Source organism: Corynebacterium sp. c3Ub_189 (assembly GCF_039907195.1).
Lineage (GTDB): Bacteria > Actinomycetota > Actinomycetes > Mycobacteriales > Mycobacteriaceae > Corynebacterium.
In genome coordinates this window covers 1-57,671 of record NZ_JASBOF010000015.1, presented here as the reverse complement: position 1 = coordinate 57,671, position 57,671 = coordinate 1, and the positions used below count along the sequence as shown (strand labels likewise).

51 protein-coding genes and 1 pseudogene (1 of these 52 running past the window's edge) are annotated in these 57,671 nt (G+C 59.6%); 30 read left to right on the top strand and 22 right to left on the bottom strand.

The genetic code is table 11. The features are described from left to right. The 8 genes from dnaB to QKD99_RS08490 all read right to left on the bottom strand — a co-directional run. Positions 1 to 1,263: the 5' portion of a replicative DNA helicase gene (gene dnaB / locus QKD99_RS08525; protein ID WP_005325950.1), read on the bottom strand. The gene continues 168 nt to the left of window position 1, outside the view; only the first 1,263 of its 1,431 coding nucleotides appear in the window; it begins with the start codon at positions 1,261 to 1,263; its stop codon lies off the left edge, out of view. Positions 1,264 to 1,733: 470 nt separating this feature from the next. Beyond that, positions 1,734 to 2,186, bottom strand: a complete 453-nt coding sequence (rplI, locus tag QKD99_RS08520; RefSeq protein ID WP_005325949.1) for a 50S ribosomal protein L9 — start codon at positions 2,184 to 2,186, stop codon at positions 1,734 to 1,736. Positions 2,187 to 2,234: 48 nt separating this feature from the next. Then, the gene (locus QKD99_RS08515) at positions 2,235 to 2,780 is read right to left on the bottom strand and encodes a single-stranded DNA-binding protein (protein WP_005325943.1); all 546 of its coding nucleotides are present in this window, start codon (positions 2,778 to 2,780) and stop codon (positions 2,235 to 2,237) included. A gap of 49 nt (positions 2,781 to 2,829) precedes the next feature. After that, positions 2,830 to 3,120 (bottom strand): 30S ribosomal protein S6, encoded by a 291-nt coding sequence (gene rpsF / locus QKD99_RS08510; RefSeq protein ID WP_005326996.1) that lies wholly within the window; start codon positions 3,118 to 3,120, stop codon positions 2,830 to 2,832. 122 nt (positions 3,121 to 3,242) lie between these two features. Further along, positions 3,243 to 3,431 (bottom strand): hypothetical protein, encoded by a 189-nt coding sequence (locus tag QKD99_RS08505; protein WP_005325940.1) that lies wholly within the window; start codon positions 3,429 to 3,431, stop codon positions 3,243 to 3,245. Beyond that, on the bottom strand, positions 3,428 to 4,825 hold the full coding sequence (locus QKD99_RS08500; protein WP_347951211.1) for a glycosyltransferase 87 family protein: 1,398 nt from the start codon (positions 4,823 to 4,825) through the stop codon (positions 3,428 to 3,430). Before QKD99_RS08500 ends, QKD99_RS08505 begins: the two co-directional genes overlap by 4 nt. Positions 4,826 to 4,831: 6 nt before the next feature. After that, positions 4,832 to 7,081: a transglycosylase domain-containing protein gene (locus QKD99_RS08495; protein WP_284597648.1), complete on the bottom strand. Its 2,250-nt coding sequence runs from the start codon at positions 7,079 to 7,081 to the stop codon at positions 4,832 to 4,834. Positions 7,082 to 7,156: 75 nt separating this feature from the next. Beyond that, positions 7,157 to 7,534 carry a DUF5318 family protein gene (locus tag QKD99_RS08490; protein ID WP_347951210.1) on the bottom strand — a complete coding sequence of 126 codons (378 nt, stop codon included), beginning with the start codon at positions 7,532 to 7,534 and terminating at the stop codon, positions 7,157 to 7,159. Between the two features lie 117 nt (positions 7,535 to 7,651). On the opposite strand from QKD99_RS08490, the gene QKD99_RS08485 reads away from it, so the two are divergent. The 6 genes from QKD99_RS08485 (at position 7,652) to QKD99_RS08460 (ending at position 13,466) form a co-directional block, all read left to right on the top strand. Then, entirely contained in the window at positions 7,652 to 8,740 is a 1,089-nt protein-coding gene (locus QKD99_RS08485; protein ID WP_347951209.1) for an inositol-3-phosphate synthase, read from the top strand. A gap of 54 nt (positions 8,741 to 8,794) precedes the next feature. Then, positions 8,795 to 9,295, top strand: a complete 501-nt coding sequence (locus QKD99_RS08480) for a MarR family winged helix-turn-helix transcriptional regulator (RefSeq protein WP_239279020.1) — start codon at positions 8,795 to 8,797, stop codon at positions 9,293 to 9,295. Between the two features lie 87 nt (positions 9,296 to 9,382). Further along, positions 9,383 to 10,354, top strand: coding sequence for a universal stress protein (locus tag QKD99_RS08475; RefSeq protein WP_347951208.1), 972 nt, complete (start codon positions 9,383 to 9,385; stop codon positions 10,352 to 10,354). A gap of 9 nt (positions 10,355 to 10,363) precedes the next feature. Further along, complete coding sequence (locus tag QKD99_RS08470; RefSeq protein WP_347951207.1) at positions 10,364 to 10,846, top strand: hypothetical protein; 483 nt, start codon at positions 10,364 to 10,366, stop codon at positions 10,844 to 10,846. A gap of 17 nt (positions 10,847 to 10,863) precedes the next feature. Continuing rightward, positions 10,864 to 12,723, top strand: coding sequence for a chorismate-binding protein (locus QKD99_RS08465; RefSeq protein WP_347951206.1), 1,860 nt, complete (start codon positions 10,864 to 10,866; stop codon positions 12,721 to 12,723). Then, positions 12,720 to 13,466, top strand: coding sequence for an aminotransferase class IV (locus QKD99_RS08460; RefSeq protein WP_284811369.1), 747 nt, complete (start codon positions 12,720 to 12,722; stop codon positions 13,464 to 13,466). The genes QKD99_RS08465 and QKD99_RS08460 overlap by 4 nt, the downstream gene beginning before the upstream one ends. Here QKD99_RS08460 and QKD99_RS08455 read toward each other — a convergent pair. Both QKD99_RS08455 and QKD99_RS08450 read right to left on the bottom strand, forming a co-directional pair. Then, a complete protein-coding gene (locus QKD99_RS08455; protein WP_005326978.1) occupies positions 13,463 to 14,398 on the bottom strand; it encodes a rhodanese-related sulfurtransferase in 936 nt (311 codons plus the stop codon). The genes QKD99_RS08460 and QKD99_RS08455 overlap by 4 nt on opposite strands. Positions 14,399 to 14,510: 112 nt before the next feature. Further along, positions 14,511 to 16,007, bottom strand: coding sequence for a DUF1846 domain-containing protein (locus QKD99_RS08450; RefSeq protein WP_049377046.1), 1,497 nt, complete (start codon positions 16,005 to 16,007; stop codon positions 14,511 to 14,513). Positions 16,008 to 16,134: 127 nt separating this feature from the next. Between QKD99_RS08450 and QKD99_RS08445 the strand changes: the two genes are divergently transcribed. Continuing rightward, a complete protein-coding gene (locus QKD99_RS08445) occupies positions 16,135 to 16,950 on the top strand; it encodes a DNA-formamidopyrimidine glycosylase family protein (RefSeq protein ID WP_049377045.1) in 816 nt (271 codons plus the stop codon). Between the two features lie 18 nt (positions 16,951 to 16,968). Then, a complete protein-coding gene (locus QKD99_RS08440; RefSeq protein WP_049377044.1) occupies positions 16,969 to 18,546 on the top strand; it encodes a bifunctional ADP-dependent NAD(P)H-hydrate dehydratase/NAD(P)H-hydrate epimerase in 1,578 nt (525 codons plus the stop codon). On the opposite strand, the gene QKD99_RS08435 is transcribed toward QKD99_RS08440, so the two are convergent. Further along, positions 18,543 to 19,184 (bottom strand): ATP-binding cassette domain-containing protein, encoded by a 642-nt coding sequence (locus QKD99_RS08435; protein ID WP_049377043.1) that lies wholly within the window; start codon positions 19,182 to 19,184, stop codon positions 18,543 to 18,545. The genes QKD99_RS08440 and QKD99_RS08435 overlap by 4 nt on opposite strands. Position 19,185: 1 nt before the next feature. Beyond that, entirely contained in the window at positions 19,186 to 20,169 is a 984-nt protein-coding gene (locus tag QKD99_RS08430) for an ABC transporter permease (protein WP_049377042.1), read from the bottom strand. Between the two features lie 105 nt (positions 20,170 to 20,274). On the opposite strand from QKD99_RS08430, the gene QKD99_RS08425 reads away from it, so the two are divergent. From QKD99_RS08425 to QKD99_RS08410, 4 genes are all read left to right on the top strand, one after another. Then, entirely contained in the window at positions 20,275 to 21,423 is a 1,149-nt protein-coding gene (locus QKD99_RS08425; protein ID WP_347951214.1) for a sensor histidine kinase, read from the top strand. Beyond that, complete coding sequence (locus QKD99_RS08420; protein ID WP_049377040.1) at positions 21,416 to 22,033, top strand: response regulator transcription factor; 618 nt, start codon at positions 21,416 to 21,418, stop codon at positions 22,031 to 22,033. Before QKD99_RS08425 ends, QKD99_RS08420 begins: the two co-directional genes overlap by 8 nt. Then, the gene (locus tag QKD99_RS08415; RefSeq protein WP_284787968.1) at positions 22,033 to 23,007 is read left to right on the top strand and encodes an NAD(P)-binding domain-containing protein; all 975 of its coding nucleotides are present in this window, start codon (positions 22,033 to 22,035) and stop codon (positions 23,005 to 23,007) included. Before QKD99_RS08420 ends, QKD99_RS08415 begins: the two co-directional genes overlap by 1 nt. Positions 23,008 to 23,089: 82 nt before the next feature. After that, the gene (locus QKD99_RS08410; protein ID WP_049377038.1) at positions 23,090 to 23,839 is read left to right on the top strand and encodes a DUF364 domain-containing protein; all 750 of its coding nucleotides are present in this window, start codon (positions 23,090 to 23,092) and stop codon (positions 23,837 to 23,839) included. Here the strand turns inward: QKD99_RS08410 and QKD99_RS08405 are convergent. After that, entirely contained in the window at positions 23,836 to 24,426 is a 591-nt protein-coding gene (locus tag QKD99_RS08405; RefSeq protein ID WP_284787962.1) for a VanZ family protein, read from the bottom strand. The two genes, QKD99_RS08410 and QKD99_RS08405, sit on opposite strands and share 4 nt — an antisense overlap. 78 nt (positions 24,427 to 24,504) lie before the next feature. On the opposite strand from QKD99_RS08405, the gene QKD99_RS08400 reads away from it, so the two are divergent. Beyond that, on the top strand, positions 24,505 to 25,479 hold the full coding sequence (locus QKD99_RS08400) for an MDR family oxidoreductase (protein WP_269953962.1): 975 nt from the start codon (positions 24,505 to 24,507) through the stop codon (positions 25,477 to 25,479). A 77-nt stretch (positions 25,480 to 25,556) separates the two neighbouring features. Here the strand turns inward: QKD99_RS08400 and QKD99_RS08395 are convergent, their stop codons facing one another. Continuing rightward, the gene (locus QKD99_RS08395; RefSeq protein ID WP_284787958.1) at positions 25,557 to 26,015 is read right to left on the bottom strand and encodes a MarR family winged helix-turn-helix transcriptional regulator; all 459 of its coding nucleotides are present in this window, start codon (positions 26,013 to 26,015) and stop codon (positions 25,557 to 25,559) included. A gap of 333 nt (positions 26,016 to 26,348) precedes the next feature. On the opposite strand from QKD99_RS08395, the gene QKD99_RS08390 reads away from it, so the two are divergent. Further along, the gene (locus QKD99_RS08390) at positions 26,349 to 26,990 is read left to right on the top strand and encodes a hypothetical protein (RefSeq protein WP_337887670.1); all 642 of its coding nucleotides are present in this window, start codon (positions 26,349 to 26,351) and stop codon (positions 26,988 to 26,990) included. On the opposite strand, the gene leuS is transcribed toward QKD99_RS08390, so the two are convergent. Continuing rightward, positions 26,991 to 29,837: a leucine--tRNA ligase gene (leuS, locus tag QKD99_RS08385; protein WP_347951205.1), complete on the bottom strand. Its 2,847-nt coding sequence runs from the start codon at positions 29,835 to 29,837 to the stop codon at positions 26,991 to 26,993. 173 nt (positions 29,838 to 30,010) lie between these two features. Here leuS and QKD99_RS08380 point away from each other — a divergent pair, with 173 nt between their 5' ends. Then, the gene (locus QKD99_RS08380) at positions 30,011 to 32,584 is read left to right on the top strand and encodes a hypothetical protein (RefSeq protein ID WP_225746244.1); all 2,574 of its coding nucleotides are present in this window, start codon (positions 30,011 to 30,013) and stop codon (positions 32,582 to 32,584) included. Positions 32,585 to 32,594: 10 nt separating this feature from the next. Continuing rightward, positions 32,595 to 33,227, top strand: a complete 633-nt coding sequence (locus tag QKD99_RS08375) for an MOSC domain-containing protein (protein WP_347951204.1) — start codon at positions 32,595 to 32,597, stop codon at positions 33,225 to 33,227. Positions 33,228 to 33,653: 426 nt separating this feature from the next. On the opposite strand, the gene QKD99_RS08370 is transcribed toward QKD99_RS08375, so the two are convergent. Together QKD99_RS08370 and QKD99_RS08365 are read right to left on the bottom strand one after the other, a co-directional pair. Continuing rightward, a complete protein-coding gene (locus tag QKD99_RS08370) occupies positions 33,654 to 34,865 on the bottom strand; it encodes an MFS transporter (protein WP_284769066.1) in 1,212 nt (403 codons plus the stop codon). A 271-nt stretch (positions 34,866 to 35,136) separates the two neighbouring features. Continuing rightward, the gene (locus QKD99_RS08365; RefSeq protein WP_297845545.1) at positions 35,137 to 36,612 is read right to left on the bottom strand and encodes an NAD-dependent succinate-semialdehyde dehydrogenase; all 1,476 of its coding nucleotides are present in this window, start codon (positions 36,610 to 36,612) and stop codon (positions 35,137 to 35,139) included. A gap of 329 nt (positions 36,613 to 36,941) precedes the next feature. Here QKD99_RS08365 and QKD99_RS08360 point away from each other — a divergent pair, with 329 nt between their 5' ends. The 6 genes from QKD99_RS08360 to trpA are packed head-to-tail and all read left to right on the top strand — an operon-like array spanning position 36,942 to position 43,630. Beyond that, on the top strand, positions 36,942 to 38,459 hold the full coding sequence (locus QKD99_RS08360; protein WP_347951203.1) for an anthranilate synthase component 1: 1,518 nt from the start codon (positions 36,942 to 36,944) through the stop codon (positions 38,457 to 38,459). Continuing rightward, entirely contained in the window at positions 38,456 to 39,103 is a 648-nt protein-coding gene (locus QKD99_RS08355; RefSeq protein ID WP_347951202.1) for an anthranilate synthase component II, read from the top strand. The genes QKD99_RS08360 and QKD99_RS08355 overlap by 4 nt, the downstream gene beginning before the upstream one ends. A gap of 1 nt (position 39,104) precedes the next feature. After that, positions 39,105 to 40,139 (top strand): anthranilate phosphoribosyltransferase, encoded by a 1,035-nt coding sequence (gene trpD, locus QKD99_RS08350; protein WP_347951201.1) that lies wholly within the window; start codon positions 39,105 to 39,107, stop codon positions 40,137 to 40,139. Then, on the top strand, positions 40,139 to 41,545 hold the full coding sequence (gene trpCF / locus QKD99_RS08345; RefSeq protein WP_269953970.1) for a bifunctional indole-3-glycerol-phosphate synthase TrpC/phosphoribosylanthranilate isomerase TrpF: 1,407 nt from the start codon (positions 40,139 to 40,141) through the stop codon (positions 41,543 to 41,545). Before trpD ends, trpCF begins: the two co-directional genes overlap by 1 nt. A gap of 13 nt (positions 41,546 to 41,558) precedes the next feature. Further along, positions 41,559 to 42,764 (top strand): tryptophan synthase subunit beta, encoded by a 1,206-nt coding sequence (gene trpB, locus QKD99_RS08340; protein ID WP_269953971.1) that lies wholly within the window; start codon positions 41,559 to 41,561, stop codon positions 42,762 to 42,764. Next, positions 42,764 to 43,630 (top strand): tryptophan synthase subunit alpha, encoded by an 867-nt coding sequence (trpA, locus tag QKD99_RS08335; RefSeq protein ID WP_269953972.1) that lies wholly within the window; start codon positions 42,764 to 42,766, stop codon positions 43,628 to 43,630. The genes trpB and trpA overlap by 1 nt, the downstream gene beginning before the upstream one ends. Positions 43,631 to 43,698: 68 nt before the next feature. Here trpA and QKD99_RS08330 read toward each other — a convergent pair whose 3' ends face one another. Continuing rightward, positions 43,699 to 44,910, bottom strand: a complete 1,212-nt coding sequence (locus QKD99_RS08330) for a dicarboxylate/amino acid:cation symporter (protein WP_269953973.1) — start codon at positions 44,908 to 44,910, stop codon at positions 43,699 to 43,701. Positions 44,911 to 45,102: 192 nt separating this feature from the next. On the opposite strand from QKD99_RS08330, the gene QKD99_RS08325 reads away from it, so the two are divergent. From QKD99_RS08325 to QKD99_RS08305, 5 genes are all read left to right on the top strand, one after another. Continuing rightward, positions 45,103 to 45,573: an SdpI family protein gene (locus QKD99_RS08325; RefSeq protein ID WP_049377776.1), complete on the top strand. Its 471-nt coding sequence runs from the start codon at positions 45,103 to 45,105 to the stop codon at positions 45,571 to 45,573. Between the two features lie 339 nt (positions 45,574 to 45,912). Beyond that, complete coding sequence (locus QKD99_RS08320) at positions 45,913 to 46,134, top strand: hypothetical protein (protein ID WP_049377777.1); 222 nt, start codon at positions 45,913 to 45,915, stop codon at positions 46,132 to 46,134. A gap of 85 nt (positions 46,135 to 46,219) precedes the next feature. Further along, positions 46,220 to 46,585, top strand: a complete 366-nt coding sequence (locus QKD99_RS08315; protein WP_005325879.1) for a Rieske 2Fe-2S domain-containing protein — start codon at positions 46,220 to 46,222, stop codon at positions 46,583 to 46,585. A 101-nt stretch (positions 46,586 to 46,686) separates the two neighbouring features. Further along, on the top strand, positions 46,687 to 47,652 hold the full coding sequence (locus QKD99_RS08310) for a bile acid:sodium symporter family protein (RefSeq protein WP_239274578.1): 966 nt from the start codon (positions 46,687 to 46,689) through the stop codon (positions 47,650 to 47,652). Positions 47,653 to 47,667: 15 nt separating this feature from the next. Further along, the gene (locus tag QKD99_RS08305; RefSeq protein ID WP_239274576.1) at positions 47,668 to 47,976 is read left to right on the top strand and encodes a hypothetical protein; all 309 of its coding nucleotides are present in this window, start codon (positions 47,668 to 47,670) and stop codon (positions 47,974 to 47,976) included. Positions 47,977 to 47,988: 12 nt separating this feature from the next. Here QKD99_RS08305 and QKD99_RS08300 read toward each other — a convergent pair whose 3' ends face one another. The 4 genes from QKD99_RS08300 to QKD99_RS08285 are packed head-to-tail and all read right to left on the bottom strand — an operon-like array spanning position 47,989 to position 51,121. Further along, the gene (locus QKD99_RS08300; protein WP_347951200.1) at positions 47,989 to 48,321 is read right to left on the bottom strand and encodes an AzlD domain-containing protein; all 333 of its coding nucleotides are present in this window, start codon (positions 48,319 to 48,321) and stop codon (positions 47,989 to 47,991) included. Next, the gene (locus QKD99_RS08295) at positions 48,321 to 49,049 is read right to left on the bottom strand and encodes an AzlC family ABC transporter permease (RefSeq protein ID WP_297845571.1); all 729 of its coding nucleotides are present in this window, start codon (positions 49,047 to 49,049) and stop codon (positions 48,321 to 48,323) included. The genes QKD99_RS08300 and QKD99_RS08295 overlap by 1 nt, the downstream gene beginning before the upstream one ends. Before the next feature lie 39 nt (positions 49,050 to 49,088). Then, a complete protein-coding gene (locus QKD99_RS08290; RefSeq protein WP_005325866.1) occupies positions 49,089 to 49,685 on the bottom strand; it encodes a YqgE/AlgH family protein in 597 nt (198 codons plus the stop codon). Further along, positions 49,685 to 51,121 carry a CCA tRNA nucleotidyltransferase gene (locus tag QKD99_RS08285; RefSeq protein ID WP_297845573.1) on the bottom strand — a complete coding sequence of 479 codons (1,437 nt, stop codon included), beginning with the start codon at positions 51,119 to 51,121 and terminating at the stop codon, positions 49,685 to 49,687. The genes QKD99_RS08290 and QKD99_RS08285 overlap by 1 nt, the downstream gene beginning before the upstream one ends. 166 nt (positions 51,122 to 51,287) lie before the next feature. Here QKD99_RS08285 and QKD99_RS08280 point away from each other — a divergent pair. The 3 genes and pseudogenes from QKD99_RS08280 to murJ all read left to right on the top strand — a co-directional run. After that, positions 51,288 to 51,803 (top strand): annotated as a pseudogene (locus QKD99_RS08280) (NUDIX hydrolase); the annotation flags it as partial. Continuing rightward, positions 51,803 to 53,998 carry a DUF6049 family protein gene (locus QKD99_RS08275; RefSeq protein WP_297845575.1) on the top strand — a complete coding sequence of 732 codons (2,196 nt, stop codon included), beginning with the start codon at positions 51,803 to 51,805 and terminating at the stop codon, positions 53,996 to 53,998. The pseudogene QKD99_RS08280 and the gene QKD99_RS08275, both read left to right, overlap by 1 nt. 18 nt (positions 53,999 to 54,016) lie before the next feature. Further along, positions 54,017 to 57,445, top strand: coding sequence for a murein biosynthesis integral membrane protein MurJ (gene murJ, locus QKD99_RS08270; RefSeq protein WP_297845577.1), 3,429 nt, complete (start codon positions 54,017 to 54,019; stop codon positions 57,443 to 57,445). The last annotated feature ends 226 nt before the right edge of the window (positions 57,446 to 57,671 follow it).

Below are 57,671 nucleotides of genomic sequence, written 5' to 3'. Positions count from 1 at the left end.
GTCCTGCTCCAGCGAGCCGGACTCACGAAGGTCCGCAAGCTGCGGCTTTTTATCCGTACGCGCCTCGGGTCCACGGTTCAGCTGCGAGATCGCGATAAGAGGAACCTCCAGCTCCTTGGCCAAGAGCTTCAGCTGACGGGAGAACTCGGAGACCTCTTGCTGGCGGGACTCGACCTTTTTACCCGAAGACATCAGCTGCAGGTAGTCCAAGACAATGAGATCCAAACCGTGCTGCTGCTTGAGGCGGCGGGCCTTGGACCGAATTTCCATCATCGTGAGGTTTGGTGAGTCATCAATGAAGAGTGGGGCGTCTTGCACTCGGTTGAGGGTCTCATCGATCTTTGCCCAGTCCTCGGTGGAAACTCGGCCACCACGCATATCGGCCAGCTTGACCTCTGACTCCGCCGAAAGCAGGCGCATGACGATTTCAGAAGCTGACATCTCGAGGGAGAAAATCACAGAAGACTTACCGTGCTGCAAGGAGCAGGAGCGCATAAAGTCCATGGCCAGGGTCGACTTACCCACACCAGGACGAGCAGCAACGATGACCATCTGGCCCGCGTGAAGGCCATTGGTCAACTTATCGAGGTCGATGAAGCCAGTAGGCACGCCTAGCTCCACACCGCCGGCTTGCTGCAGGGCGGCGAGCTCATCAATGGTGGGGTCAATAAGGTCCCCCAGGACTCGGTAATCTTCTGCTGTCTTGCGCTGGGCGACGGCGAAAACTTCCTGCTGCGCACGGTCCAGCACGGACTCGATCTCTGCATCTTCGGTGCCGGAAAATCCGAGCTGTACTACGCGAGTACCGGCATCAACAAGCTTGCGCAGCACTGCCTTTTCCGCGACGATTTCGGCGTAGTAGCGAGCGTTCGCAGCCGTGGGCACCGTGGCGAGCAGCGTGTGGAGATAGGGGGCGCCGCCAACGCGCTCGAGGTTATTAAAGCGGTCGAGCTGGGAGGCCAAAATGACGGCGTCGACGTCCTTGCCCTCGGAGTATAGATCCAGCATGGCGCGGTAAATCAACGTGTGCGCCGGATAGTAGAAATCCTCCGGCTCCAGCTCCTCAATGACTTCCATCACCGTATGGGGACTGAGCAGCATGGCACCCAGAACACCCTGCTCCGCTTCGCGGTCTGCGGGGGGTTGGCGGAATTCGCCATAGCGCTTTGGCTCTTCCTGCTGATAGCGACGGCGCGGAGCCGGTTCCTCCTCCGGCGGCGGCTCCGGCGGCAGGTGTTCATCATCAAAGCTGGCGTTGGTCATGACTTCTCCCCCTTGTGGCTATTTGAGCATCCGAGCGTATCGGAATCTCAGTGTAGTCTAGTGCCCGGACACCACCCCCTGGGCATAACTTCCACAGTTATCCAGAGGGTGCTGTGAAAATCGCAGGTCGCGGTAGCCTTCGCCCATATTTGCCCTGCATAAGCCTGTGGATAACTCCAAAAGCCCATGACCTGCACAAATCAAACTCCCAGCTCAGAGCATGTTTTTCTCGGTGTGAAAATACGCACACCCTTCGTGGATAAGCGGCCTGACCTGCGGGTTAATAAAGAGGCCTCCGCGTAAACATAGAGTTAAATCGCCAAAGTATTATCCACAGAATTCCACAGTTATCCACAGGCCGGTTAAAACGCGCTAAAGGCCCCAAGTTCCTGCCACCTCACATAGCAGGAACTTGAGGCCTAAAGCGTTGCTGTTGTCTTTGGGTCTTATTTGGACCGTCGTGCGCCTAGTTAGGCAGCAACGACCGAGAAGTTCACCTTGCCGATAACATCAGCGTGCAGCTTCAGCTCGACCTGGTAGTTGCCGGTCTTCTTGACCAGGCCCTTAGGAAGCACAACGATGCGCTTATCCAGCTTAGGGCCACCAGCCTTAGAGACGGCGTTGACAATGTCTTCTGCTTGAACGGAACCGAAGAGCTTACCGGATTCGGAGGTCTTAACCTCTACCTTGACATCCGTCAGCTGCTCGAGCTGGTTGCGGACCTCACGTGCGTGATCCAGGTCGCGAATCTCGCGAGCTTCCTGGGCGCGCTTGATGCCCTCAATCTGCTTCTCTGCGCCGCGGGTAGCCACGATGGCCAGGCCGCGAGGAAGCAGGTAGTTACGTCCGTAGCCGTCCTTAACCTCAACAATTTCGCCAGCGGCGCCGAGGTTCTCAACGGCAGCGGTGAGGATCAGCTTCATGATCCCTGCCTTTCAATTGAGTTAGTTGAATAGTTGCGGGTGACAGACTTAGAACGGAGGTTCAGAATCAGCGCCTCCGAAACCACCTGCAGGTGGTGCGGAGTTCCACGGGTCCTCAGAAGGAGCCTGATTCTGCTGCGGCTGCTGTTGCTGGCCGCCTCCAAAACCGCCCTGATTATTGTTATTCGAGCGCTGCTGGCCGCCGCCAAAGTTATTGCCGCCCTCACGCGGATTGCGGTTTACCTGAGCAGTGGCGTAGCGCAGAGACGGACCGACCTCGTCGACGTCAATCTCGAATACGGTGCGGTTATCGCCCTCACGGGTCTGGAAGGAACGCTGCTTCAAGCGGCCGGTAACGATGACGCGCATGCCCTTGGACATGGTCTCGGCAACGTTTTCCGCTGCCTGACGCCATACGTTGCAGGTCAGGAACATAGCTTCGCCGTCTTCCCACTGATTCGTCTGCGAGTTATAGCGACGAGGGGTGGAGGCGACGCGGAAGTTAGCTACTGCCGCACCCGCCGGGGTGAAGCGCAGCTCGGGGTCAGCAACGATGTTGCCTACCACCGTGATATTGGTATCTCCCTGTGCCATGTCTTTACTCCTTATCGGTTACGTGGATTGTGCTTGATCCCAGTATCCGTTACTTGCTGTCGGTGCGCAGAACCTTGGTACGCAGGATGGTGTCGTTCAGGTTCAGACGGCGGTCGAGCTCGGCAACCGAAGTGTGCTCGCACTCCAGGTTGACGACGGCATAAATGCCCTCTTCCTTCTTGTTGATGGGGTATGCAAGACGACGCTTGCCCCATACATCAAGGTTCTCAACCTTGCCGCCTTCCTGGCGGACGATTTCGAGGAACTTATCCAGGGACGGGGTTACGGTGCGCTCATCCTGATTAGGATCCAGAATGATCATGACTTCGTAGTGACGCACGGACCTCATCACCTCCTATGGTCTAGTAGTTTTCGGCTGCATCACCTTTGCGGATGCAGCAGGAGGGTACGTTGCGTCAAGCAACCCCACTACAGTACCGCAAATGACCGGCGAAAAGAAATCTAACCAGTGGTCGTTGCGGCGAAAAACACAGCTGCCGTCGCCGGAATGATGGTGAGGAAAAGAATGGCCAAAAGCCCCAGCACGATGGGCCCGCGGCGATCCTCACGATTGTGGAAGAGCCAGAAGGCTCCCATCACGCAGAGGAATCCCAAGAAGATGGATGCCATTCCGATATAGGTAACGATCATGCGAATGCTCCTGCCAAAGGATCGCGGCCGGCGTGCGCATCGCGCACCTTATCCGGGGTCTTTCCGCACATCTGGCGAATAACGAGGACAGCCATGGCGATAATGAGGGCGTCGCGGGAGACAATCGCAACGTCAAGCAGCTCGTGCGGAATGCCCTTATTGTCTGTGCCCAGCATGTGCCACATGAGTAGGGGCCATACTAGGGCGTCGACAAGCGCCCAGCTAAAGACCAAACGCCAGCGTGGCAGGGCTAGGGCCGCGGGCACCAACAGCCACAACGAATACTGGGGCGACCACACCTTGTTGAACAGTAAGAAGGCTGCCACGATGAGGTAAACCAACTCGGCCATGCGCGGCGTCCGCGCGCTGCGCAGGCCCAGCACCGCAATCGCCGCACAGAGAGCCAAAAACGCCACCAGGCTGAAGGTATTGAGGAACTCAGGGCTAAAGCTAATCCCAGTATTGCGGCTAAGCACCGAGTAAATGGTGGTCCACTCCGCACCGCGCTCTTGGTTGAGGCGGAAAAATTCGCGCCATGCCTCCGGGTACTTCAGGGCCACCGGAGCGTTGACCACGATCCAGGTCACGGCCGCGGCGAGCAAGGCGTAGAAAAATTGCGGCCAGCGGCGGTTGCGCACCGCCAAGACCAGGAACGCCCCCAAGAGAAAGAGCGGCCACAGCTTAAAGGAAGTGCCAAGGCCGATGAGGACACCCGCTACGGCAGGGTGCTTGCGCGCGGCGGCCAGGAGCGCACCTACGGCAAAGGCGATGGAGGGAATATCCCAGTTGCTGAAGGCGTGGATGATGACAAGGGGGCTGGCGGCGACAAGGATGGTATCCCAAGTGCGGTTGCCCACCAGCAGGTAGACCATGTAGAGCACGCCTACCCAGATGCACGCCATGACCAAGGCGGTCAGGCCGAAGTACCATCCGGCCTCCGGGATGCCGGCCCACTCAACCAGAGAGTACGTATTGCGGGCAATCCAGCCCATCAACCCCTGGAAAAGGCCCGCGAGGACTGGGTACTCCATATAGCGGGTCAGGTCACCCTCTTGCCAAGAATAGGCATAGGGGAAGCCGCCTTCATCGAGGCCGCGGCCACCGTAAAGCGGGATGATGTCGTTATAGCAAAAAGAGGTGTACTGGCGGTTGCCCGCCCAATTCAGGCTAATGACCCCGTCATCACCGCGGGTGCCGCCGGCGCAATTAGCCTTCGAGAGGAATCCGCACGCCAGGAAAACCCAGCCGACGGCGATTATGGCGCGCAGAGGGGTCCACCACTGGGTGCGGCGTACACCGGCAAAACGGCCCCTTGGCCCGCCGAGGAATTCAATTACCCCGCGGGCCAAGGGTTCTGAGGAGGCGGGAATGCGCTGGTGCGGATTCGCTGTCACTGCCGCCTACCCTAGAAGGTCTGCCAAGTCGCTATCGGGGCCGATGAGGTCATCCAAAGACGGCGCCTCTGGCTGGGCCGGTGCCTGGTTGCTATTACCGCTATTGCCACCATTGCCGCTATTGCCATTGCCGCGTTGCGGTTTCGGGGCAGGCTTCGGGCTCTCCGGCTTGTTCTCCGGCTGAGCCGGCTTGGTTTCCTCTTCCGGAGCTGCTTGCTCGGCAGGGGCCTCGTAGTCCTGGGTATCGCCAGCGCCGCTATCCCAGCTCGGGTCATAGGCCGGAGCGGCCGTTCCGGCGCCCATGTTGCCGAATCCCAGCGGATAGGCAGCCGGGAAGTTTTGGAATTCGGAGTTGGCCAGGGAGTTATCCAGCACGGCCTTCCAAATCTTGGTTGGCGCGCCGGCGCCGTACATGATGCCGCCGTACTGATCGAAGATAGCGGAGGTGTTATCCGCGGTACCTACCCACACGGCGGTAGCCAGCTGCGGGGTGGCACCGACCATCCAGGCATCCTTGTTATTGCCGGTATCGCCCATCTGAGTGGTACCGGTCTTGGAGGCGGAAACACGGCCACCGGCAAGAGCGCCATTAGACCATGCGGCCACCGGCTCCATGGCTTCGATGACGTTATTAGCCACGTTGGACGATACGCGGCGCTCGCCCTCGTCTTCGGGGTGCTCGTACAGCACTTCGCCGGCAGCGTTTTCTACGCGCTGCACAAAGTGCGGGTTATGCCACACGCCCTGGTTAGCCAGGGTGGACATTGCGGTGGCCATATCGAGCGGGCGGGACTGGTACTGGCCCAGAACAATGCCTTCGAATGGCTGCTTGCCGTTTTCCGTCAGCGTCTTTTCAATGCCCGGCAGGGACTTAGCCACGCCAAGGGCGTGCGCCATATCTGCGGTGTCCTGCGTGCCGTTCTTGAGGTCCTCCTGCAGGCGAAGGAAGGAGGTATTCAGGGATTGCTTGGTAGCCTCGCGCAGGTTGCATACGCCGCAGCCGCCGCCCACGTTGGTGACAACATCCGAGCCAGGCAGCTGGTACGGAGCGGACGAGTAATTGGTATCTAGGCTGATGCCCTGCTGCAGGGCGGCCGCAAGGGTCATGATCTTGAAAGTAGAACCGGTCTGCAGCGGGGAGTTGGCGTAGTCCCAACCATTGGAATCGTGGCCGCCAAAGTATCCACGGACCGCACCGGTCTTCGGATCGATGGTCACGGAAGCCGCACGCGCATCCTCTTGCAGCGGAGCCATCTGGTCATCGACTGCCTGGATGGTGTTGTTCTGCACATTCATATCGATGGTGGTGGTGATGCGCAGGCCGCCGGTGGACACCTCGTTTTCGGTGATGCCTACCTCTTCCAGTTCGCGGATGACCTGATCCTTGATGTGGCCATTAGCGCCTGGGGCTTCGGTGTAGGCGGAGTACTCAGCTGGGTCGCGGGTCTCTGGGAAGACCATGCCATCGCGCTGTTCCTGGGTGAGGTCACCCATGTCTACCAAGCCATCAAGGACGTAGTTCCAGCGGTCCTCGGAGCCCTCCTGGTTCACGCGCGGGTCGAGGCCGGACGGGGACTGAATGAGGCCGGCGAGCATGGCGCCTTCCTCCGGAGTGAGGTCCTTGGCGTCCTTATCAAAGTAGGCGTTGGATGCCGCCTGGATGCCGTAGGCATTGCGGCCGAAGTACACGGTGTTGAGGTAGGCGTTGAGAATATCCTCCTTATCCCACTCATTGGTCATCTTCACCGAGTAGATGAGCTCGCGAATCTTGCGCACGTAGGAGTATTCGTTGCCCACCAGCGTGTTTTTCACATACTGCTGGGTAATGGTGGAACCGCCGCCAGCATCTTCATTGCCGGTTACCTTACCCACCACGGCGCGGCCGAGGCCGGTGAAGGAGAAGCCGGAGTTATCCCAGAAGTCACGGTCCTCCGCGGCCAGCACGGAGTCCTGCACGTATTCCGGGATTTCATCCAGCTTCACGTGGGTGCGGTTGCCTTCCGGCGGCACCAGGCGGGCGAGCTGGGTCTGATTATCACCCGCGTAGATGGTAGAGACCTGGTTATTGGCCAGGTCCTTGGGCTCCGGAACGGAGTATTGCGAGTATGCGTAGGCAAAAAGTCCTGCGGGCAGTGCTACAAAGACCAGTAGGAACGCCAAAACGACCCACGGCCAGATGCGGCGCTTCTTTGTCGCCTGCTTTTTGCTGGGGCGAGCCACCTTAGTGGACTTGCCGGTAGATTCCTTCTCGGTCACTGATTCGTGTCCTCATTCATCCCTGATCACAAACTAAATAATTGCAGCTTACTGCCTAAGGCGGTGCGCTGGAAACTAACACGCGTTAAATGCAGTAGCAGAACGCAACAAGTGGTTCCACCGGCACTGGCGGCATACTTCCACCTCGTGCACCGTAAACTCCAAGCCCTCGGCTACAAACTCCGCTATTTCTTTCTCACTGCGGGCACTCCCGGCGCGGCGGCCGAGGTTCTCGCCATAGACCCAGCGCGTAAGCCGCAGAGGCTCGCCGCACACGGGGCATTCCTTATCCATGGTGCGCCCGTGGTGCTCAGCTGCGGCGCGCAGCAAAAAATCAGCATCGCACACGTCCTCCCGCCTGAGCTGCCCGGCGCGAAATTCGCGCAGGTGGTGGGCGCGCTCCCATTCATGGGAGAGCACGTGCTTATAGGCAACGGAATTCACCCGGATCATCCTAATTACCTCTTCTTGATCGATCCACATGGTGTTATGCCACCGTAGGGCATAATTTTCGGCTTACTCTTGCGCAGTCACTGACAGCCACAACTCATGGAGTTAAAGGAGTAGACCGTGTCCGAAAAAATAAAGGTCGCCATCGTGGGCGTCGGCAACTGCGCCACGTCCCTCATTGAAGGCGTGGAGTTTTATCGCAACGCCGCGGCCGATGCAGATATTCCCGGTTTGATGCACGCCCAATTTGGCCCATACCACGTAGGCGATGTGGAATTCGTTGCCGCTTTCGACGTGGATGCGGACAAGGTGGGCAAGGATCTGGCGGAGGCTACGCGCAGCTCCCGCAATTGCACCATTTCCATTACCGACGTCCCTGAGCTGGGCGTTACCGTGCAGCGCGGTCCTACCCTGGACGGCCTCGGCCGGTACTACCAAGAATCCATCGCGGAATCGGAAGCCCCGCTTGCCGACGTCCCCGCCATACTCCGCCAGTCCGGCGCCGACGTCGTAGTCTCCTACCTGCCGGTCGGCTCTGAAGAAGCGGATAAGTTCTACGCCCAGGCGGCGATCGATGCCGGCTGCGCCTTTGTCAATGCCTTGCCGGTCTTTATTGCCTCTGATCCGGTATGGGCAAAGAAGTTCGAAGATGCCGGGCTGCCCATCGTAGGCGATGATATTAAGTCCCAGGTGGGCGCGACCATTACTCACCGCGTGATGGCGAAGCTCTTTGAAGATCGCGGCGTGCGTTTGGAGCGCACCATGCAGCTCAATGTGGGCGGCAATATGGATTTTAAGAATATGCTCGAGCGCGAGCGCCTCGAATCCAAAAAGATCTCCAAGACGCAGGCCGTAACCTCTAACCTGCACAACTCGCCCATCGCCGGTAAGCGGGAGGACCGCAACGTCCACATCGGGCCTTCCGATTACGTGGAATGGCTCGATGATCGCAAATGGGCCTATGTCCGCTTAGAGGGCTCCGCCTTTGGCGAAGTACCGCTGAGCTTGGAGTACAAGCTGGAAGTCTGGGACTCGCCTAACTCCGCCGGCATCATCATCGATGCCGTACGCGCCGCCAAGATTGCCCTCGACCGCGGGGTGGCGGGCCCGGTACTGGCTGCCTCGTCCTACCTGATGAAATCCCCGCCGGTACAAAAGGCCGATGACGTGGCGCGCGCCGAGCTAGAAGACTTTATTGCCGGAAACTAATTTTTTAACTTCCGAACTACCGCGCAGGGAAAACGGGCTATACAATCGTTTTCTATGACGCAGCAACATGAGGAGAAGGGCCCCGCTCAATCCCCGTCTACGTACGAGGATGCCGTCGAGGTCGCGCGTTCCATCCAGCCGTCGCTCAATAAGCTCATTCTTATTTTCCAGCGCACGGCGGAGGGCTCTTCATTGACCACCTCCCAGGTGTCCATCATGAACCAGCTGCGTATGCGCGGACCGTCCCGCGTTTCCACCATCGCGCAGGCAGAACTTATCCGCATGCCCACCGCCTCCAACGCGCTCTATCAGCTAGAGCGCCGCGGCTACGTGGAACGCCACCGCGATGAAGAGGACCGCCGCGGCGTCTTGGTAGCGCTGACGCAACTAGGCGAATCCGAACTAGCCATAGTCTCGCAGCAGCGCGCCTCCGCCCTAGCAGAGATCATGCGGTGGCTCGAGCCGAAGGATTTGGAGACCGCCAACGAAGTAGCCACCGTTATCTCCAAGCTGGCTGATGTCTATCGCCCCACAATGAACGGCGAACAGCGCTAGTTTTGCCCGCGGTGATTTCATTTTTCTTGGCCTTAACGTGATAATTGAGGGAAACGAAAACCGTAATCTCTCACTAGTTCACTCCGTATGGCAACTGATTCTTCCGATGGGCATCTGCCGGCCTTGAGCAAGGGCTCGGCCGATAAACCCCTTCGCATTCTTATTTCTTGGAGCCCTTCTTCCTCCGGTACCGAGGCTCTAGATTGTGCCGCGTGGCTCTCCCGCACCGCAGAAATACAAGTACGCGTCATCTCTACCGTGTTCCAGCCGTGGACTACGACTTCCCTCAACAAACTCGGCGGAAAATATAAAAAATGGTTTAAATCACAAAAGGAGGCCTGCGCGGCCGCTACCCATGCCGCCCTCGATGAAGCCGGCGTGCCGCGTAGCTGCTGGGATGAGAAACCCTCCCTATTGGTCGACGGCCCTTCGCGCCCCCATCTGCTGACGGAAATGGCCAAGAAGTTCGAGGCAGACCTCATCATTTTGGGGCCCAACCAGGCCGCACCGAAGGGCCGTTTCTTTGCTGGTTCTACGGCCGATACCCTGCTGCATTATTCCCCTCAACCATTAGGCTTGGTCCCCCGCAAGGTGAAGCTGTCCAAGCACGGCGTCACCCGCTTCAACTTTGCCATCACCGAACGCAGCCCGCGCGAAGATCATGAGATGCTCGCCGCAGCGGAGCTCGCGAACCGCTGGAACCTGCCGCTGCGCCTGCTTGCCTTCTCGGCAAAGGGACTGCTCAATACGCCGTCCAAGGATAAGCACGATATGGCACTTAAGCTGACGGCTGAGTGGCTCGAGGATTCCCTCGCCATGCTGGACCGCGCCCGCGATTGCATCCAAGAGCAATTCCCCGAGCTGGATGTCACCTCTGAAATTGGTTCCGGCGCGGGCTGGGGCGGCGCGGTGGATTCGCTCAAGTGGAAGAAGGGCGATCTAATGCTCATGTCCTCCACCCCGCAGGGCCCCATCGCCCGCGTGTTCTTGGGTTCTACTGCCACGGAGCTGCTGCCGCATATTCGGGTGCCTATCTTGGTCCACCCATCCTGCGGTTAGGATTAGGGCATGAGCCTGCGACCAGAGCATCCCGAAAACGATCTGACCTCCGATGCGGACTATGCCAATCTGCGCCGCCCGGAACCGCGGAACTTTGATGAGCTGGCCGATGAGCCGGACCCTTTAGAGATTGCCGCTGCTAACCACCGCTCCACCCGCCAGGCCGTCTGGTACATGATCGCCGTTCTTGTGCTCTCCGCGCTTTATGGTTTCGCAGTCGCGCTCGTCACTCGGCTCTCCGGCGGCCCCTTATGTGAGAATGGCACCGCCACGTGGCTCTGCACTGACGGGCAGCGCACCTTCTTTAGCCTGACCACCCCGATCATTCCCTTCTTCGGCATGATCGGCTGCGCCATCATCATGGTGCGCAAGCTGCACCGCTATCTGCGGTGGCGCAGTTGGATGGCCATTTTCTGGGTGATGGCCTGCAATTTCATGCTGTGGACTATTACCGATATCCAGCTGTTCCTCATGGACTCGGCCGCCGCATAGCAACTTTCCGCCTCCCTATGATCCTCCTGCTTGATAATTACGATTCTTATACCTTCAACCTTGCCCACCTCATCGCGGAGGTAGCAGGACGCGAACCACTCGTCGTCGCCGCCGGTGAAGCGGACGGGCTGGCCGAGCGCGTCCGTGCCGGCGAATTTTCGCATGTGGTGATTTCTCCTGGCCCGGGCACGCCGGAACGCGAAGAGGATTTCGGTGCTGCCCGGGGCATTATCGCCGCCGCGGCCGCGGCCGAGATTCCGGTGCTGGGCGTATGCCTTGGCCACCAGGGGCTAGGTCTGCTAGCCGGCGCCCAGGTGTCGCCGGCGCCGCAGCCGCGCCACGGTTTCGTCTCCACCATCCGTCACTCGGGCGAAGGTATCTTTGCCGGAATCCCGCAACACTTCGAGGTGGTGCGCTACCACTCCCTGCATATAGAGGAGGCCCCCGGCATCACCGTCCATGCCCGCAGCGAAGACGGCGTCATCCAAGCCCTCAAGGTCGATGGATTGCCGCACTGGGGCGTGCAATTCCACCCCGAGTCGGTGCTCACGCAATACGGCCGGGATATTATGCGCAACTTCCTGGGCGGGTTTCGCCTGCTCCACCGGGAGGTGCCCGGCGCGGTGGACTGCGCACGGGTCTTTGCCGCCCTGCGCGCCGAGGGCAACGATGCCTTCTTCCTCGACTCCGCGGATCCCCGCGGGCGCTATTCCATCCTCGGCGATACCGCGGGCGCGTTGAGTCGCTCTTTCCGCTACCAGCTTGGCGACGCCCCCGATATCCTCACCCTCCTCGACCGCGAGCTCGCCACCCGCATCATCGATGCACCGACCCTCCCATTTACCGGCGGGGTCATCGGGTACCTAGGCTACGAATGCGCCCAGCTCACCCTGCCGATTGAACTTAGCCACCGCTCCCCTTACCCAGATGCCTATTTTGTGCGGCCGCAGTCCTTCATCGTCTATGACCACCACGCAGAAACAGCGCACCTGTGCTGCCTTGCCGGCGACGGCGCCGAGCAATTGCTAAACCGCCTGGAAGCCGCCTTGGGTGCGGAGGAACCACGGCCTACGGGGGAGGACAGTGGGGCGTCGCTAAGCGCGGGCTCCTGGCGCAGCCCCGGCTACCTGGAGCGGATTAAACGCGCCCAGGAATTCCTGCACGCCGGCGAGAGCTACGAGGTCTGCCTGACCGATACCTACTCGGCCGCGGCCGAGGGCGATCTCTATCCCCAACTGCGCTCGCACAATCCCGCCCCCTATGCCGCACACCTCGTCTTCGATGGTGTGGAGGTCTGCAGCGCCTCGCCCGAGCGCTTCCTCACCGTGCGCGGTCGTGAGGTAGAGGCCAAGCCGATTAAGGGCACTATCTCGACCGACCAGGATCCCGCGCTGCTGACCACGGACCCGAAGACACGGGCCGAAAATCTCATGATCGTTGACCTACTGCGCAACGATCTCTCCCGGGTATGCGAGCCCGGTACCGTGCGCGTGCCAAAGTTGATGCAGGTAGAAAGCTATGCCACCGTCCATCAGTTGGTCTCCGCCATTACCGGGCAACTGCGCGCCAGTGCCACCGCGGTCGATGCCCTCCGCGCCACCTTTCCTCCCGGATCGATGACGGGCGCGCCGAAGCTGCGCACCTGCGAGATCATTGACCAACTCGAAACGGGACCGCGCGGTGTGTACTCCGGCGTGGTGGGCTACCTGGGGTTTGACGGTCAATCCGATCTCAGCGTGGTTATCCGCACGGCCGTGCGGACGGCCGGTGAGGTCACCATCGGCGCCGGCGGGGCCATCGTCCTGGATTCGGATCCGGCCGCCGAGCTGGAGGAGCGCGACCTCAAGGCCCAATCCGTGTTGGGGGCATGGCAATGAGCACCTACCTCTGGCACGAGGGCAGTTTTATTCCAAGCCAGGCCCACCCCGGACCCTTTGACGTTGCGGATTCTTGGCGGATGCTTGCCGACGCCCACTCCAATGCCCTCCCCCTGCACCTCCAGCGCTTCGAATCAGTGGCCGGCCCACTTCCCGCCGGCTTCGTACCCGCGATGCTGCAGCTTGTGGGTCTCGGCGATCTCTTCCCCCGCATCTCGCTAGCCGGCGGACACCTGCGCCTCGATATTCGCCCCGCACCCCCTGCGCGCAGAACCACCCGGTTGACCTATGTGCAAGCCCCGGACCCGCGCACGCAGCCTTTGGTCAAGGGCCCCGACTTCCCAGCGCTGGCAGGCTTCCGCGCCGAATACCAAGCAGACGGTACCGATGACACCGCCATCGTGGATGCCTCCGGTGCCATGGTGGAGACCACCACCGGCGCGCTCGTCGCTTGGGATGGGGAGACGCTCATCCTCCCCACCGGACTGGCGCTGCCTAGCATCACGCTGCGCCAAGTTGCCCGGCGCGCCTCAGACCTCGGAATTCACACCGAAACGCGCCCCATCACCCCCGAGCTCGCCGCCGAGTGCCCCCTGTGGTTCCTCAACTCGCTCCACGGCATGAGCCCGGTTAGCGAACTACACGCCCCCACTGGTGTCATCCATCCACCGCACAGCCCGCATACCACCGGGTGGCAGCACTGGTGGTGGGGCTGTTTCCGCAGGGAAACGGCGGGCGACTAGCTCTCCTGCTTGGCTAGCTGCGCTGCCACTTCGGCGCAATCCGGCCGACCGCAGTGCTGGGTTTCTACATGCTGGATGCAGTCATCACAGATGAGTACCTGCTGGCGGCAGGTATCTTCATTGATGCAATTGTGGAACGTATTCGTGCCCTTACCGCAGTGCACGCAGTGGCCGAGCTGAATGAAGCCGGGGTCTTGGAGTCCTTGGCCAAACTCATGGTGCATGCGCTTGTCAAAGACATACATGGAGCCTTCCCACAGCCCATCATTGCCGTACTTTTCGCCATAGCGCACGATGCCACCATCAATTTGGTAGACCTCTTTGAAGCCACGGTTCTTCATCAACGAGGACAGGATCTCGCAGCGAATGCCACCGGTGCAGTAAGACACCACCGGCTTATCCTTCATCCAGTCATACTTGCCGGACTCGATTTCTTCGATGAAATCATGCGTGGTTTTCACATCGGGCACGACGGCATTTTTAAACTTGCCAATCTCCGCTTCCATGGCGTTGCGGCCGTCAAAGAAGACGACCTCCTCGCCACGTTCTTCTACCAGCTTATTTACCTCTTCTGGCTTGAGGTGCACGCCGCCGCCAACGACGCCGTTTTCATCCACCTTCAGCTCGCCCGGCGCGCCAAAGGCCACGATTTCATCGCGCACCTTGACCGAAAGCCGCGGGAAGTCATCCGCGCCGCCTTCGGACCACTTGAACTGCATGCGCTTAAAGCCGGGGTATTCCTTGGTCTGGCGGACGTAGCGCTTGCAGGCTTCCATATCGCCGCCAACGGTGCCGTTGATGCCGTGCTCGGAAATGAGGATGCGCCCCTTGAGCCCCAGGGACTCGCACAGGGTGCGCTGCCACAGCATGATTGCGGTGGGATCTTCGATGGGGGTAAAGCAGTAATACAGGAGAACTTTGCCAATAGTCACGCCCTAATCTTAGGCCCGCAGCTGCGCAGATCCCCAATCTTGTAGCTCTCCCTTATATGACTGCGGCCCCTCCAGCACAAGCTGAAAGGGCCGCATCCTTAGCACGCGGAAGTTAGCGCTTTTGGTACAGCGCCTTCTTGCGGGCAAAGACTGGGTCAGAGGTCACGAGCACGCCAAGGTTGCGGAAGATTCCCTCATCCACAGAACCCAGGATGGTGGTGGTGTGGACGTCGCAACCAGCAAGTTCCTTGATCTGCTCCAGCGCCTTGCGGGCATTGTCATCCTTCGCCGCAGACACGGACAAGGCGATCAGCACCTCGTCGGTGTGCAGGCGTGGATTCTTGGAACCCAGGTGCTTGGTCTTGAGCGTTTGAATCGGCTCGATGGACTCGGGCGACAGCAGGTGGATATCGTCATCGATGCCCGCCAAGTGCTTTAGCGCATTAAGCAGCATAGCTGCAGAACAACCCAGCAATGGCGAGGTGCGGCCGGTGATCATGGTGCCGTCGTGCAGCTGCATAGCAGAGGCAGGCTCGCCGGTTTCTTCCGCACGCTGGCGAGCAGGCACCACCACAGGGCGGTCCTCAACCTTGATGCCGGCCTTAGCCATGATGACGGCGGCTCGCTCGGACTGCTCGGTGCCCAAGCCGGCACGCGCCTCTTCCACCTGCGCCTTGAAGTAGCGGCGGATAATTTCTTGCTGGGCAGCGGCGCGGCACACGGCGTCATCAGTAATGCAGAAGCCGACCATATTCACGCCCATGTCCGTTGGAGACTGGTACGGGGTGGTGCCGGTGAGCTTTTCCAAAAGCGTGCGCAGCAGCGGGAACGCTTCCACATCGCGGTTGTAATTCACGGTGGATTCGCCGTGGGCGGACAGGTGGAAGTGGTCAATAATATTGGAATCATTGAGGTCTACCGTGGCTGCCTCATAGGCCAGGTTCACGGGGTGTTCCAGGGGGAGATTCCAAATAGGGAAGGTTTCAAACTTGGCGTATCCGGCGTTATTGCCGCGCTGATGCTCGTGGTAGACCTGCGAAAGCGCAGTAGCCAGCTTGCCGGAGCCGGGGCCCGGCGCGGTGACCACGACGAGGTCGCGGGAGGTTTCCGCAAACTCATTGCGGCCAAAACCTTCATCGGACACGATGAGGTCCGTATTGGTGGGGTAACCAGGGATAACACAGTGGCGCGCCACCTTGAGTCCGAGGCGCTCTGCCTTGTCGATGAAGGCTTCGGCTTGGGAGTTGCCTTCCTCCAGCTGGGTCATGACGATGTTTTCTACCAAGAATCCGCGGCTGCGGAATACGTCCACCAAGCGCAGCAGGTCATCTTCATAAAGAATGCCCAGGTCCGCGCGCACCTTCTGGCGGGAGATATCTTTCGCGTTGATGCAGATGAGGATCTCTACGTCCTCTTTGATGCGCTCCAGCATCGCGATTTTATTGTCTGGGGTGAAGCCGGGCAGCACGCGGGAGGCATGCATATCGTCAAAAAGTTTGCCGCCCATCTCTAGGTAGAGTTTGCCGCCGATTTCCTCGCGGCGGGCGTGGATGTGCTTCGACTGCAGCTCGATGTATTTCTCGCGGTCAAAGCCGATTTTTTGCGTCATGATTTGAAAGCCTTCCCCTGAGTTAAATCATTCCGCATTTCGAGTTTACGCTATTGTCACCTCCCGAATAAGTGGGCTGGTTAGCGGCAGGTTTGGCCGAAAATTCTTCCCGGTTAGACTGAGTTCTATGCCTGAAGGTCACGTCATCCACCGCCTAGCTAATAAATTCAACGCCGATTTTCGCGGCATGCCGCTGCGCGTGACCAGCCCGCAGGGGCGCTTCGCAGCGGAGGCGGAGCTTCTCGATGGCGAGCGTATCGAGCTGGCAGAGACCTACGGCAAGCACCTTTTCGTACACTTTAGCGCCCAGGATCCGCGCCATATCCTCTATATTCACTTAGGCCTGATTGGCAAGCTGCGCTTCGAGCCCCGCGAGGAAGTAGGCGGACAGATCCGGGTGCGCATTGATAATGGCGCCGAGGCCGCTAACCTGCGCGGGCCGCAGTTTTGCCGCCTGCTCACTGAAGAGGAGTTCCGCGCACAGCTAGCCAAGGTAGGCCAAGACCCGCTGCGCGCGGACGCCGATGTGGAGGCACTCTGGGCCAAAGTGCATAAATCGCGCCGCAGCATCGGCTCCCTCATGATGGATCAGCACCTTTATGCCGGCGTGGGCAATATCTACCGGGCCGAGACCCTCTTTCGTCACGGCCTCTCCCCTTTCCTCCCGGGCCGGGACGTTTCCCGTGAAACCTTTGACGCCACGTGGGCGGACTTGGTGGATCTCATGGAATACGGAGTGGAGCACGGCCGCATCGATACCGTGCGGCCCGAGCACTCCCCCGAGGCCATGGGCCGCGAACCGCGCAAGGATGACCACGGCGGCGAGGTCTACGTCTATCGCCGCGCCGGCCTACCTTGCTATATCTGCGGCACCCCGGTGGCAGAAAAGGTCATGGAGGGACGCAACCTATTTTGGTGTCCAACCTGCCAACCGGCTCCTTAAAGGCCTATCCTGGCGAATATGCGACATGCCTATAGCGTTGCCGCCGTTCGCGCGGCAGAGCGTTCCCTTCTAGCCCAGCAGAACTTTGACGATGAGCTCATGCGCTTGGCCGCACGAGGCGTGGCGGCCACGGCCGCGAACATGCTCGGCTCTTATCGGCGCGTAACTATCCTTGTCGGGCCAGGCGGCAACGGCGGCGATGGCCTCTATGCTGGCGTTTTCTTGGCGGAGGAAGGCTATTCAGTAGTGGCTATCCTCGCGGCGGATGCCGCACACGAACCCGCGCTAGACGCATTTGCCACGGCCGGCGGAACCATAGCGCACGACCTAGGAAACGCCGATCTGCTTATCGACGCCGTCGCCGGCCTCGCCTCCACCCGCGGCCTTTCCGGTGCCCCACTGAGGGCCTATACCGAGGCCAAGAAGCGTGGGGTGCCGGTATTAGCTGTGGACATTCCTTCGGGAATTAACGCCGATACCGGCGTAGCCGCAGCCGATGCCGTAGAGGCAGACGTGACCATTAGCTTTGGCTGGGCCCGTGCCGGACATATCTTTGCCCCGGCATGCGGTGCGGTGGTGCTCTGCGATCTGCTCCTGCCCGGCGCCCCGCGCTCCTTTGCAGAAGAGCTTTCCGCTACCGCGGAGCCGGTGGGCTATATCGCCAATGAACCCACTATCCCCCTGCCCTACCAGTGGCCGACTGAGCCGGTGCTTTCCGGAGAACAAGGCCTAGTTACCGCCCCGAAGGCGGTGGGCTGCACGGGCCCGATTCTGGATCCGACTCCGGGGGCTCAAAGCACCAAATACACCGGCGGGGTGACCGCGGTATGTGCTGGCAGCAACACCTTTCCCGGCGCGGGCATTCTCGCCGCCACAGGCGCGGTGCGCGCCACGCCGTCCATGGTTCGCGTCGTGGGCAATGACTCCGTGGTCACGAGCCTGCCGGAGGTAGTGCCCCATGCCAGCGCCCAAGAAAAAGTCCACGCCCAAGCCTGGGTCGTAGGCCCAGGGCGAGGCACCGGACCGGAGGCGGCCGCCGAATTGCGCGCCGTGCTAGAACGCAGACTGCCCACGATTATCGACGCCGATGCGCTGACCATACTTTCTACCTGTGGGGATCTGCGCGAACTCGTACGCGATCATCCCTGCGCCGTCCTGACCCCGCATGCCGGGGAATTTGAGCGGCTCTACGCGGCAACTCTCGGCCGCGAACTTGATCTTTCGAAGGGACTCGGGGTGCACCTGCGCGAGCTTTCCGACGCGCTCGACTGCTTCATCCTGCACAAGGGCCGGATCACCACGGTCACGGCCCCAGGCCAGAAAATTTACGGCATGAACGCTGGGCATTCTTACGCAGCCACCGCCGGTTCTGGTGACGTGCTCTCTGGCATCCTCGGCGCCACGCTCGCGCAATTGGATATCGCTGAAGTAAGTGCGGAGACGATCATTCTGGAAATCCTCCATGCCGCGGCCATACACCAGCATGCTGCCGCCATTGCCGCCCACACCCCGGACGGCTTTGGGATTTGCTCCGCCTCCCAGATTGCCGCAGCCGTGCCGCAGGCAATCGCACGGCTGCTCGCCATGCAACGCTAGCTGAGCACGGAAACCTTCTCCTGTTCAGAAACGTGACCGTCCTTGACCTCTACCACGCGGTCAGCAAAATTCAGCAAGGAGCGATCATGGGTCACTAGCACGGTGGCGGTCTGCATTTCTTGGGTGACATCACGCAAAAGACGGATGATCTCCTGCGAGAGATGGGAATCAAGCGCAGAGGTAGGCTCATCGGCCAAGAGCAGGTCTGGCTGCTCCATCAGCGCCCGGGCGATATTGACACGCTGGCGCTGGCCACCGGACAACTGGCCCATACGGCGGTTTCCCATCCCCTCTAGGCCAACAAACTCCAATAGCTCATCGGCGTGCTGCGGGCGCAGCTTACGGCCGGCGATATGGTCCATAATCACCAATTGGTCGCGCACATTGAGCGAGGACAGCAGGTTGGCCTGTTGGAAAATGATGGAGCGGGTACCGTCCACGTGCACGGACCCGGAGTCCGGCGTGATGAGGCCTGCGGCTACGGACAGCAGCGTGGACTTGCCGGACCCTGACTCACCCACGATGGCGGTAAGCGTATTGGATTCGGCGATGAGGGAGGCTTCGGCAAGCGCAGTAGTCGTGGTCTCACCGTCCTGGTAGGTCACGGTGGCGTTGCGGATATCAAGAATGGTGGACATGTTAAGCATTTCCTCCAAGGGCATCGAGTGGGTTGGCTTTAGCTACGCGGCGGGTAGCAATAAGGGCACCGGCCATGCCGAGAGCCCAGATGCCAACCGCGGGAACGGCGATGGTGCGCAGGGAAACATCAAAGGGCACGGTGCCGGAAGCAAGCGCGCCGAGCACCCAACCAACGACGGCGCCCGCAATAGTGCCGGCGGCCAAGATGATGGCGGCTTGTGCCAGGGCATCGCGCAAGAGGTAACGCACGGTAGCGCCGAGCGCGCGCAAGATGGACAGGTCACGGGTGCGCTGGATGGTCCATACGGTCAGGAAAGCGACGGTGACCAGCGCGGAGATTCCGTACAGGAAACCCTGCATGGTTAGCAGCGAGCCGCGCTCAGACTGATAGGCCGCCAAGCCGGAAAAAGACTTGGACACCTTCACGGAGCCAGGAACCTCTTGTTTATATAGCGCTGCCGTACCAATCACGCCCTGCGGAGCGTGGCTGATGCGCTGCCAGGTTTCGGTAGATGCCCATACCACCTCGGAATGTGCATACATCGTCTCTGGGATGGTGTCCTCCACCGAAAAATCGGCGCTACCTAGGGTGACGGTATCGGTCGCGTCGATGGACTCTGGCAAGAGCACGCCCTGCTCCGGGATGGTCTTATCGGTACCCGGAACCTGGGTGCCGGCCGGCAGGCTGAGGACGGCAACGCCGCCGTGCCCCTCCAGCTTGGTCTGCGCTACGCCGAGCGGAATGCCGTCGCTGGCGATATCGCCGGCGTGCATCTCGGATTCACTAAAGGAGGGTTCCTCGGTGGAGAAGGAGATATATGGGTATTCCTTTTCCAGGGACTCCAACGCGGAAGTATTTTGCTTGGACAGGCCCTCCGTGAGGCCGGAGAGCATCACGAGCAGAAGGGTAATGAGCGCAACCGTGCCGCCGATGAGCGCGAAACGGCCGCGCGCTGTGGTGATTTCTCTGATTGCTAGGAACATAGTTCTATATTCGCTTTATGCAGGTCAGAAGTAATCGGCCAGCTCGCTGAACCTCGAGTCAACCAAGTGGTTGATTCACGGTCCACCCGTACGCGGATATCCTGGGTGGTTGTGTTTAAAGGACAAAAATTATGGGTCTATGGCCTGCACGCCATGTTCGCGTTTCTGCTGGTCTTCGGCGTGGCGCGCGCCTATGTGGATGACCGGCTCGACGCCCGGGTGATCGCCTTAGCCATCACCCTCGCCGTGGTCTATGCCGCACAGCGTTGGCTGCCCACATGGTTATGGCTGAGTGGGCTATGCCTGCTGTGGCTAGGCCTGATGGTCCATGCGCAGGATTTCATGTGGCTGGAATTCCCGCTCATTTTTGTCTTTCTGCGTGCCCTGCCCACCGTGCCTGGGTTAGTCTCCATCGCCGCGCTGTGGGCAGCGGCCGCCTTTATTCCCGCCTGGCTGCACCCCGAGGGCTGGTCCATCGCTGCGGCCGTGGGACCACTTATCGGTACAGCCTTTGCAGCCACGGTCTTTTTCATCCAGCGGCGTCTGCAGGCAGAGGCGGCGCACCACAGGGACATAGCCAAGCAGCTGCGCGAAACCCAAGCCGAACTGGCCGCCAGCGAGCACCAAGCCGGCCGGCTAGAGGAGCGTGAGCGCCTCTCTCGCGAGATCCATGACACCGTCGCGCAAGGCCTCAGCTCCATCTTGTTGCTCTCCCGCGCGGCCCGCGGTACCGACGATCCAGCGACCAAAGAGGAGCAACTGGCGGTTATTGAAGACGTCGCGAGCGAAAACCTGGCTGAGGCCCGCCGCTTTGTCCGCGAACTAGCCGGCCCGGATGAGCGACTGGAAACCCAACTTAGTTCCCTGCTGTCCCAGATGCGCAGCCGCGTGAAAGCCTTGGGGGAAGAGACCGCCTTTGAGCTGGTGGTATCTGGAAGTGGCAAGGTGCCCGGACGCATCAAAGAGGTCATCATACGTGCTGCGCAGGAAGGGCTCAATAACGTCATCAAACATGCCCACGCCTCGCGCGCCGTGGTCACGCTCGGTCTCTTTGAGGATGCGGTGACCTTGGACGTCGTTGATAATGGATGCGGACTATCCGCCTCCCCTCGCCCCAGCGGCAGGGACCATGGTTTTGGGCTCAGCGGCATCCGCGGCCGCGTGGAAGCTGTGGGCGGCACCATGAACCTGGAATCCGGCGAAGGTACCGCCCTGGCCGTCCGTATCCCGCTGAAGGAGAAAAGCAATGGTTAATGTCATGCTGATTGATGATCACCCCGTGGTCCGCGCCGGCCTGCGTGCCATCCTCAATACCTTCTCCGATGTCGAGGTTGTCATGGAAGGCTCTACCGGCGCGGATGTGGATAAGCTCTTTACTGACGACGCCCCACAGGTAGACGCCGTGGTCTGCGATATCCAGATGCCTGGCATGGATGGCATCGCGGCCACCAAGCGGGTAGTGGAGGCCGGCGGCCCACCGGTACTCATCCTCACCACCTATGACACGCAGGCCGATATCCTTGCCGCCGTAGAGGCCGGCGCGATGGGCTATCTGCTTAAAGATTCCCCCGAGCAGGCGCTGCACGAGGCCGTGCTCAATACCGCCGCGCACCGCCGCACCTTGGCACCGGAGGTAGTAGACCTCCTAGCCCAGCGCGTGGGCCGGCCGCACGAATCGCTGTCCGCCCGCGAGCTAGAAATCCTCCGGGCGTTGTCTACCGGTTCCTCCAATAAGGAGCTGGCCAAGCAACTCTTTATCTCTGAGGCCACGGTCAAAACCCACCTCATCCATATCTTTCAGAAATTGGGTGTGGAAACTCGCACCGCCGCGGTGACCGTGGCGCGGGAGAGGAAGCTCATCTGATGCTGGACTGCATAGTCATTGGTGCCGGCCAGGCGGGTCTTGCGGTGGGCTACTATCTGCGCAAAAAGGGCCTGGATTTTGTCATTCTAGACGCTGAGCCCGGGCCCGGCGCGGCCTGGCGCCATACCTGGCCCTCGCTCACGCTCTTTAGCAATTCTGCCTCCTCCAACCTGCCGGGATGGCCCATGCCCCACTATGAAGGCTTTCCGCCAGCTAGCCACGTTATTGATTACTTTGCGCGTTATGAGAAGCGCTATGAACTGCCCATTCGTCGGCCGGTCACAGTGGATGAGGTAACCCATGACGGCGCGTGCTTCCACGTCTTCGCCGGCGAAGAGCATCTGACAGCACGCACGGTCGTGGCGGCCACGGGCACGTGGTCCGCTCCCTTTATCCCCTACTACCCCGGTACTTTTGACGGGAGGCAATGGCATTCCGCCTTCTATCCAGGCCCCGCGGACTTCGCCGGATCTACCGTGGCGGTCGTCGGCGCGGCCAATTCCGGTGCCCAAATCGCAGCCGAGCTCCTACTCTCCGGTGTGGAAACCACCTGGTATACCCGCAACTCCCCGCGGTGGATGCCCGACGACGTTGACGGCCGAGTGCTCTTTCAGCGCAATCGCGCCCGCCTCAACGCCATGCTCCGCGGCGAACCAGACCCCGGCGCGGATTCCAACCTGGGCGATATTGTGATGGTTCCGCCGGTTCTACGCGCACGGGATTCCGGACTCTTGCAGGCCACCCCTATGTTTTCTTCGCTTGCTGAAGTCACCGCAGACCACCTCATCTGGTGCACCGGTTTCCGGCCTGCCCTCCGGCCCATCCGCGGGCTTCTTGATGGCACCTCCCCCACCGTCGATGGCCTCTTCCTCGTGGGTTACGGCACGTGGACCGGACCCGGTTCCGCAACTATTACCGGGGTAAGCCCCTTTGCCAAGCAGACCGCGCACGATGTAGCGAATATATGTGACTAAAGCTATAGGTTTGTCCCAACTAATTCGACTACACTGCCTTCACACAAAGAGTGCGGCACAATTTGGGAAAGCTGGTTTATGCATGTCTGCCTGGGATCTCTACGATGACCTCATCGATGCCATTCCCCGTGACATAGTGGTCTCCCGCGCCGCCCAAGGCCCGCGGTGGACCCGGGTATACACCGAAAGTCCTAGCTGCGGCATGGCCATGACCATGTCTGCCACCTCTCGCCCGGCCCAGATGCGCGCCGAGTACTCTGGGGTTCCTCTTCGCGCCATCGCCCAGCTGGCCAAGAGCTGGAATTTTTCGGAGGCTTCCTTCGGCATGGCCGCGCTAAATTCCTACTACGCCACGCCTTCTGTAGCCGATGAGCATGGTTTTACGCTTGCCGACTCCCCCTGGCCCCACTTCTTTGATCCCTTCCGCAACGCCGTCGCGGGGAAGAAGGTCGCGGTCATTGGCCACTTCCCTTTTGCACCCAAGACACTCAACCAGGCTGCGGATTTTTATATGTTGGAGCGCTCGCTCAATGAGGGCGACTACCCCGATTCCGCCGCCGAATACATCCTGCCCGAGTGCGATTATGTCTTTATTACCGGCTCTGCCTTTGTCAATAAAACCGCTCCCCGCCTGCTCGAGCTCTCCCGCGAGTCCTTCAATGTCGTCCTAGGCCCATCAACTCCCCTAGCCCCTGTACTGCTTGAACACTACGGCGTATCGCAAGTCACCGGCATGGTTCCGTCCAACCCCGCGGGGATGTTTGAGGGCCTAGAGAAGGGTGATTCCCTCGATATGTTCAACTTCGGACACCGAGTCACCCTAGGGCGCTAAACAATCACGCCGGCCAAGATTACGGCAGCGAGAGCACCCAGGCCCGCCGCCGCAGTCCAGCCGATGAAGCGCACAGCTCGCAGCTGTACCTTAAAACTGCTGCGGCTTACCAGGAACGCACCCAAGGATGCGCCGAGGGTATTGAAGACCAAGTCGTCTACGTCGCTAAATCCCAGCGAGAATACGTATTGGGTAATTTCGATACCTAGGCTGAGCGCCATTGCCAGAAGGATGGTTCCACCGCGGCCAAAGCGGATGCGCCGCGAATTGTGCCCCATTACTACCAAGCACGCACCGAGCGGCATAAACAGCGCTATATTGCCAAAGGTATTGGTCCACGGACCCCACCACGGATGAGGGTTATTAAAGCCGTTGAACATTTGCAGATCGAGGCTGCGGCGTGCGTGCGCAGACGCATCAACCACACCGGGAATATCTATAAAGGGTTTGCCCACCGTAGCTACTGCGATAGCCACCATGACAACCACGCAGGCTACGGCTGCACTGCGCCACAGCGTGCGCTTAGCAGGCATTCCACGCGCACCAATCTGACGCGAGGTGCGGGTGGGCATCGTGGTCATCGTCATGTTGTTCAAGTTAACAAGCGAGCCTGAAAAATCTCCGTGAGATTCGCTGTTAAATCGCTGCATCACATTTAACGTACGATGGTGAGCATGAGCACTCTACTAGTTACTCGCAACGATGATAAATCCGTCACGACCTCCTTTGAAGAGGGAGAGTTCCTCGGCGAGGGCGACCTTACCGTCGATGTGTCTTATTCTTCGCTGAACTACAAAGACGCCATGGCAATTGCCGGCGATCGTGGTGTCATGCGCACCAGCCCGCTGGTTCCGGGCATCGACGTGGTCGGCACCGTTGCCGAGTCCAACGTGGAACGCCTTCCGGTTGGCACCCTGGTAGCTTCCTTCGGTGATGGCCTAGGCGAGTTCCGCCACGGTGGCTACACCCCGAAGCAGCGCGTGAATTCCCAGGCAACCGTCGCGCTGCCCGCGGACTTCACCGCAGAACAGGCGGCCGCCGTAGGAACCGCAGGTTACACTGCTGCCCTATGCGTTAACTCTCTGCGCGGGCTACCCGATGGTCCAGTTTTGGTCACCGGCGCCACCGGTGGCGTAGGCTCCATCGCTGTGAACCTCCTCTCCAATGCTGGCTACGAGGTTCACGCGATGACCGGCCGCCCGGATGACTACTCCCAGTACCTCCACGAGCTAGGCGCCCACACCATTGTGGACCGCGCCGAATTTACTGAGGCCGGAAAACCCTTGCAGAAGGCAACGTATGCCGGTGCGGTTGATACCTCCGGCTCCCACGTCTTGGCTAATGTATTGTCCCGCACTGTGTGGGGCGGCACCGTCGCCTCCACCGGTATGGCCGCCGGCCCGGACCTGCCCACCACCGTCTTGCCTTTCATTCTGCGCAATGTGCACCTCGCCGGCGTTAACTCTGTCGACGCCCCGCTGCACTACCGCCAGAACGCTTGGCAGCTCCTCGCACGCAAGCTGGACCGGTCCATCCTTGAGTCCCTGACCAATACGATTCCGTTGTCGGACGTTGTCAAGGAATCCAAGTCCCTCCTCGAGGGCACCCACCACGGACGCACCGTTCTTAAGATTTCCTAGGTCCCGCCTAGCCAATCTTCTAAGGCGCCCGCCGTTATAGCGGGTGCCTTTTTACATCCACCGGCCGGCGCGGACAGCTAGCTTTCCGACGTCCCCTCTTTAACTACCGCGCGTAGCAACGTGCGGGAAATCCTGCCCAAGGTTTGTAGGTCTTCGTCACTAAGGGTGCCCACCACGATCTCTTCGACTGTGGCAGTATGTCGCACGATCGCTGTGTTGAAAGCGGCACTTCCCCTTTCCGTCACAGTGACTTCAACTGCACGGGTTCCTAACTCCGGCGCCTCGCGCCTGGAAACCAATTTTCGGGACTCCATGCGCACTAACTGCCGATGCAACCGCGACTTCTCCCACCGAAGCTCCCCCGCCAATTCATGCGGGCGTGTAGAAATCTGGCGCCGACGATTCAGCACGGCCAACACCGCATAATCTGCCTCGCTCAATCTAGAGCCACTCTGCAGCTCCCCAGAAAGACGTGCGTGGAGCGCTTCTTGCATGGCAACAAAGTCACCCCACGCCGCACTCTGCTCCACGCGCATCGCATTCCTCCTTTGGTTCTCCTTCTATCAACAGTCTATACTGCAGAGTTGATCTAGCAACTCATTGGCTTACCAAGAGTTGATACACCAACTCCCACTACTGCACAGAGCTGTGGGTCTACGAGAACCACAATTGCACAAACCCATACCTTTGCTACCAAGATCACTTTAATGTTCCTTTTGAATACCTATTCGCTGAAACGCACCATTGTTTGAGAAGATATGTTCTTGCCTTAAAATTTAAATAGTGAAGTAAATACTCGCGGCAAAGATGCGAGTGCGAAAGCAATGACCGCTCCGGCAGAGAAGACCACAGCGTTTAGAATGGCAAGCATGGATAAGCTATTTAGCACGTGCGGTTTCGACTTCGCGGATATGGAAGAACTCATTGCGGAGCTACCTAACGACCACGACATGTGGGAGGCGCCCGGATTTGATCGAGTGTTATTCCACGCCGACCCATCTGGCATGGCGGTTACAGGTATGGAGTACGAAGGGGAGTGGGCCGCAGTTCCTTCCTACCGGGGCGGGGAAGAGGCACCGGGCACCATATATCGCGCAACGCCCTATATCGGCATTGTGGAAACTGGTGATCTACAGTTCGCGGCGCTGGCGGATGCGCCCTTCGCCCTGCCGGCAGGCAATCCAGTCGGAGGAGAAAAGCTCCAAGGACAGGTGCGGCCGGCGGTTGTGGCTTTGAATTACCAGGTAGGGGAGCCGGAAGAGTTTTCGTTGACTTCGCCCGCTACCGAGCGCTTCTACCGGAACTTCAAGCCCAGCATGCTTAACCCGCAGGTAGAGGTAGCGGGGACTATCGGAGGCGTCGCCAAGCACAGCAATGAGCTGGGCATGGGGGAGTTTTGGGTATGCGACCTCGACGGTCTCCCCCTCATCGTGAACGAGAAGCTGGAGGTCGGCCAGGGGATCCGGGCGCACGGCATTGCGCTGTGCGCCACGGAATTTTGGGACGAGTAACTACTTGACCACGAGGTTGACCATCCGGCCAGGGACGTAGATCTTCTTGACTACGTTCTTACCGTTGGTCAGCTCGGCAATCTTCGCGTCAGCGAGGGCAACGTCAAAGACCGCGTCCTGGTCCGCATCAGCGGCCACGTTGATCCGGGCCTTGACCTTGCCATTGATCTGAACTGGCACCTCGATTTCATCGTCTACCAGGTACTTTTCCTCATAAGTGGGGAAGGGCTGATAGGTGATGGTCTCGTCATGGCCGAAGCGCTGCCACAGTTCCTCCGCGATATGCGGGGCAATGGGGGAGACCAACTGTGCGATCGGCTCCACGGCGGCGCGCGGGGCCTCGGTGCGGTAGGTCTTGGTCAGGTAGTTGACGTACTCGATGAGCTTAGCCACCACGGTATTGAGCCGCAGGTTCTCGTAATCATCGCGCACGCCTGCGATGGTGCGGTGGAGCTGCTTGAGGTCATCCTCGCTCAAGGCGGCGTCGGTAGTGGCCAGCTCGCCGGTGTCCTCGTTGACGGCTAGGCGCCACAGGCGCTGCAGGAAGCGTTGGGAGCCTACGACGTCCTTGGTAGCCCACGGGCGAGACGTATCCAGAGGACCCATGGACATCTCGTAAACGCGCAGGGTATCGGCACCGAAGTCGCGGCAAATATCGTCCGGAGCCACGGCATTCTTGAGGGACTTGCCCATCTTGCCGTACTCCTGATTGACCTCTTCGCCGTTGTAGTAGAATTTGCCGTCCTTTTCCTCTACTTCAGCGGCTGGAACGTACACGCCGCGGGAATCCGTGTAGGCATAGGCCTGGATATAGCCCTGGTTGTACAGGCGGCGGTAAGGCTCTTGGGAGCTAACAAAGCCCAGGTCAAAGAGCACCTTATGCCAGAAACGGGAGTAAAGCAGGTGCAGCACAGCGTGCTCGACGCCGCCGACATAGAGGTCCACGCCGCCCGGGTCCTGCGGGCCATGCTGATCCGGACGCGGGCCAGTCCAGTAGCGCTCGTTCTCGATATCGCAGAATGCCTCATCATTGCGGGGATCGATATAGCGCAGCTGGTACCAAGAAGAACCCGCCCACTGCGGCATAACATTGGTATCGCGGAAATAGGTCTGTGGACCGTCGCCCAGATCCAGCTCTACCTCGACCCAATCGCGCACCTTTGCCAGCGGTGGTTGTGGCTCGGAATCCTTGTCCTCGGGATCAAAGGAAACTGGCTTATAGTCTTCCACCTCTGGTAGCTCTACCGGCAGCATGGATTCCGGCAGGGCGTGGGCAAAGCCGTCCTTGTCGTAGACGATGGGGAAGGGCTCGCCCCAGTAACGCTGGCGGGCGAAGAGCCAATCGCGCAGCTTGTACTGCACCTTTTCGCGGCCAGAGCCGTCCTTTTCCAGCCATTCAATGGCCGCGGCAATGGCCTCGGCCTTATTCAGGCCGTTAAGATCCAGGCCTTTGTCGTTGGAGGAATTAACCAGCGCGCCGTCCTCGGTCCAGGCTTCTTCCTCCACGTTTCCGCCAGAGACAACCTCCGTAATAGGTAGGCCGAAGGCCTGGGCAAACTCGTAGTCACGGGTGTCGTGCGCCGGAACTGCCATGATGGCGCCGGTGCCGTAGCCGGTCAGGACATAGTCCGCGATGAAGATCGGGACCTTCTTGCCAGAAACCGGGTTGGTGGCATAAGTACCCAGGAAGACGCCGGTCTTTTCCTTGTTCTCCTGGCGCTCCAGGTCGGACTTGGCGGCAATATCGGTGCGGTAGGACTCCACGGCCTCCTTCGGATCATCGTGGCCATAGGTCCAACGCTCATCCACGTCATCGTCATAAGGGATGGGGGAGAGGAGGGCGTCGACAAGCTCGTGCTCTGGGGCCAGCACCACGTACTCGGCACCGAAGAGGGTATCCGGGCGGGTGGTAAAGACCTCGATCTCGTAGCCCTCGGCAGGGAAGGAGACCTCTGCGCCGCGGGAACGACCGATCCAATTGCGTTGCATGGACTTGACCTTGTCCGGCCAATCCAATAGCTCCAGATCATCCAGCAAGCGATCGGAGTAGGCGGTAATGCGCATCATCCACTGCGAAAGGTTCTTGCGGAAGACCGGGAAATTGCCGCGCTCGGACTTGCCCTCAGCGGTGACCTCCTCGTTTGCCAGCACGGTACCCAGGCCCGGGCACCAGTTCACCGTGGAATTAGACAGGTAGACCAAACGGAATTCATCAATGGCCGCGGCCTTTTCCTCTTCGGTGAGGTCCTCGTAGTAGCGGCCGTCCTTAGTGGTGCGCTTATTGGCCTCTAGTTCCTTGATGAGCTCCGCAATGGGGCGCGCCTTCTGCTGCTCCTCATCGAACCAAGAGTTATAAATCTGCAGGAAGATCCACTGCGTCCACTTGAAGAACTCCGGATCGGTTGATTCCACAGAGCGGCGCGGATCGTGGCCCAAGCCCAACATGCCCAGCTGGCGGCGCATGTTGTCAATATTCGCCTCGGTGGTGGTGCGCGGGTGGGTACCGGTCTGGATGGCGTACTGCTCGGCCGGCAGGCCGAAGGCATCGTAGCCCAAGGTGTGCAACACGTTCTTGCCCAGCATGCGGTTATAGCGGGCGTAAGTATCGGTGGCAATATATCCCAGTGGGTGTCCCACGTGCAGGCCCGCACCGGAAGGGTAGGGGAACATATCCTGCACATTGAGCTTTTCCTTAGGCAACTCGCCCGCATCGGTGGCGAGCTCGCCCACCGGGTTCGGGGCATTAAAGGTGCCATTGTCTTTCCAGTACTGCTGCCAGGTCTTCTCTATCTGGTTCGCCAGCTCCGGGGTATAGCGGTACGAAGTGGAATCGCTCTGGGTAGTCATAATCACACAGTGTAATAGCCGCATCCCGGCGCGGGGTAGTTCGCTATGCTTTCCGCGTTCTGCTTGGCACGCACATCCAAAATCCCCGCCGTAATCGCCCCCGGTTTTCGCGCCATTTCCGCCGCTCGCAGCCAAAATGCAGATCTGCATGAAAATGATCTAGGCTGGGGTAAATGAGCCAGGAGAAGTTTCGCAGCCAGCTATCATCTTTTGCAGACGCAGCGGTATTTCAGGGGATCCCGCACCTGCGCCTCTCCCCAGCTACCAACACATTGGAGCTGTACCTACCGGCCGTAACCGCAGGTTATGAGCCAGAAGATCCCCAGTGGACCGTGACCGCACAGCTGCTCGACGGCAGCGAGGACACCCGCAAGTTCTACTACGTGGAGGGCGAGGAGCCCGGCTTGTGGATCAGCATGCCGCGTGCCTTTAGCCACCTCAGCGTTTCCTTTGAGGAGCACACCTTGGAGTTTGCCGGCGTGGCCAATGGCGGATTGCTGCTCGATTCCACCCATCGCCCAATCGATACCACCACAGCGGTAGCCAAGGGTTCTTATACCTTCATCGCCCCCACCGGCACGGAGCTTGCTAAGGCCAAGGTCGGCGAGGCCCGTCCCCACGGTGCATGGGAGGGCTGGACCATCGCCCCGGTCGAGGTCAGCCAGTCTTTCACCGTGGAGGTTCCGCGCCAAGAATCCGCGACCATCAAGGTGTCCGGCAGCCCTGATTTTGCCTGGGACATGGCCGTGAAGACGCTACCTAATGCCCATGGCCTAGATGGTGAACTGGTCTATACCCAGTCCCCGCGGGTCATCGCCAATACGGAACTCAGCATGGAGCTGGCCTATGTCCCCATTGGTGGGGAAGAGGAGGCCGTGCTGGAGGATGAACTACCGGAGGGCATTCACGAGGTACTTCCCGCAGACGCCTTCGAGGATCCCTGGGTGGGCCGCTACCGCTTCACCCTGTACAAGGACGAGGAACTGGTGGATATCCAGTACCTCAATTTTGCGGAGTCGCTGCACATGCGTGCCAAGAACGAGGGCCCGCGCGGCACCAACTTTCGCTTTATCGATGCCCTGGGCAACCTTTCGCCGTTTAGCTATGCCTTGGCTTCTGCGCCGGGCAAGGCTATCCAAATGGAAAAGGGCCAGCGCGTCTTTGGCGAGGACGAAAGCGTGCGCGAGGAGACCGTCGGCAGTGAGGCCGGCTATGAGCTGACCTTCCAGGTGGAGCCGGCGACGATTCGTACTCGAGTCAAACGCACCGCGGCCGAGCCCGTGGATTACCTGGATAAGCAGGTCATCCTGGCGGACCAGCTCGATGCGGATGCACTTTTTACCATTCATTCTCCGGAGCCACTGCCGCTGGCAAAGTTCGTGGTTATTGATAAGAACCAGAAGATTAGGGACCTGGTCACCGCCAATGGCTCAACGGAAGCGGCCACCAGCCTATCCGTACCCAACCGCGCGCTGAAGTCGGCACTGACGAAGAAGACCTCGCTGGAGCTTTACCTCCTGTGGTCCACGTTGTCCTATGAGGAATACCTCGAAGGCCTGCCGGAAAAGGAGCGCGCAGCGCACCAAAAGCGCAGCTTTGAGCGTCGCGTCATGGAATATGAGGCCACCGCGGCCAGCGACCTCATTTATGCCGCCATCGCCACCGTGCGCAAGGCACCGTTGGTCGCCCGCGCAACCATTGAGGACGGCATCCTCGTCCCCGAGCAGGCGCACGAGGAGGAGGTAGAGCTATTGGCTTGGGCGTGGCCGCTGGGCAATCCCGCGGGCGAGCCGCTACCACTGGAGCCCACTGAGGAAGGCTTTGAGCTGCCCGAGGAGCTGCTGGACGCCGGCCACCTCATCGTGGACTTCCGCGAGGATGAGCCGGCCAGCGACTTGGCCGCGCCGCAGTACCCGCCGGCTAGCGCTCTTATCATCTTCCACGACGGTGAAACCGAAAACACCGAGGGTATGTGGCCTGCCTACGCGGCCATGCGCCGCCTCGCACCCAAGGCCAAGGAAACCTTCGAGGGAATCATCAAGGAGATTGAGGCCGATCCGCGCGCCAGCATGGATGCACTTATGGCCGCGGAATTTGAGCCGGGGCAGCGCATGCGCGCCTTTGTCCGCACCGGCTTGGTCTCCCGCACCTTCCGCCGCGAGGAGCCGGCCGGCGAGCCTTCCTCGCTCTTGGCCGCGCTTGCCGACGCCGCCTATGACTACGTCGAAGCCCACGGCTCCGCCTCCCTCGCACGCGTGCCGTCCACCGGCATCGACGATGTCACCCGCCCCATGCTGCTGATGAGCGCAACAGGCGAGGCACCTACACCAGCAACGGACAGCGACCAGCTCTGCGATGATGCCCACCGCATCGCCGCACTGCGCGAGTGCTTTGCCAATGACCTTGCGCTCACCCGCCTCGGCACCATTTCCAAGCTGCGTAGCACCGCAATGCAGCTGCGGGTGACGCTGCAACAGCTGGGCGTCGATAAGTCCGTGCTGCATACCCTGCTCGCGCTGGACGCCTTTGGCGATGGCAATTCGGAGCTCGGCGATTCCGCCTGGATGCCGTTTATTTCCTACGTCTTTGCCATCACGGCGCGCGGCGTGGCCAATGGCAAGCTGGCGGACCCTGCTTTCGCCGCCACGCTTGACGACGCCCTCCCGCAGCTCGCCGAGGCCGTCTCCCTCGCCCCGCAGCTTTTCTACCGCGATATTCTCACCGCGGAGGCGCTCACACTCAGCTAGGGTGACAGGCATGCAGGTCATCTCCACCAATGTCGCCGTCCGCCGGCCGGACCCGAGCGGGCGGCATGAGTTCTCGGGCATCGACAAAAAGCCGCAGGATTTCATCGAGCTGGCAGCACCCGGACCCCATTATGGCGATGGTTCCGGGGTGCGCGGCGATATAATTGGTGACACCAAACATCACGGCGGCAACGATAAAGCCGTCTACGCCTACTCCCGCGAGGAACTGGATTACTGGCAATCCGAGCTTTCCCGCCCGCTGGCCTCCGGCGGCTTTGGCGAAAATCTCACCACGCGGGGCATCGATCTCTCTGCTCTGCTCATCAATCAGCGCGTGCGCATTGGCACCGCCGTGCTTGAGGTATCCGTGCCCCGCCAACCATGTGCCACCTTCGCTGGCTGGCTAGGGGAGCGCGGCTGGCTCAAGCGCTGGACCGCGCGTGGTGACTGCGGCACCTACCTGCGCATCATTTCCCCCGGCCGCATTCGCCCCGGCGACGCCATCGAGCTGGATACCCCACCCAGCCACGGCATCACCATGCGCATGGCCTTTGCCGCCAAGATGGGCGACCGCGCCCTGGCCCGGCGCGTTATTGATGCTGGCTGCCTGCCCACTCGCCAACAGAACTCGCTTCGCACCTAGTTACACAAGCACTTATAGTCCGCCATCAAGGTGCACATAAGCTTCGCTGCCCACCGCCCCAACCTCTTAAGCGTTCCCATCAATTTCGGCAGTGCTCGAAAGATATCCGCCCGTCCCGCGTCCTCATATCGGGCTCGTCATTGCCCCGCCCTAGGCCTGCAGGCCAGGCACCCGTGGCTTGTACTCGGCGCTATGGGAAGCCGCAGAGGCCCACAGTAGGGACCGGGACCGTTAGTCGGCACATCCCTGCACAGCGAGTCTAGACGCATACTCTACTTCCGGAACCGCAGGCCACGTCACGACGTTTAGCTTGCCAAGAGTCCAGCACAGTCTTCTCGCCCGGAGTGCGCGCATAACAAAAACACGCCAGCACTGAGTGCTGGCGTGCTTTACATGCTAAGTGCGAAGTAGGGGAGTGTAACTGTGCTACTCGCCCTTTTCAAAGCTCAGATGGTGCCCCTTCGCCTTAGGGAAGCGGCCGTGCACAAAGAAGTAGTAGATAGCGGCGATAACCACGAGGCCCGCGAGAATAAGATACATCGTGTCGAAGCCCGTTGCCGCAACGATGGGGCCCAGGCCGAATGGAGCCAGGCCAATGCCGAGGTCCATGAGCAGGAACATGGTGGAGATGCCCGCGCCCATTTGCGCGGCAGGCACCGAGCGCACGGAGATGGCTTGGCAGGCGGGGCTGAGGGTGCCGAAGCCCAAACCGGTGCAGGCGCCTGCGACCACCAGCATGACGTCATTGGTGGGGAAGCCCATGAGCAGCAGCGCCACGACAAAGGCGGCCAAGCCGAGGTACATCACGGCATTATCACCCTTATGGTCCTGGATGCGCCCCAAGACGAAGCGCATGATGAGCATCGTGACCGCATAGCCAATGAAGAACAGCCCTGCGCCGGTGGCCAGGTCTTCCTTGCGTGCGTAGGCGTTGAGATAGGTAACCACGCCGGAGTAGGCGATGCCGACTAGGAGCATGAATAGACCGATGGGAACCACGTTGGGGTGTACGGCATTGCGCAGCCTAAAGGCCGGCTTTTCGGAGGAAACCTCGGCCGGATAGCGCAGCACCAAGGCCAGGATCAGGGAAACGATATTTGCGCCAAGGGCGACTGCAAATAGCGTAGTGTAGCCGATGTTATTGGCCAAGAACAGGCCGATAGCTGGACCGAACGCGGTTGCCAGGGTAGTGCCCAAGGCGAAGTATCCGGTGCCTTCCGCACGGCGCTCGTGCGGGATAACGGACTGCGCTACCGCCATGAGTGCGGTAGAGGTCAAGGCATAGCCCGCGCCGTGCACCATTCGCACGATAATCAAGACCGCAACATTATGCGCAAAAAAGTACGCCACAGCTACAACTGTGACGAAGACCAGTGAAGTCAAGGCCGCCTTCTTGTGGCCCACGCGGTCCACGATCCAGCCGGAGAACACGCGCATGCACGTCGCGCCCAGAACAAAGGCACTGGAGGCGAAACCACCCACGGTATCCGATGCCCCGAAACTCTCTACCGCGTAGAGGGCCATGGTGGTTACGGACAGGTAGAAGACCAAGAACTGACAAAAATTAGCCACCCACGCGAGGACAAACGTAGGCGTAATCAGCGGCGGCTTAGCCGCTGCAGATTCTGTAGACGTCATATACTCACTCCAAATAACAAAAAGAAAATTCCCTCTCCACGCGCTGGCCATAAGGCCACGCATCGCAGATGAAGGAAATAGAAATTAAATTTTACGGAGAGGAACTATACGCCCCGCAGGCTGCAAAGGTTAATTGAAAAGCTTTCCAGACCCTTACCGACGCCGCCCGTACACGGGCGGCTACCGACAATCGCTACGCTTTGAACTGGAAAATGCTACGCACTGGGTAGGTAGCGTTGACTTATTCGCGCTTAAGAAAAGTTCTTGAATCCTAGGCGCCGGCATAAGGATCACGAATACCCAAGTACTGCACCGAGGTATATTCTTCAATACCTTCGGCGCCGCCTTCGCGTCCTAAACCAGAGTGCTTGACGCCGCCGAATGGGGCAGCGGCATTGGAGATGACACCGGCATTGAATCCCATCAGCCCAAACTCGAGGCCGTCGGCAACGCGCCAGAGGCGATCGGAATCCTCCGTATATACATAGGAGGCAAGTCCGTAATCCGTATCGTTCGCAATCTCTAGCGCTTCCGATTCATCCTTGAAGGTTAGGATGGGCGCGACCGGTCCAAAAATTTCTTCCTGAGCGACGCGAGTTTCACGTGAAACATTGCTCAGGATAGTGGGCGCATAGAAGTGACCCGCGCCCTCGCCGCGGGTGCCGCCGGTGACAACGGTCGCACCCTTGTCCACCGCATCCTCAACCAAGGATGCAACATTGTCGAGTGCCTTAGCCTCAATCAGCGGACCACACGTCACACCTTCGTCCATGCCATTACCGACGACGAGTTTCTCAAACTCTGCTGCCAGCTTTTGCGTAAACTCCTCCGCCACGGACTCGTGCACCAAGAAGCGGTTGGCCGCAGTGCAGGCCTCGCCAATATTGCGCATCTTCGCGCCCATGGCTCCCGCAACCGCTTGGTCAATATCCGCATCCTCGAAAACAATGAACGGTGCATTACCGCCAAGCTCCATAGAGGTGCGCAAGACATTATCCGCGGCACCCTTAAGGAGGATTTTGCCCACTGGGGTAGAACCGGTGAAGGAGAGCTTGCGCAAGCGGGCGTCGGCAAGCAAGGGCTCCGAAATGGCCGAAGCGGAGCTGCCGGAGACCACATTGAGCACGCCCTGTGGCAGGCCGGCATCGAGCATGGTTTGTGCGAAGTACTGCGTGGTGAGCGGCGTCAGCTTGGCCGGCTTCAGGACCATGGTGCAGCCCGCTGCAACGGCCGGAGCAACCTTTCGGGTGGCCATGGCGAGGGGGAAGTTCCACGGAGTAATCAATAGACACGGACCCACAGGCTTGCGGCGGGTAACCATGCGCAAGGTACCTTCCGGGACGGGGGAGTAGCGGCCATAATCGCGCGTGGCTTCCTCACTAAACCACCGCAAGTATTCCGCACCATAGGTGACCTCACCTTGCGACTCAGCAAAGGGCTTTCCCATTTCAAGGGTCATCAGGGTGGCGAACTCATCGGCGCGCTCGTGTACCAATTCAAAGGCGCGGCGGAGTATATCGGCGCGCTCGCGCGGGGTGGTGCGCGCCCACTCATCTTGGACCGCACAGGCAGCATCGAGGGCAGCCACCGCATCATCAGAATCCGCTGACGACAGCGTGGCGATGGTCGCGCCCGTCGCCGGATTTTCTACGTCAAAGGTCTCACCGGAAGACGCATCGCGCCACTGTCCGCCTATCAAAAGCTGAGTGGGGACCTTCGCTAGTAGTTCCTTCTGGTCGATGCTCATATTCATCACCTTTCTCCATTGCGTGAATGCACTCCACAGTACCGCGATTCGTTAGCTGGCTTTCTTGGTCCGGCGCCAAGCACAAGCGCATAGTGGGAGAGGATGAATATTTTTATCGATTACCTGACAGGCTATAGAAATCTAGGTTAGTATGACCGTTATGAAGAAGATGACTACTGCTTGGTGGTGGCGCGCGTAACCCGCGGGCCTTATTCCACATCCCATTTTTAGGCTCGCATTCTGCGGGCCTTTTGGCGTTTTAGTGCCTCTGCTCGCGGAAGCTTCCTATCCGTTTCCCCGTTCCCCACACCCATCGAAAGGGCACTGCAATGCCATACACCGCCACTCGCGACATCTCCTACGGCAGCGATGCGGCCGCAATCTTTGACGCCCTCGCACAACCGCACGACTCCCTACTTCTCGAAAGCGCGGACATTGAGACAAAGAAGAATCTCAATTGCCTCGCGGTCCTCAGGGCCGCCCTGAAAGTAACATGCCACGGCCAGAGGGTAGAGGTACGCGCCCTCACGGAGGCAGGGGAGACGCTCCTTCCTTCCCTCGAGGACCGGTTCCACCATCGCCTAGTTTCACGTGAAACTACCGCCGCGGTTTTCGAATTCTCGCTGTCCACACAGCCCGACGAGCGGGAGCGGCTTCTTGCCGAATCTACCGCCGATATTTTGCGGTTCCTGCAATTAGAAGCCAACTATTCCTCTCCAATATTGCCGTTCCTTGGGGGCGGATTCGCTTATGACTACCTCGCTACTTTTGAGGAACTGCCCGAGGTTGAGCCCGGGGCCAACACCTACCCGGACTTTGAATTCTTGGTAGCCCAAACGGTCCTCGCAGTGGACCACCTACAAGGAACTGCACACCTAGAAGGCTGGGACATCGACGACAAGCGCCTGCAGGAAGAGTTGGATTCTCTTGCCTCACTGCCGGTGGCTGCTCGTCCCACGGCGCCGCAAAGGGAAAAGATCCGGGCGGTGGCCGATGTGAATGATGCGGGGTTTCGGGCGGACGTCGACAAGCTTAAAGGCAATATTCACGCCGGCGATATCTACCAAGTAGTGCCCGCGCGCGCCTTCACCGTGGAATGCCCCAACGCCCTGGCTGCCTACCGGGCGCTGCGCGAGACCAACCCCTCGCCCTATATGTTCTACGTCCGCGGTGCCGTCTATGAGCTCTTCGGCGCCTCGCCAGAATCAAATCTCAAGTTCACGCCGGAAGATGGGCAGATTCAGCTCTATCCCATCGCCGGAACTCGGCCACGCGGGCTCAACCCGGATGGCAGCATCAACCATGAACTAGATATTCGCAACGAGCTAGAAATGCGTACAGACCAGAAAGAGATTGCGGAGCACACAATGCTGGTGGACCTAGCACGCAATGACCTCGCTCGCGTGGCCGTGCCCCGCAGCCGGCAAGTGGCAGAACTCCTGCACGTTGACCGCTACTCACGGGTCATGCACCTGGTCTCCCGCGTCACGGCGACGCTCCACCCGGACTTCGATGCGCTCGATGCCTACCGCGCGTGCATGAACATGGGAACGCTTACGGGAGCGCCCAAACTTCGCGCCACCGAACTTGTGCGCTGCACGGAGGGAAAGCGCCGCGGCTCCTATGGCGGGGCGGTGGGATACCTGCGCGGCGATGGAGCCATGGATAACTGCATCGTCATCCGCTCGGCCTACGTCCAGGACGGCACCGCAGTTGTGCAGGCCGGCGCCGGCGTGGTCAAGGATTCAGTGCCGCAAGCCGAGGCCGATGAAACGGTGCATAAGGCCTACGCCGTCCTCCATGCCATCGCCATGGCACACGGAGCCGAATTGGAGGTACAGCGATGAGCTCGCCGCATATTGTCCTTCTGGATAACCACGATTCTTTTGTCTACAACCTCGTCGATGCCCTCGCTCGATTCGATACCACCGTGTTTCGCAATACCGTAGCGGTGCACGATGTGCTGCACGCGCAACCCGACATTATTGTGCTTTCCCCGGGCCCCGGTCATCCTCGGGATGCCGGCTGCATGATGGAACTTATCGACGCCACCCTAGGCACCACCCCGATCCTCGGCGTATGCCTCGGCTTCCAAGCGCTACTCGAGCACCACGGCGGCGCGGTCGAACCGTGCGGCCCCGTACACGGGAAGTCCCTCCCGATGAACCTGACCGAGGCCGGCGTTATGCACCCCGTCTTTCAGGGCCTTGCCACCGATACCGAGCCGGACCAACCGGATCACTTAGGTACGCAAGTTCCGGTGGCGCGCTATCACTCGCTTGGATGTACGGACCTCCCTCGGGGGATGCGTTGTCTCGCGCGTACGTCCACAGACATCGGAGAGGTAGCCATGGCAGCCGAAACGGACGACGGTAGGGCCCTCGGCTTGCAATTCCACCCCGAGTCCATCCTTACGCCCCGCGGCCCCGCCATGCTTGAGCGTTGCATTAACCAACTATATACACCCGCAACTATAGATACGGAGCACTAAAATGAATCACACACCCCTGCGTACCTTGCAAGCCTTCCTGAATAATTCTCAGCCCACCATCGAAGAAGCCATGGAGGTATTTACCCCCTTGGCCGTGGGCGACTACGACGATATTCATATCGCGGCGCTACTTACCCATATCCGCACCCGCGGCGAGACCTTCGCAGACATTGCCGGCGCGGCCAAAGCTTTCTTGAAAGTGGGCTATCCATTCCCCATCACCGGAGAAGGACTCATGGATTCGGCCGGCACTGGTGGCGATGGCGCGAATACTATCAATATCACTACGGGTGCCTCCCTCGTTGCCGCCGCCGGGGGAGTGAAGATGATCAAGCATGGCAACCGCTCGGTCTCTTCCAAGTCGGGATCGGCCGATGTTCTCGAAGCCCTGAATATCCCTCTGGACCTAGACGCCGCCCGGGCGGTGCGTCAATTTAAAGCTTCCAACTTCACGTTCCTATTCGCCCCAGCCTACAACCCAGCGGTCGCCCACGTACAACCGGTGCGCAAGGCGCTAGGCATCCCCACCATCTTCAATACACTAGGTCCCCTCCTGTCCCCAGGACGCCCATCACTGCAAATCATGGGCATCGCACACCCGGCCCAAGGCCAACTCATCGCGGAAGTCTTCCGAGAGCTCGGCCGGGAACGCGCCTTGGTCGTCCATGGTGCTGGCACGGATGAGATCGCTACCCACGGCACGACACAGGTCTGGGAGCTCAACGACGGCGAGATTGTCTCTTATGAGCTCACCCCAGAAGACCTCGGCATCAAGCGCCACGAACTAGCGGACCTAGCCGGCGGCGATGGCGCCGCCAATGCCCAAGCCCTCCGTGCGGTTTTTGCCGGCCGTGGCGAGCCCGCCCATTGTGACGCCATTGCCGCCAGCGCCGGCGCCATGTTTTACCTCAACGGGATCACGGAGACTATCGCGGCGGGAGTCACCCACGCAAAGGAACTGATTGGCAGCGGCGCTGTTGAAGAATGGCTCTCGCTCCACGAGAGCACGAATTATGCAGTAGGGGAGGAGAATTAATGGCGGAGAATACTTTACCTACGGTGCTCGAGGAGATCGTCGCCGAGCGCCGCACTCACCTGCCCGCACTCCGTGAGCGGCTATCCCACGTAGACCTGGCTAGTGTGCCACGATCGGAGCGTTCGCTTGCCGACGCCCTCCGTGGCACCAACCGCTTCATCTTAGAGTGCAAGTCTGCCTCGCCGTCCCTTGGCAAAATTCGCGAGGACTATCGCCCGGGCGATATTGCCCGGATCTACTCTCGCTACGCCTCCGCCATCTCGGTCTTGTGCGAGCCCGATCGGTTTGGCGGCGACTATGACCATTTACAGACTGTCGCGCTATCCACCCATGTGCCCGTGCTGTGCAAAGACTTCATTGTCGATCCCATCCAGGTCTATGCCGCGCGATATTACGGCGCCGATGCCATCTTGCTCATGATGTCTATCGTCGACGATGACACCTACGGTGAGCTCAAGGCACTGGCGGACGAACTCGGCCTAGACGTCTTGACTGAAGCCATCACCGAGGACGAAGTCGATCGCGCGGTGAATTTTGGAGTCGATATCATCGGCATCAACAACCGCAATCTCCACGATCTCAGCATTGATTTAGGCCGCACCGAACGCCTAGCCCGCCATGTTCCAGACGGAAAGGTGATAGTTTCCGAATCTGGAATCCGAGATAACGCCACCGTCCGCCGGTTAGGAGCCCACGCGCATGCCTTCCTTGTAGGCTCGCAGCTCACCTCCCAGGAGGACATCGATCGGGCGGCGCGCGACCTCATCTTTGGTACCAATAAAGTATGTGGCCTTACCACCGCCTCCTCCGCACAAGCAGCCCGCGCTGCTGGAGCCCGCTATGGAGGCCTCATCTTCGCACCGGATTCGCCCCGCAGTGTTTCACGTGAAACCGCACAGAGCATCATTTCCGCGGAACCAGAGTTGGAGTACGTAGCCGTGACGCGGTCTACGGATTTGGAGACGCTAGGAAACATAGCCAGGATCCCCGGCCTCAAAGTTCTCCAGCTTCACGCCCCATTCCAAGGCAGTAGGGAAGCAGAGCTGGAATTCCTTCAAGATGTTCGCGGCGTCGCTGACGGTCTTAGCCTTTGGCGGGCCATCGACATGAATAACCCTGACTTCGCTACCTTGGCACCGGACCTAGTACCAGAGGTAGGCGCTCTTGTCCTCGACTCCGGCAGTGGCGGGACGGGAACCACATTTGACTGGCAGACGATTCCCGCAGAAGTGAAGGAGAAAGCTCTCCTCGCTGGAGGGCTCCGGGTAGAGAACCTCGAAGAGGCACTGAGAATCGGAGCCTCGGGACTGGACCTCAACTCAGGCTTGGAGTATGCACCCGGCCGCAAGGACTCCTCATTGATCGCCCAAGCCTTTAGCACCATCCGAAACTACACACACCCATAGAAAGAAGAGAACGATGACAGTTTCACGTGAAACGCTCCTTCCGGCATACTTTGGTGAATTCGGCGGACAGTTCGTCCCCGAATCCCTCATCCCAGCACTCGACCAACTTGAGAAGGCTTTTGTCGAAGCACAAAACGACCCGGCCTTTCGCAAAGAGCTAAGCACGCTATTGCGTGACTATCTCGGCCGTCCCACACCAATTACAGAGGCGAGGAACCTCGGGGGCAAGGCGCGCATCTTCCTCAAGCGTGAGGACCTCGTACACGGTGGAGCACACAAGACGAACCAAGTTCTCGGACAGGCACTGCTAGCAAAGCGGATGGGGAAGACACGCATTATCGCGGAGACCGGAGCGGGCCAGCACGGCACCGCTACTGCACTTGCTTGCGCGCTACTGGATCTCGAGTGTGTGGTCTACATGGGCGCGAAAGATGTGGCCCGACAGCAGCCAAATGTATTCCGTATGGAACTGATGGGCGCGAAGGTCGTCGCCGTCGACACCGGATCCGGAACTCTTAAGGACGCGGTGAATGAAGCCCTCCGTGATTGGACCGCCACTTTCCATGAATCCCACTATCTCCTCGGTACCGCGGCCGGACCCCATCCATTCCCAACCATCGTCCGAGAGTTCCACAAGGTCATCTCTGAAGAGGCTAAGGCCCAGATGCTTGAGCGCACCGGTGGGCTACCGGATGTAGTAGTGGCTTGCGTCGGCGGCGGTTCTAATGCAATCGGTATGTTCGCAGATTTTATTGAAGAAGAGGAAGTCGAACTCGTCGGCGCCGAACCTGGCGGCGAAGGCCTACACTCCGGCAAGCACGGTGCCACCATCAACAACGGTACGGTTGGCATCCTCCACGGCGCGCGCAGCTACCTCATGCGCAACGCGGACGGCCAAGTGGAAGAATCCTATTCGATTTCCGCCGGACTCGACTACCCAGGCGTAGGACCACAGCACGCGCACTTACACGCCAGTGGCCGCGCGCACTATGTCGGCATAACTGACGCCGAAGCACTCAAAGCATTCCAGCTTCTTTCCACTAAGGAAGGCATCATTCCGGCCCTCGAATCCTCTCACGCGTTGGCCTACGCCTTGAAGCGTAAGGACGAGGACATCACCATCTTGGTCTCCCTTTCCGGCCGCGGCGATAAGGACATCGACTACGTCCGCCACACCCTTGAGAACCACCCAGAGTTTAAGCTCCAGGAGAAGAACTAATGAGCACCCGATACGAAGACCTATTCCACTCACTACACAACAGGGGAGAGGGCGCTTTCGTCCCATTCCTCATGTTGGGCGATCCCACACCGGAGCACACGCTGGCCATCGTGCGAACCGTCGTCGCGGCCGGAGCCGATGCATTGGAGCTAGGAGTTCCATTTTCTGACCCAGTGGCCGACGGCCCCACCATTCAGGCCTCCCACCTTCGCGCGCTCGACGGCGGCGCCACCGTAGATTCCGCCTTAGAACAGGTGCGAACAATCCGCGCGGAGTTTCCCGAGCTTCCCATCGGCATGCTCATCTACGGCAATGTGGCCTTCACTCGGGGTTTCGACCGCTTCTACGCCGAGTTTGCAGAAGCGGGCGCGGACAGCATCTTGCTTCCCGACGTCCCCGTGCGCGAAGGCGCTCCCTTCATCGCCGCAGCAGAAAAAGCCGGTATTGATCCAATATTTATCGCCCCGGCCCGCGCGACTGCGCACACCCTCGAGGGCGTCGCTCAAAGCTCACGCGGCTATATCTACGCAGTATCACGAGATGGAGTCACGGGTGCCGAAAAGGAATCTGAGACTATTGGGCTCGAAGATGTCGTCGCCAACATCAATAGATTCGACGGGCCTCCAGTACTGTTAGGATTCGGCATTTCCGAGCCGCAACACGTGCGCGATGCCGTGACCGCTGGGGCAGCGGGCGCCATTACAGGCTCCGCAATCACCAAGATAATTGATCGCCACGTTTCACGTGAAACAGACGCGAAAGGCAGGCCAGTGGAAGGAACTCCAGGCCGCATCTCCGATGAGAAAGCATTGCATAAAGAACTCGCCGCGTATGTAGCTCGTATGAAGGCAGCGACTCAAAAGTAGTCCTGAAGACGCGAAGGACCCCTTCTCAGCTATCGGCAGCTGAGAAGGGGTCCGAGTTAAGAAAGCCTCTAAGCGGTTGCTTCTGCAGGTTCCTCTTCAGTAGGGCCCTTTTTGTCGCCTGCGAACTTGTCCACGATCATCGCAATGGCGCCGTCGCCAGTAACGTTGGCGGCAGTGCCAACCGAGTCGATTGCAATATAGGCCGCGATCATCAGTGCCACCATGCCATCGTCAAAGCCCATCATGTCCGCCAGTAGTCCAGCTGCGACCATGACCGCACCGCCAGGCACACCTGGTGCGGCAATCATCATGATCCCCAACAGGAAGATGAAACCAAGCCCGGTGCTCGTACTAATATCCAGATTCGCCATGTATACAATCGCAAAGGCATAGAGCGTCAGCTTAATCATGGAACCAGAGAGATGAATGGTCGCGCACAGCGGGATAACGAAGCTTGCCACCGGCTTCGAAATGCCATTCTTCAAGGTGGACTCCATAGACACCGGGATGGTGGCGGCAGAAGAGGAGGTTCCCAGTGCGGTGAAATATGCCGGCAACATATTGCGCAGTGCTTTGAAAGGATTCTTGCCGGTAATTGCACCAGCGATAATGTACTGGAGCACCAGGTAAACCAGAGTCATGACAACTGCCAGAACGAGGACCTTGGCGAAGGCCGAGAGCACTGAGCCCAAATTGCCATTCATGCCCAAGCCCAAAAACATGCCGAAGATATAGAAGGGCAGAATTGGCACTACAAAGCCCCAAATGACCTTGACTACTACGCTCTCCAATTCCCTTGTGACCGCATACAAGGTATCGGACTTCACTGTAGTCATCGCTACGCCGATGCAGAATGACAACAGCAGGGCCGTCATGACCTCAAAAGGCGGCGCCATTTCCACCTCGAAGTACGGGGTAAGCGCGCCCTCATCGATATCGGAGACATTTGTAATCAGATCCTGACCACTGAGCATGGTGGGGTAGAGCCAGTGCGCAAGTACGTAGGCAAGAAGACCCGCAACAATCGTTGAGCCGTAGGCAATGCCTGCAGTAACACCCAACCATTTCCCGGCTCCCCGCCCCAGAGCAGCAATCGACGGGGCGATAAGCGCGAAGATGAGGACCGGAATAAAGAAATTGAGGAAGTTACTAAAGAGTCCATTGAAGGTGGCGAATACGCGGCCAAACCATTCTGGCGCGAATTGGCTCACCACCACGCCAAGGATGATGGCGACGATGATGCGGAACAATAAAGATTCCGAGAGTTTCTTGAGATTCATGTACTTACAATCAAATCGGGTGTTTCGCCCCTTGGTAAACAATTTCAAGGTGAAACAGCGCGGTACAGAGGCAACGGTCGATTCAATATCTATCGATTGACCTTAAATGCATACTACCCGACCGGCGGCATATTCAGAATACTTACCCCAGCCACGATTTTTATCTTGGCGCTACAAGGTTAAACTAAGTACATGATCGCTGTGGGAATCATCTTTTTAATCCTCGCCGTCTTTCTTATCGTCGTGGGAGCCTTGGCCTCAACCAAGCGCCTACCTGGAAATAGCTATATCGGCTTGCGCCTACAGGAAATTCGCAAGTCTCGTGAAGCATGGGACAATGCCCATCGCGTCGCCGGACCATTCTGGATCCTTAGCGGTGTCTGTCTAGTTTTTGGCGGCATCGTCGCGCTTCGTGCTCAAGGCTGGATGTGGCTCATCCCGATTCTTACTTTTGTGGCCGCTGTTCTAGCCCTCTCCATCGGTTCTAACCTCGGCTCACGTGCCGCGTTCCTCTACGAACAAGCACACGCTGATGAGGAGGGTTGCGGAGAATCCTGTAATTGTGGTTCCGACGGTTGCGGTGGGGAAGAGGCCCCCGCAGCATCCGCCCCCCAGGTTGATGTCGACGCGCTCCGTCACGCCGCTCGCGAATCCGACAGGTAGCCACGCACTGCTGCGCAACCAACCCCTTCTGGAGAAAGATTCATCTTCCGTCCAGAAGGGGAATTTTTGTAGCTATGGTATTCGTGTCGAACTATCTCCGAGCACTTCGTGTTAGTCACAGTGACCTTATTATGAAGGACTGATGCTTATCACTTTTTAGTAACTGTCGATATTTAAATCTAAACTATAATCTGGAATTAACCCATACTTGACTACTTCTATAGTTGATATACCGCATCTTTGCGATTCCTGCGAGAGAGGATAGAGGTTACGTAAAGCTGCCATGGAACCCTGACAGGCAAAAGCGCACCCATCCCCCCGAAGGGCAGAATATAGTGCATGAAGAAAAGTACCGCCCTGGCGGCCATCGCCGCTTCAACTTTTGCGATCGGCGCTTACGCTGAGCAAGACCACAAGGTAACGACGTCCGTAGCAGAAGCACACGAACAGCAATCTGCACAGAGCATCGTTGATGATTTAGGAATTGAGTCCGGCACCTATGAACTTATCGCTACCTCCGATGGCTCTCCGGAGACGTGGGAGGGGCTCCTAGCTGACTAAGTTCAGCGTTTCACGTGAAACTATAATTTAAACCGGGCAAACGGGAACGGCACAATACGCAAGACCGACAAGCTAAAGTAGAGGCATGATTAAGTGCTCCCGTCGAATGTTCTTGCTTGGAACCGCCACTACATTTGCAGGCGCCTACGCCGCGGCCTGTGGCTCCTCTCCGTCCGCAGAAATAGCGGCGACCGAGATTCCGATTGGCTCCGCTAAGATTGTCGATGGCGTGATCTTCACCCAGCCCAAGGAAGGCGAGTTTAAGGCCTACTCCCAGACCTGCCCCCACCAGCGCAATCCCATCACCGAGATCGATGGCATGACGGCAACCTGCACGGCACACAACACCTCCTACAATCTCAGCGATGGAAGCGTAATCTCCGGCCCGGGGCGCGATCCATTGGAAGAATACGAAGTTAAACAAGACGGCTCTAACGTCACTACGGCATAAAGTATATCTTCCGTGTGGTTTCACGTGAAACTACACGGGTTGTGTTTTCTTGGCTCGAGTATCTGCAGCATGTGAAGACGAATCGGGTTTAAACTCTTAGCATGCTGCAGCGTTTGAAGAAGCCCGACCCGCTTATTGTCCTCATTATCCTGGCGGTCATCATTGCGATAATCGCACCAGCCCGCGGGAACTTCGCCGACATATTCGGCCAATTAACAAACGTAGCCATCGCGCTACTTTTCTTTTTGTATGGCGCGAGGCTTCCCACTCAAGAAGCCCTCAACGGACTAAAACACTGGCGGCTACACCTCACAATTCTCGCCTTTACCTTTGTCTTTTACCCGCTAATAGGCATAGCACTGCGGCCACTCACCGCTGTCATATCGCACGACATGTACTTAGGTATCTTATTCCTCACGCTGGTTCCATCCACGGTGCAGTCTTCGGTTGCCTTCACCTCAATCGCGAAAGGAAACGTGGCGGGCGCGATCGTATCGGCTTCCGCCTCAAACTTGGTGGGAGTAATCATCACTCCATTGCTCGTCATGCTCCTGATGGGAACTGGGGGAGAAGTTCACATCGATACGTCAGTATTCAGCGAAATCGCCCTTCTATTGTTGGTGCCATTTGTTTTAGGTCAACTTACTCGGCGCTGGGCGGGGAAGGTTGCGCAAAGCAAGGCCACTAAAATCGTGGACCGCGGCTCAATCGCGATGGTGGTATATTCCGCTTTTTCTAAGGGTGTGGTGGACGGAATTTGGTCCTCTATTTCCCTGTGGGATCTGGCTTTCCTAGTTGTGTTCGCTGCTGCCTTCGTCGCCTTCATGCTGTGGCTCACCAGAAAGGCAAGCCAAAAGATGGGATTCAATCGCGCCGACACCATTGCAATCGAGTTCTGTGGATCGAAAAAGTCTTTAGCCACGGGACTACCCATGGCGTCGGTCATCTTCGCTTCTGGCGGCGCATCCCTTGGCCTACTCATCCTCCCGTTGATGATTTATCACCAGGTTCAGCTGATGATGTGCTCGTGGCTAGCGGCCCGCTACGCACAGCGCCCCAGCACGTAACTAAACTTAAGTGCCATGAGAAATTACCTATACGTACGAACCGAACTGAATGTACCCGGAGTGGGCTCAGCGATCCACATAGCGGAAATGGAAGAGCGCGATGCAAGCAGCTGCCGCATGGTGCGCATGATTGCACTGGATCCCTCGGATGCCATCGTCGGGGTAGCGACACCAACTAGTTCCACGGGAAACGTAGATCAGCCGCAAGAGGTTGTCCCTCACCCGGATACCTATGATGATTTTCCGGACATTCGCGCGCAGTACGTGGACCAGTCTCGGTTCGATGCCCTGTGGTCCGAAGCCACCGCCAAGTTCGGCCTATAAGAGTCGCAAGGGCTAAAAGACTACGTTGACGAGGAGCATATAGAAGGCGGTTCCGCCGAAAATGGACAGCGCTGAGTCCCGCTTCCACAGGTGAAGCAGGAAGGTGACCACCACGCCAAGGAGAGCCGCCCAGATACCACCGGGGGCGCCGGCCTGCCCGTGGACGGTATACACCACCAAGATGGTCATTACGCCGACAGGCATCATCATGCCGAGTAAAGAAAAGAACTGACTATCCTTCATCCATTTCACAAAGGAGAAAGGAAGTTGGCGAAGTACAACGGTAATGAGGCCGACGGGAACTAGGACGGCCGCGATGGAAGCAAGGGTGACTCCAGCAGGCATTAGCACTCCTCCCGGAATCTCTTAACGTCGCCTCGCCTACGCAAGGTAAAAGCCGCATCGACGCGTGGAGATAGGTACCGAATAATCAACAGGATGAAGTAGGCGCTGAGAGCCACCATGAGAAGTTGACCAGGGACGAAGGCAGCGGCGAGGATCCCCACCATCGCGGCGCTCAAAGACAATGAGAAGTCCTGGTTATTGCGGAAGGAATCCATCGCCAGCACGACGAAGAGCGCCACTAGGGCGAATTCCATGCCCTGCACGGTAGAGGGAATCACCTGGCCGGCGAGAGCACCGACAATGCCACCACCTACCCACAGAGCCTGACAAAAAATTTGGATGGTGAGGATCCGGGCCCCAGTCGGGCGGTCATGGGTGGGGAGGGAGGAGACGATGGCATAGGTTTCGTCGGTAAGCGCATAGGTGGAATAAGCCCTGCCTAGGCGCGAGTGAATGCGGTGGCGAGGAAAAGTAAGACCATAGAAAATATGGCGGAAGTTCACCATGAAACCGGTAACCAGGGAAGCCAAGGGTGTGGCGCCGCCGGTGACCATGGAAATGGCCAGGAACTCCATAGAGCCGGCGTAGATGACGATGGAAAAAATCGGCGTCCACCACCAACTAAAGCCGGATTGGACCATGAGCAGGCCGAAGGCAAGGCCGAGGGGAATGAGGCCGATGGCGGCGGCCCAGGTATCCCGCAAACCTTGTGCAATATCCTCACGCATGCGGGCTAGTTTAGCCCACTGCCTGCAGCTCGATAGGAATTAATTGTCTTCCACGTTGACGGGGTAGGTAGAGTACAGCGGCAATGGCATGGGCTGGCGCTTCATCACATCGGACCAGAGGTCGGCCGGGCCCGGCGTAATAACGTCTTGGGCCAGGGCAGGGGAGACGAACCATTCGCCGGCCTCGATTTCCTCCTCGAGCTGGCCCGGGCCCCACTCGGCGTAGCCGGCAAACATGCGCATGCCCGAGACCAAGGGCTCTATCTCTTCTGGCTCCGCGCGCAGATCCACATGCGCGAGGCGCGGGGCGAGGCGGGTGAGGCGATCGTGCTTGTCCGGATCGACGCCCTGGTTGGTTTGCGCGAGTCCTACGACGGATTGCTGATTGAGCGGGCCGCCGATGTACAGCGCCTGCGGCTTGGCCACAACGGGAAGCCATTCCGGCAGCACATTGAAAATCGCCACCTCGGAGCGCTTGGTCAGATCCACGCCGAAGGTCATCATGTCATTGTGCTCAATAACGAGAATGACGGAACGGGCGAATTCCGGCGAAAGCATCCCCGGAGCGGCGATGAGCAGCTGGCCGGGGGCGGGGTCATTGCGCTCGAGGGCGTTGAATAATCTATCGGCAAACATCACTGTTTAGAATCCCACCACTCACGCAACTTCGCAATCGCTTCCTCGCGCTCGAGGGGGCCATGCTCGAGGCGCAGCTCCTTGAGATAGGACCATGCCTGGCCCACCTCAGGGCCGGGCTGGAGCCCTAAGATCTCCATGATCTCGTTGCCGTCGAGGTCTGGACGCACGCGCGCCAGGTCCTCCTTGCGGCCGATCTCTTCGATGCGCTCTTCCAGCTGATCGTAGGTGCGCTGGAGGCGGCGGGCCTTCTTGGCATTGCGGGTGGTGCAATCGGCGCGCACCAGCTTGTGCAGGCGGGGGAGAAGATCACCGGCGTCGGTGACATAGCGGCGCACGGCGGAATCGGTCCATTGATTTTCCCCAAACCCGTGGAAGCGCATGTGCAGGTACACCAGCTGGCCGATGGACTCCGTGGTGGCCTTGGGGTACTTCAACTTGCGCAGGCGCTTGCGGGCGAGCTTCGCGCCCACCACCTCGTGGTGGTGGAAGGAGACCTTGCCATCGGTGTTATCAAAGGTATCCGGCTTGCCAATATCGTGGAGCAGCGCCGCCCAGCGCAGGACGAGGTCTGGACCATCTTCTTCCTGGTCCATGGCCTGGCTCAGCACCTTGAGCGAGTGCGCATAGACGTCCTTGTGCTGCGCGTGTTCGTCCGCGGTCATGCGTAGCGCGGGGATCTCGGGGAAGATATAGTCCGCGATTCCCGTAGATACCAGTAGATCAATGCCATCCCACGGGGCCGTGCCGCAGATGAGCTTATCCAGCTCCACCTGCACGCGCTCTACGGTGATGCGCTGGATTTCGCCAGCCATATCCCGCATGGCCTCCACGACGCGATCGGCCACGCGGAATTCCAACTGGGAGGCGAAACGCGCCGCACGCAGCATGCGGAGCGGATCATCGTGGAAGGAGATCTCCGGCTTATCCGGAGTATCGAGCACCCGGTCAGCTATGTCGTGGAGGCCGTGGAGGGGATCGTGGAACTTAAAGGAGGCGTCGGCAAGCAGCTCAATGGCCATCGCATTGGCCTTGAAGTCGCGCCGTACTAGGTCGCCCTCCAAGGTGTCACCGTAAACCACCTCTGGATTGCGGGACTGGCCGTCATAAGAATCAGAGCGGAAGGTGGTGATCTCAATCTGCTGGCCCTTGTAGGCCGCGGAGACGGTACCGAAGTCTATGCCGGTATCCCACACGGTTTCGGCCCACTCATCGAGGATCTCCTTGACCACCTCGGGGCGGGCCGGGGTAGTAAAGTCCAGGTCATTTCCCAAGCGACCCAAAAGCGCATCGCGCACAGAGCCGCCCACGAGGTAGAGCGAGTAGCCGCGCGCGGCAAATTTCTCCACCAGCCCACCCAGCAGGTTGCTGAGGGAGGAGACGGTGGATTCCGCGCGGGCAAGAACGCCGATTAGCTGAGTGTCCTGAAAATTCACGGGTGAGAGTCTACTACGATTGGCAGGGATGACTAACCAAGAACAGGGCCCCTCCAAGGGAGGCGGCCGCAACCGCAACCGGTCTCGGCGCAGGCGGCGCCGCCGGCCGGATAATCGCGCGCGCCGCACCACTCAGCAGCGCAAGCCCTACCGCGGTGGCAATGGCCAATCCACTGCCATGGAAACCCGCGATGAAACCTCCGCGGGCGGCCTCGTTGTCTCCGGCTTGGCGGAGTGCGTCGATGCCAATGGCAATGTCGACCTTTCTCGGCTCTATGTGGCGCTCATCGGCCGCCTCGACCGCCGCGGACGCCTGCTGTGGTCCATGCCCAAGGGCCACGTGGAAAATGGCGAGGCCAAGGAGGTCACCGCTGAACGCGAGGTATGGGAAGAAACCGGCATTTCTGGTGAGGTTTTTGCGGACCTCGGCATGATTGATTACTGGTTCGTCTCTGATGGCGTGCGCATCCATAAGACCGTGCACCACCACTTGCTGCGTTTTGTAGACGGCATTATGAACGATGAGGATCCAGAGGTCACCGAGGTCTCGTGGATCCCCGTCTCTGAACTCATCGAGCACTTGGCCTACGCCGATGAGCGCAAGCTGGCGCGCATCGCGCATGATCTCCTTCCCGATCTCGCACGAAAGGAAGCCGCGGCGGGGAAAGTGACGCCACGGTAATGCGCCAACGCCTGAAGTCTTGGGCCGCCGTGGGCGGCTGCATGGCGGTAGCGGGGTGGGGCTTGTGCCTGCCGCTACCAGAAGCCGCCGCGCAGATGGACTCGGCCGCCGAAAATCAGCAGGATATCCAAGCATGGTTGGGCGCGCGCGGGCCGGAGCGGGCCACTCTTGATCTCCTTACGGCCGAGCCCTTTTCCGTGGGCAAGGCCCTGAAACTGACCTTCCGCCTGCACAATCCAACCGATGAAGCCATGGAGAATCTTCAGCTCACGAGCCGCCGCGGCGATGCCGTGGAGGATACCGCGCAGGCCCGCACGCAGTTGGCCACCGGCGAATTCCCGTATTACGGTCCGAGCACTACCACCGCGCCCCTGCAGCCGGGCGAATCCCGGGAGGTTACCTTCCAGGTTCCCACCTCCCTGCACGAGGAGCAGACCCTGGCCATCGAAGAGCCTGGCTCCTATCCGCTGCTGTTTACCCTCACCGGCACCGTAGGCGGCGAGGCGGTCAGCTTTGCGGAGGAGCGCCTCGTAGGCCAGGTAAAGGGGAAGGAGCAGGCGCTTGGCGATGCCCCCTCGGATCCCAAACCCCACGATCTCACCGTGGTCTATCCCATCAGTGCCGATATTGACTCGGTACCAGGCGGCGTTGGGGGAGAGGACCTTATCCTCTCCTCTGATGAGCTGGCCGGTGAGCTGGCGGAGGGCGGCCGGCTCGATCGCTTGGTCAGCACGTATGCCGACCACGACCTGCGTGGGGCAGGCTGCGTAGCCATCGATCCCGCCCTCTTGGATACGGTCAACCGCATGGCGGAGGGCTATAAGGTAGGTTCGGCCCGCCCACCTCAAGCCGAGCGCCCTAAGCGACTGCGCGATTCGTGGTTTACTAACGAGGACGATGTGCACCTCGAACCCGGCACGGGGAAAGAGGATGCTGCCCGCTGGCTCAAGCGCCTGCGCGAGCTCGATTGCTTTATGTCTATGCCGTGGGCGAACGCCAATGCTTCCTCCGTGGCCAAGGCAAATAATCCCTTCCTTACTTATGAGGGGCTACAACGCGGCAATCACACCATCGAGCGAATTCTCGGTGCCAAGCCGGCCACCACCGTGCTCGCGGTCGGCTCCGGCTACGTGGATCAGCAGCTGCCCCTACCCGCGTTGGTGGCGGATAATACTTCGTGGCCTGGCCGCGCCGTGACTTTCGACGCCTCCCTGGGCGCCCTCCTCGCCCAAACCGGCTCCAAACCACAGACGGTGGGCTATTCCAACCCAGAGCTGCGCTACGATTACTCGCTCGATTCCGATCTTTCTCGTGCCATCACCGGCGGCGCCGCACTGAGCTTGGCCGCAAGCGATGACACCGTGGCGCGCTTGCCCAATTACTTGGATCCCAGCGCGGCCGAGTACGCACTCGACTCTGCCGAGGCACTCATCGCTTCCGGTAAGTCCCATCCGCGCACCGTCGGCAGCCTGAAGCAGGAGACCGCAGAGCCCGGTTCACTGCCCGGCAGCCCCTTTAGCGATCCCGCCGCCTTTGCCGAATCCGATATCGTCCGCGTGGAGCAGCAGGCTCGCTATACCGACGAGCTGATGAATATCATGGTCGATGATCCCGATATCGCGCTCACTCGCTATGAATTCGTCCTGCCTTTGCGCCGGGATCTGCTCGCCGCCCTCTCGCTAACCAACCGCGATAGCTTGGGAAGCAATGCAGAGGCGCAGCGCCGGTTCACTCACACGATGGATGTGCATTCCGATACGCTGCGGGACCTGCGTTCTTCTGTGGCGCTTATCCCACCGGGCAATGTCTATACCCGCGTATCCGAGTCATCGCCACTGCTCATCGTGGCAGAGAATGGCCTGCCACTACCGGTGGAGGCCAAGCTGCAATACGATGCTCCCGATGGCGCGCGCCTCAACACGCCCAAGAGCGTCCGTATTCCGGCGAAGGGCTCTATTACTGTATCCATGACCGCCGATATGCCTAAGGACGTCGATCGCACAGACATTGGCCTGTGGCTTGCCACCCCAGAAAAGCAAACCATCTCCGAGCCCATCAATATCGCCGTGCAGACGCGTGCCGGTATCGTAAGCGTGTATGGCGTCGGCATAGCCGGCGCCCTTGCGCTGGTCTTAGCCACGCTCTTCCGGCTAGGCCGCCATCGGCGCAAAAAATCACAAAGGCTTAAAAAGTAAGTTGAAGTTGTATCCTCTATGACTGATAAGACTGGCCGCGAGGCCGAACACGTGGAGAAGTCACCTGCGGGTGCAGTTGACCCGAAGGATGCCGCCGTGCCGGCAGAGCACCCCGCCCCGGCGGGTGCCCGCGGCCGCATCGTCCAGGCCTCTCCTCCCGCTCCGGTACCAGAAAAGCGCCCCACCCCAGCGGTGAAGGACACCGCCGTTCCTCCCGAGGAGGATAAGTCCGCGCTCACTGGACGCAACGCGGACAATGAATCATCCAATCAGGATGTCATCCGCGCGACGGGCACGATGGCCATCGCGACGCTGCTATCCCGCATCACTGGCTTCTTGCGCCAGATGCTCATCGGCGCCACGCTCGGCGCCACGGTGGGCACCGCGTTTAGTAGCGCCAACCAGATCCCCAACCTCGTCACCGAGATCGTTTTGGGTGCGGTGCTGACTTCTCTGGTCGTGCCTGTCCTCGTGCGCGCCGAAAAAGAAGACACGGACCGCGGCGAGACCTTTGTCCGGCGGCTATTTACCCTGGCCTTTTCCATCCTGGGCATAGTCACCATCGCCTCCGTGGTGCTCGCACCCTTCTTAACTAGAATGATGCTGCCGGAAGATTCCAAGGCCAATGCCGTGCAGGCAACTTCCTTGGCCTTCTTGCTGCTGCCGCAGATTCTTTTCTACGGCCTCTTCGCCCTCTTCCAGGCCGTCCTTAATACCAAGAATGTCTTTGGTCCGGGCGCTTGGGCGCCGGTGATCAATAACTTCATCTCCATTGGCGTGCTGCTGGCTTATCGCTTCCTGCCAGGCGAGCTCGACCCGCATGATCCCACGCCAGTGGCCGACCCACACGTCATGCTCTTGGGTTTGGGCACCACCACAGCGGTGATGGTGCAGTGCCTCATCCTATTGCCGTATCTGAAAAAGGCCGGCATTAACCTGCGCCCCAAATGGGGCTTGGATGCGCGCATCAAGCAATTCGGCGGCATGGCTTTAGCCATCATTACTTATGTGGCCATCTCCCAGCTGGGCTACGTGGTCACCTCCCGCGTGGCCGCATACGCGGATGCGGGCGCTCCGCTGGTCTATCAGAACGCCTGGCTCATGCTGCAGGTGCCTTATGGCGTTATCGGTGTGACGCTCCTGACGGCGATTATGCCGCGCCTGTCCCGCAACGCCGCCGACGGCGATGTTGATGCCGTGGTCCGCGATCTCACCCTGGGCTCCAAGCTGACCTTCATCGCGCTTATCCCCATCGTCATCTTCATGACCGGCTTTGGCGTTCCCATCGCCCGCGCCCTCTTCCAATACGGTGCCTACGGCGCCGACAGCGCCGAGCAACTCGGCCTGACCATCAGCTTCTCCGCCTTCACACTCATCCCGTATGCCTTGGTGCTCCTGCACCTGCGCGTGTTCTATGCCCGCGAGGAAGCCTGGACGCCTACCTTCATCATCGCCGGCATCACGCTGACCAAGATCGTCCTCACGCTCTTGGCACCATTGATGACGTCCAACCCGGACCGCGTGGTGATTCTGCTCGGTACGGCCAATGGCTTTGGCTTCGTCTCCGGTGCGGTCATTGGCGGCTTCCTGCTCAAACGCAAGCTCGGCAGCCTCGGCGGCAAGGCCGTCACGCAGACCGTGCTGTGGGCTTCCGGTGCCGGCCTAGTGGGCTTGGTCGTCTCCTGGGTGCTGTACTGGGTCGTGAATCTCCTCCTTCCGGAGAATTTGCCGTCCATCGTCTCGCTGATCAAGGTCGCGGTGCTCGGTGTCATATTCCTCATCGCCACCGGCCTGGTGCTGTCCAAGTCCTCCTTGCCGGAGGTACAGAACTTGGCCCGCGCCCTACAGCGCATTCCGGGCATGTCCCGCTTCATCAAGGTCGATTCCTCCAAGGCCATCGAGCTGGAGGAGCCCGACGTACCGGAAATCCGGCCGGTATTTACCCAGGATGCTTTCAATGCCACCCTGGTGCCGCCGCCGATGTCCGCGGGCATCGTCCGCGGACCACGCCTGGTCCCAGGCGCCCCGGTATCGGACGGTCGCTTCCGCCTGCTACAGGATCACGGTGCGGTCACTGGTGCGCAATTCTGGCAGGCGCGCGAACAGTCCACCGGCCGACTGGTCGCCCTGACGTTCGTCGATACCAATAGCCTGGCGCCGATTGCGCCGTCGACGCCGGGAATCGCGGCACGCCGCTCCGCAGAGATTTCGCGCAATACCCGCCGCCTTGCCGAGCTGGAGCTCGATACCGTGGCGGATAATATCCAAGTCCTGTCCTACCGCACCGGCTGCCTGGTGGTAGCGGATTGGTTCGAGGGCACCTCCCTCAAGCAGGTAGCGGAGGCCGATAACCTCGATCCCCATTCCGTGGCACGAGCTACTGCGCCGCTTTTTGCTGATGCCGCCGCTGCCCACGATGCCGGCCTCATCCTCGGCGTGGAGCACCGTGACCGTTTCCGCGTCTCTACCGATGGCGTGGTCAAGGTTGCCTTCCCCGCCGTGCTGGACGGCACCTCCGCGGCCACCGACCGCGAGGCTTTAAGCTCCGCCCTGGAACTGCTCGTAGAGTCCACGGAGCCTTCGCCGAAGAAGCTGCGCGATATTTCTGAGGACGCCAACCTTCCCGCGGACGAGGCCGCCCAGCGCGTCGAAGATGCGCACTACGCGCTCGATAGTGCCGACGAAGACAGCCGCGAGGAAAAGATGGAGGAGCTACAAGAGGCACAGGCACTCACCTTGGCCGGCATCGCCCAGCGCCTGCGCGACTTCGCACCGGATGAACCAGAAGAAGCACCTGAAGCCCTGCCGGTGAAGGCACAGGTAGAACCGGACCAAGAGGATGACCCGGCGCAAGAACCCGGCTTTGGCGGCCGCGGTTATTCCGGTTCCGGCGTCATCGTCATCGGCATCTTCGCCACCATCTTCGTCGTAGCAATGGCCGCGCTCACCACCTGGATCATGTCCTTGCTCAGCAATGTGGAGGCATCCAACCCGGTCAGCGAGACCATCCACGGCAGCACGGACATTCCGGATACCCCGCCGGTGCGTCTCCAGCCTTCCTCTGCGGTTACCGTCCCTGATAACAAGGACTATGCAGCGCTTATCGACGGCAAAACGGCCACCACTTGGTCCACCGAAAAGGAGGACACCGGCGTCCTCGTCACCTTGGATACGCCAACGCACCTTGCGGTCCTGCCGGTGGTGCAGTCCAACTCCACTGGGGCGAAGTACGCCGTCTATGGCGTAAATCAGGACAGCTTCAATCCGGAGAACCCACAAGCTGGCTCCCTGCACCAACTGGCCAGGGGCAAGTTCGAAAGCGGCAAGGAAGATATCGAGCTGGAGGAAACGACCGAGCAATTCGACGGCCTCCTCCTCATGATCACCGAGCTGCCCAAGTCCAATAAGGCAACCATCGCAGACATTGGTCTCGTCGGGCAGCCCTAGGCACAGCCCACACGGCCGAATCGAGGAAACGACCCTCGATTCGGCCTTCTTTTTTAAATTCTTCCCAATCAAACTCCTTTGACCTGCACACTCAAAAATTTTTTACTTCACGTGTTGACTATTTAGAAGTGGTACGTACACTGTGGGGTGTAACGCAAACAACAACCTTAGGAGTATTCATCATGGCCCTCGCAGCAGGTACCTACGTACTAGACCCAGCCCACAC

Bases quoted from the DNA above. Each gene is read 5' to 3' on its own strand.
- rplI (WP_005325949.1), bottom strand. From the start codon at position 2,186: ATGAAGCTGATCCTCACCGCTGCCGTTGAGAACCTCGGCGCCGCTGGC.
- QKD99_RS08515 (WP_005325943.1), bottom strand. From the start codon at position 2,780: ATGGCACAGGGAGATACCAATATCACGGTGGTAGGCAACATCGTTGCT.
- QKD99_RS08505 (WP_005325940.1), bottom strand. From the start codon at position 3,431: ATGATCGTTACCTATATCGGAATGGCATCCATCTTCTTGGGATTCCTC.
- QKD99_RS08490 (WP_347951210.1), bottom strand. From the start codon at position 7,534: ATGATCCGGGTGAATTCCGTTGCCTATAAGCACGTGCTCTCCCATGAA.
- QKD99_RS08480 (WP_239279020.1), top strand. From the start codon at position 8,795: ATGACGCAGCAACATGAGGAGAAGGGCCCCGCTCAATCCCCGTCTACG.
- QKD99_RS08475 (WP_347951208.1), top strand. From the start codon at position 9,383: ATGGCAACTGATTCTTCCGATGGGCATCTGCCGGCCTTGAGCAAGGGC.
- QKD99_RS08470 (WP_347951207.1), top strand. From the start codon at position 10,364: ATGAGCCTGCGACCAGAGCATCCCGAAAACGATCTGACCTCCGATGCG.
- QKD99_RS08465 (WP_347951206.1), top strand. From the start codon at position 10,864: ATGATCCTCCTGCTTGATAATTACGATTCTTATACCTTCAACCTTGCC.
- QKD99_RS08460 (WP_284811369.1), top strand. From the start codon at position 12,720: ATGAGCACCTACCTCTGGCACGAGGGCAGTTTTATTCCAAGCCAGGCC.
- QKD99_RS08450 (WP_049377046.1), bottom strand. From the start codon at position 16,007: ATGACGCAAAAAATCGGCTTTGACCGCGAGAAATACATCGAGCTGCAG.
- QKD99_RS08445 (WP_049377045.1), top strand. From the start codon at position 16,135: ATGCCTGAAGGTCACGTCATCCACCGCCTAGCTAATAAATTCAACGCC.
- QKD99_RS08440 (WP_049377044.1), top strand. From the start codon at position 16,969: ATGCGACATGCCTATAGCGTTGCCGCCGTTCGCGCGGCAGAGCGTTCC.
- QKD99_RS08435 (WP_049377043.1), bottom strand. From the start codon at position 19,184: ATGTCCACCATTCTTGATATCCGCAACGCCACCGTGACCTACCAGGAC.
- QKD99_RS08430 (WP_049377042.1), bottom strand. From the start codon at position 20,169: ATGTTCCTAGCAATCAGAGAAATCACCACAGCGCGCGGCCGTTTCGCG.
- QKD99_RS08420 (WP_049377040.1), top strand. From the start codon at position 21,416: ATGGTTAATGTCATGCTGATTGATGATCACCCCGTGGTCCGCGCCGGC.
- QKD99_RS08415 (WP_284787968.1), top strand. From the start codon at position 22,033: ATGCTGGACTGCATAGTCATTGGTGCCGGCCAGGCGGGTCTTGCGGTG.
- QKD99_RS08410 (WP_049377038.1), top strand. From the start codon at position 23,090: ATGTCTGCCTGGGATCTCTACGATGACCTCATCGATGCCATTCCCCGT.
- QKD99_RS08405 (WP_284787962.1), bottom strand. From the start codon at position 24,426: ATGACGATGACCACGATGCCCACCCGCACCTCGCGTCAGATTGGTGCG.
- QKD99_RS08400 (WP_269953962.1), top strand. From the start codon at position 24,505: ATGGTGAGCATGAGCACTCTACTAGTTACTCGCAACGATGATAAATCC.
- QKD99_RS08395 (WP_284787958.1), bottom strand. From the start codon at position 26,015: ATGCGCGTGGAGCAGAGTGCGGCGTGGGGTGACTTTGTTGCCATGCAA.
- QKD99_RS08390 (WP_337887670.1), top strand. From the start codon at position 26,349: ATGGATAAGCTATTTAGCACGTGCGGTTTCGACTTCGCGGATATGGAA.
- leuS (WP_347951205.1), bottom strand. From the start codon at position 29,837: ATGACTACCCAGAGCGATTCCACTTCGTACCGCTATACCCCGGAGCTG.
- QKD99_RS08380 (WP_225746244.1), top strand. From the start codon at position 30,011: ATGAGCCAGGAGAAGTTTCGCAGCCAGCTATCATCTTTTGCAGACGCA.
- QKD99_RS08375 (WP_347951204.1), top strand. From the start codon at position 32,595: ATGCAGGTCATCTCCACCAATGTCGCCGTCCGCCGGCCGGACCCGAGC.
- QKD99_RS08370 (WP_284769066.1), bottom strand. From the start codon at position 34,865: ATGACGTCTACAGAATCTGCAGCGGCTAAGCCGCCGCTGATTACGCCT.
- QKD99_RS08365 (WP_297845545.1), bottom strand. From the start codon at position 36,612: ATGAGCATCGACCAGAAGGAACTACTAGCGAAGGTCCCCACTCAGCTT.
- QKD99_RS08360 (WP_347951203.1), top strand. From the start codon at position 36,942: ATGCCATACACCGCCACTCGCGACATCTCCTACGGCAGCGATGCGGCC.
- QKD99_RS08355 (WP_347951202.1), top strand. From the start codon at position 38,456: ATGAGCTCGCCGCATATTGTCCTTCTGGATAACCACGATTCTTTTGTC.
- trpD (WP_347951201.1), top strand. From the start codon at position 39,105: ATGAATCACACACCCCTGCGTACCTTGCAAGCCTTCCTGAATAATTCT.
- trpCF (WP_269953970.1), top strand. From the start codon at position 40,139: ATGGCGGAGAATACTTTACCTACGGTGCTCGAGGAGATCGTCGCCGAG.
- trpB (WP_269953971.1), top strand. From the start codon at position 41,559: ATGACAGTTTCACGTGAAACGCTCCTTCCGGCATACTTTGGTGAATTC.
- trpA (WP_269953972.1), top strand. From the start codon at position 42,764: ATGAGCACCCGATACGAAGACCTATTCCACTCACTACACAACAGGGGA.
- QKD99_RS08330 (WP_269953973.1), bottom strand. From the start codon at position 44,910: ATGAATCTCAAGAAACTCTCGGAATCTTTATTGTTCCGCATCATCGTC.
- QKD99_RS08325 (WP_049377776.1), top strand. From the start codon at position 45,103: ATGATCGCTGTGGGAATCATCTTTTTAATCCTCGCCGTCTTTCTTATC.
- QKD99_RS08320 (WP_049377777.1), top strand. From the start codon at position 45,913: ATGAAGAAAAGTACCGCCCTGGCGGCCATCGCCGCTTCAACTTTTGCG.
- QKD99_RS08315 (WP_005325879.1), top strand. From the start codon at position 46,220: ATGATTAAGTGCTCCCGTCGAATGTTCTTGCTTGGAACCGCCACTACA.
- QKD99_RS08310 (WP_239274578.1), top strand. From the start codon at position 46,687: ATGCTGCAGCGTTTGAAGAAGCCCGACCCGCTTATTGTCCTCATTATC.
- QKD99_RS08305 (WP_239274576.1), top strand. From the start codon at position 47,668: ATGAGAAATTACCTATACGTACGAACCGAACTGAATGTACCCGGAGTG.
- QKD99_RS08300 (WP_347951200.1), bottom strand. From the start codon at position 48,321: ATGCCTGCTGGAGTCACCCTTGCTTCCATCGCGGCCGTCCTAGTTCCC.
- QKD99_RS08295 (WP_297845571.1), bottom strand. From the start codon at position 49,049: ATGCGTGAGGATATTGCACAAGGTTTGCGGGATACCTGGGCCGCCGCC.
- QKD99_RS08290 (WP_005325866.1), bottom strand. From the start codon at position 49,685: ATGTTTGCCGATAGATTATTCAACGCCCTCGAGCGCAATGACCCCGCC.
- QKD99_RS08275 (WP_297845575.1), top strand. From the start codon at position 51,803: ATGCGCCAACGCCTGAAGTCTTGGGCCGCCGTGGGCGGCTGCATGGCG.
- murJ (WP_297845577.1), top strand. From the start codon at position 54,017: ATGACTGATAAGACTGGCCGCGAGGCCGAACACGTGGAGAAGTCACCT.